Source organism: Paralcaligenes sp. KSB-10 (genome assembly GCF_021266465.1).
Lineage (GTDB): Bacteria > Pseudomonadota > Gammaproteobacteria > Burkholderiales > Burkholderiaceae_B.
This window is the reverse complement of the sequence record NZ_CP089848.1, coordinates 2,459,218-2,515,800: the sequence shown is the minus strand read 5'-3', so window position 1 is coordinate 2,515,800 and position 56,583 is coordinate 2,459,218. Positions and strand designations below refer to the sequence as shown.

Here is a 56,583-nt window from a genome sequence, read left to right as displayed (position 1 = left end):
ATGATTAGGTTTGTAATATAGCGTTTTACTTCCATTTCCCTGGGAAAAAATGCCTGTCGCTTTGTCTTCCACCGCGCGTGCGCCCTTGAGTCCCCTGGTCCTGCTCTGCCTGGCGGCGACATGGGTGGTCTGGGGTTCGACCTATCTGGCCATTAAATTGGCCTTGCCCGAGTTTCCCCCTTTTTACATGATGGGCAGCCGATTCATCGTGGCTGGCCTGTTGCTGTTTACCTGGATATTGATACGCCGCCAGCCCATGCCGACCCCGCGTCAATGGCTAAATGCTCTGGTTGTCGGCACGCTTATGCTGGCTGCGGGCATGGGCGGGGTGGCCCATGCCGAGCAGACCATCGGTTCGGGTTTGGTGGTGGCGTTCATTGCCGTGGTGCCTTTGATGATGGCCACCCTGAATTTGTTGTGGGGAGTACGTCCAGGCCGGCTTGAATGGGCCGGTATCGCATTCGGCCTGATCGGGGTTGCGATGTTGACTCAGGGGGCCGACTTCAGGGCGTCGCCCGAAGGGCTTGCCGCTATCATTATTGCAACGCTGAGCTGGTCGCTGGGCAGCGTGCTGAGTCAACGCAGCCTACGGCTGGCTCCGGCCGCGTCGGGGTTTGCCAGCGAAATGCTTTGCGGCGGCGTCGTTTTACTGCTGCTGTCATGGTCGCAGGGCGAGGCTATCGCCTTGCCAACGATGTCGCTGGCTACCGCCGCCTGGGTTTACCTGGTGACATTCGGTTCGCTTATTGCATTCAATGCTTATATGGTGCTGCTGTCAAGTACTTCCACGGCACTGGCGTCCAGCTATACGTTTGTCAACCCGGTTATCGCCATGCTGCTGGGCGTGTACGTGGCCCATGAATATATCAGCCGCTACGAGTGGCTGGCCGCCGCCATGGTACTGCTGGGTGTCGTTCTGATGTTGGCTCAGAAGCGCCGCTAGCTGTCGCAGCGTCGCATTCGGGCGCATGCCATTGCCGGAGTTTGTCCCGTTCCCGGATACCTTCGGCCAAGCGTAAGATCACTTAACCATTAATAGCGAGAACAGTATGACGACACTAACCAATGAGGCTATCTACGTGGCATCGCGGCCGGCAGGCATCCCAACTGCTGAGAATTTCCGAAAGGATGTGCAGCCGGTACCCGCGGTAAAGCAAGGCCAGATGCTCGTGCGCAACGAGTGGTTGTCGGTTGAACCCGCCATGCGTGGATGGCTGGCCGATGCAAACAATTATTCCAGCGTTGCGGTTGGCGAAGTGATGCGGTCTTTGTGCGTCGGTGTCGTAGTCGAATCGAATGTGGACGGATTTAGCGCCGGCGAGCGTCTGATGGGCTGGTTCGGATGGCAACACTATGCAGTGGTGAAGCCGGCCGCTGTCGTACAGAAAGTCACGGCCAGCGATATTCCGCCCTCCTTATATTTGGGCGTGCTGGGCTTGAACGGCATTACCGCCGCCACGGCACTGGACAAGATAGGCGGCCCCAAGCCTGGCGAGACCGTTGTCGTATCCACCGCAGCCGGGGGCGTGGGTTCCTGTGTAGGCCAACTTGCGAAGTCCCTGGGTTGCCGTACCGTTGGGCTGACCAGCACGCCCGAGAAGGTCAAGGCCTGCCATGAGCAGTTTGCCTACGACCACGTCATCAATTACAAGACTGAGGATATAGGCGCTGCCTTGCAAAACGCCTGCCCCGATGGCGTCGATGTGTACTTTGACAATACCGCCGGACAGATTTCAGATTCGGTCATGCGGCATCTGGCTATCGGGGCACGGGTCATCGTATGCGGCACTGCTTCAATCGCCAAGTGGGATCCACCCCCCATGGGGCCGCGCGTAGAACGCATTCTCTTGACGCGCCGCGCCCGTATGCAAGGCTTCATTCTTTTCGACCATATGGATACCTATGGCTCTTATGTCAGCCAGCTGGAGTCCCTGATCAGGGCGAACAAGCTGACATACCGCGAACACGTCACCGATGGCCTGGACACCGCAATGGGTGCAATCGAGGAATTGTACCGGGGCGAGAATCTTGGCAAGCGGCTGATTCGCTTATAGATTTAGCCTTGATTTCACCGACTAAGGGTTATCGATAGGTGCATTTTGTCCGGTAGGCGGATTTAATTATCAAATTAACACGTTAACGAGTTACAATGATTCATCGCCTAAAGGAGACAAATACCATGAAAATATTCAAGCGCTGTGCGGCCTCTTGCGCACTGCTGGTCGGCGTGCTTGCCACGGGGGTAGCGGCGGCCGCTTACCCGGACAAGCCCGTTAATGTCGTGGTGGGTTTTGCGCCAGGCGGCACCAATGACATACTTGCGCGACTGCTGGCGTCCGAGCTGGAAAAACGCTTGGGTAAGCCTTTTATCGTGGAAAACAAGCCGGGGGCTAATTCCATGATTTCCGCAAATTATGTCAAGCATGCCAAGCCGGACGGCTACACCTTGCTGGTCATTTCCAGCGGAGGCCTGACTGTCAATCCGGCCGTATACGCCCCTAATCGCATTACCTATGATCCGGTAAAGGATTTTGAGCCTATCGCACTATTGGCGAGATTTCCTTTGGTCGTGACTACAGGGCCAAAGTTGAAAGACGTGAAGAACATAGCGGAATTGATCAAGCTGGCCAAGCAGCGCAAGGTACCCTTGACGCATGGCGTGGCAACTTCCAGTTTTCAGCTTGCGGCTGAAGTCCTGGCGACCGCCGCGGGCATCAGTTTCAATCAGATTCCCTATAAAGGCTCAGGCCCCGTGGTCGCTGATTTGATGGGCGGGCAAATAGATTTGGCGATTTTGGACAGTGCCGCTGTCATGTCGTCGGTGAGGGCAGGCCGTTTGCATGCCTTGGCCGTGACCAGCGCCAAACGTTCCGAAGCGCTGCCTGATATTCCGACTGTGGCGGAATCAGGCCTTCCTGGTTTCGAAGTGTCGCTTTGGAGCGGCATGGTCGCTCCGGCAGGCACGCCCAAAGAGGTTGTGCAGACCCTGGACAAGGCTTTGGCCGAAATTCTTCAGCGTCCGGAAATAAAGAAAAGATATGCCCAACTTGGAATGGATGTCGGGGAGGCGAACAGCCAGTTGCTGGCCGATTCAATCAAAACAGATATAAAACGCTGGACTGCCGCGGCAAAAAAAGCGGGTATGCACTATGAATAATGCGCCCGGGCTTTAACGTTGCCGAGCAGACAGCCACGGCTATGAATAAACGATCAGGCAGCGGAGGCCTGTCGATTGAATTGCAGGTGCCTGATCAAAGCCTTTCGCGGCACCTGGCGATGCCTACTTTGCGCCAGTTACAGATATTTTCGTATGTGTATCGCCTGGGCAGCCTGACCCAGGCCGCCCAGGCGATGTGTCTGACGCAGTCCGCGGCGAGCGTGGCCTTGCAACAGATGGAAGAAACTCTGGGCGTTCGGCTGTTCGACCGTACGGGGCGCACGTTGCGCCCAACGACGCCGGCCCGCGAAGTTTTCGACATGACACAGCGCGTTCTGAGTGGCATGGAGTCCTTGGTCGATAATGCGCGAGGTTTGGCCGGCCGGCATCATGGCTCAGTTCGCTTCTCGGTGGCTACATCCATTGCCGCCACAATTGCTCCCCTTGTCATCAGGCGCTTTCAAAACCGCTATCCCGGCATTCAGTTGATCATGCACGATGTGGGGCCCGATCAACTGATCCCGCCGGTATTGGACCAGCGCGTTGAATTCGGCATTGGCACTCCCGATGCGGACACCCGCGCAATCAAACTGACGCCTTTGCTGCGTGATCGCCTGGCCGCGATCGTTCTTGGCGGCACGCCGTTGGCATTGCGCACACGATTGACATGGCGCGATCTGGATCAAGTCCCGGTTATCACGGTGCGGCCTTCCAACGGCATCCGGTCGCTTATTGATAATGCCATGGCGAAAGCCGGAATCAACTTTGAGCCGGCCTGGGAAGTTTCCTACTTATCAACGGCTTTGGCGCTGACGGCTCAGGGCATAGGGGTGTCGGTGTTGCCAGGGTACCTGGTTGCCGCCTCGCAATATCCGGATTTGGTTACTCGGGTACTGAATGAGCCCGAAGTAGAGCGGAATCTGTATTTGATCTCACGGCGGGAACACACACTGTCGCCCGCGGCGACAGCATTGGTTGAGATGTTTGCCGAGGTGTTGCGCATGCCGGTTTGACCGGTTTTGTTTGCAACCGTTTTGCTATGCAGTCGCACCGCGGAGCACATTCATCAAATTTGAGATGTCCGCGGGCAAAGCGTCGCCGCGCCAGGCGATGTGCTGGTCGGGTCGCAGCAGCAGCATTTTATGGCGATAGGCGGCAGGGATAGAGTCGTTCCCGCTTGCGTCCAGCAGCGTTAGGGGCATGTGGTGAAATTGTGTGGCCTGAACCAGTGGCGCCACCTCGCACGAAGCGTCGAATCGCAGCAGCGTATAGCCTTTTCCCAGCCTGTCGTACAACGGCGTGTCCTTGTCCAGATCGAAGTAGGGCGCTCGACAACCAGGGACTGTTGAAGCGGTAAAGCCGCCCATGGAATAGGCCGGCGCAGTTTCGTCGTCGTAGACAATCAATGGTGATTTGTCATAAAAATACCCAAAATTCAATCCGGCGCAACAATATTGCTGGACATTCAATTCATAAGCTTGTTGCCCTAGCCGGACTCGCAACTGTTCGCCTTCGATGCCTGGTTTTTCGATATCCGCCGGCACGCCTTTTCGTTGCTGAGCCATGGCATGCGCATGGTTCATGGCAAAGTGCGACACTTGTTCAGTGATAGGCAGGCGTTCCGCTTCGTAGGCAGCAAGAATTCCAGGAGCGCCCCATTTTTGCAGTCGGGCAGACAATAGCCAGGCCAGATTCGAAGCGTCCGCGATACCCGCATTCATTCCGTACCCTGCATAGGGTACCCATAGATGAGCCGCGTCGCCGCAAATGAATACGCGGTGGTCCCGGAAGTAATCGGCAACCAGCCTGCGGCCATACCAATCCTCTTTACTGATTATTTCGTAGTCGAAATCAGCACCGACACCCAGGATCGCCCTGATGCTTTGGTCTCTGTCAACGGATTCGAAGCCGGGCTCGTCCTCGCGCAGGTAATTGTGAATCAGCCATAGCTCGCGGCCGTCAATGGCATATACATTTCCGCTGCGCCTTGGATTCAGTGAAAACGTAGCCCACGCTGGCGGATGCTGGAGTTGTTTCAACAGGTGTGGCGTACGAATATAGCTCGACTGTACGCGCTGCACGATGGCATCGCCATTGAGCTTGGCGCCGATTTTTTTTCGAACGATTGATTTTCCCCCGTCGCAACCGATCAAATAATCGCAATCTATTTGTAGCGTCGAGCCATCGTCAATGCCTGTAGCCAGCGCGTGTACGCCGTACTCATCCTGTGTGAAATCGCTCAGTGCCTTGCGATTCAAAATTTGGATTTCGGGCTGAGCCTCCGCATGCTTGAATAGAATGGGTTCCAGGTATATTTGATTGATTCTATGAGGTGGTTCGGCAGTCGGCCAACCCGTATCGGGCCCTTGTGTGGCCATGTAGCGGTCACGTCGGCAGGGGATCGGAATACGAGTGAGTTCCTGGCCTGTTGTCGTTGTGCGGTAAGCAATGTCGTGAGGATAGTTTTCAGGCAATCCCGCGTCACGCACTATTGCTGCGACCCCCAAGCGGCGAAAGATTTCCATGGATCGAGCCGACACATGGTTGCATTTAACGTTGGGCGGCTCGAGCCGCTCACGTGGCTCTATGATTAGAGCCGACACCCCCTGTGCCGCCAATTCCATCGCCAAGACCAGCCCGACAGGGCCTGCTCCCGCAATCAACACGCTTGTCTTAATGCTTTCAGTCATTTTTGCTCCCGACGAATTCTGTGGCCGCAACCCTACTATTGCTGATGTATGCCGCTATTGCAGCACGGTACGATCGATAAATAAATCGGATTTAATTTATCGATCTATCGCTTTTTCTTAAGTATGGTGCCGGCTCGGGTGCTGTCGATTGAATACCTGAAATGCTTGAGTGCGTGAATATCCGGATGAAAAAATGAAGTAAAGGTGGATTTACACGCTATTTTGAATGCGCCGGTTTTTCGAGGCAGCCCAAAGCCTCTGACAACTGGTGCCCCGCAGTTTGAAGCAGTGCTGCGATGTTGGCTATCTTTTCCGATTGCATCCGTACGCCGGGTCCGAAAACGGCAAGCGATCCCGCGATTTGGTCAGCGCTGCTGAAAAAAGGGGCCGCCACGGCGACCGCGCCTTCGATGAGTTCATCTTGGCTGATGGCATAGCCACGTTTGCGTGTGGCCTCCAACTCCTGCGTGTAAGTTTTTAATGTAACGGGCAGGTCGGAAATGTATTCCCGCAATAGTTCCTGGGATGGCGACAGATACGCGAGGATGGCTCGGCCGCTCGCGCCGCGGACAATTTTTTCTTTGTAGCCCACGCCTCTTTTAAAGCTTAGTGGGTGCAGGCTTGGCAGTTCGGCAATGCACATTCTGTACGCGCCTTGAGGAATGAACAAGGCAACCGTTTCGCCGGTCGACTCCCAAATGTTTCGCATTATCGGTTGGGCAAGCGCGCTGATATCAAGACTGGAAGTCCATACATGGCTAAGATGGGCAACCGAAGGGCCAAGCCGAAATTTCTGAGGATCCCCGGCCGATGTCAGAAATCTGTTTTGCTCGAGCGTATAAAGCAAGCGGTACAGGGTCGGCCTGCTAAGGTCGACTCGCTTGAGAAGTTCGGCGACGCTTAGTTCGTAGTCAGCCGCGGTAAATGCCATAAGAATTTCGAGAGCTCGATCTACCGCTCGAACACCATCAGCCAATTTCTCGGGTTTTGCCATATTTCTCTTTATTGAGTGTGGCGATCGCGCCCGTAGGCCGATCGTGCGGGTACGCCCATCATTATTTGTTGCAGCGCTCTTCTCAAACATTATAGTCAGAGAGCGGCAAGCCTCTCGCCGCCGGCGCTCGCCTATCAATCGTCGTCTTGGCATGCGCTCCGGCAATTCTTGCCGGGACCGGTGTCCACCGGACTGAAAACAGTCAAACAAAACTCCCTGACACGCCAGAAAAATTTGACTTTTATGGTGTTATCCGTACAATGATATTTGAGTCCATTGTATGGACTCAAATATTTAGCGTAATTTGTTCCGGAAGGCTTTATGAGCAAGGTCCCGATAACTCTTCTTTTTTCCGATGGCGCGTCGCGCCGCATAGAAGGTCAATGCGGAGAAAGCGTCGTACAGGCGGCGTCGAACGCCGGCCTCGGTTTGTTGACCGATTGCAGCAATGGACAATGCGGCACTTGTGCGGCCAATGTCGTATCGGGCTCCATTGAACTCGGGGAATACGACAGGGCGGTGTTGCCGGATAGCGATCGCCAGGACGGCGCGATTTTGTGTTGTATTTCGAGGATAGCCGAGCCCTGCGTTATTGAATTGCCGTATGAGCTTGCCGAGGCCACGGCCGAGGAACCGCCGCCGATCTCCGGCCGCATCGTGGAGTTGAGGCAAGTCGCTACCGAAACGATGCTGCTGGAGGTGGAAGTCGAGAACGAGGTGGATTTCCAGCCTGGGCAATATATGCGGATGCGGCCTGAAGGCGCGGAGGACTGGCGCTCCTATTCGATGGCATGCACCTCCGGGTCGCGTCGGCTGCAGTTTTATATCCGGATTGTGGAGGGCGGCAGCTTTTCGTCGTGGCTGACCCAGTCGGCGCATATCGGATCTGTGCTCGAGCTGTCCGAGCCGCACGGCAGCTTCTTCCTGCGCAAAGAAGCCAGGCCACGCCTCTTTATAGCAGGGGGAACCGGTCTGGCGCCGTTCCTTTCCATGTTGGAGTCGATTGCCCAGGACCCATCTGAAAAGGAAATTTCCACAACCCTGTTGGTTGGCGTGCGCAGCGGTACGCACTTGTTCGCGCTCGATCAGTTGGGGAAATTGCGCGACAAGTGGCCGGCGCTGCAGGTGAACTATGCCGCGGAATCCAATCCGGTTGACACCTGCCATACCGGATATGCCACGGATCTTATTACCGATCTTGGCTTGGATCCGTCTACCCGTGTCTATCTTTGCGGCCCTCCCGCAATGGTCGAGGCCGGCCGCAACGCCGTCGAAGCGGTTGGCCTGGCCCGCCGGGACATGCTTTGCGAACGCTTTACTTAAGATTCCGCGCATTCTTTGCCCATATCCATAACGTAGGTTCCTGTCATGAATACATCTGTTTATAGCCGTATGGTCGACCTCAAAAAAGGGATGATCAGCCGGGAAATCTTCTCCAGCAAAGAAATCTTTGAAGAGGAGCTGGAAAAGATTTTCACCCGTGCATGGCTGTTCGTGGGCCATGAAAGCCAAATTCCGAATCCCGGCGATTTCTTCACTTCCAGGATGGGAGCGGAGTCAGTCATCCTGGCGCGTGACAAAAGGAAGAAGGTCCATGTATTCCTCAATTCCTGTCGTCATCGCGGGATGAAGGTTTGCCAGTACGACCATGGCAATACCCAGTTGTTCACGTGCCCCTACCATAGCTGGAGCTACACCACCGAAGGCAAGCTCTTCGGCGTGCCTCAATACAAGGCCATTTACGAAGGGTGCCTGAATAAAGACGACTGGTCGCTGATCGAGGTGCCGAATATCGCCACCTACAAGGGAACCGTTTGGGCAAGCTGGGATAAGGACGCTCCGGATTTTCTGACGTATTTGGGCGAGGCTAAAACCCATCTCGATCTGGCACTCGATTGCCGTGATGGCAGGGAAGGCGGTTCCGAGGTGCTGGTGGGGGTGCACAAGTGGATTATTCCCTGCAACTGGAAGTTCGCGGCCGAGAACTTCCTGGGCGATACCTATCACAACGTCAGCCATCGGTCGGTGGATTTGATTGGTATCGGCCCGAGCGCCGAATTGGGTGTGAAAGGGCGCCGCGACAACGAGCTTGAATATGCCAAGCATCTCTGGGTCAATTTTCCCGCCGGCCATGGTGTGCATAGCGCCATTCTTCCCGAGGACATGCCGTTCGTGGACACGTTCCAGAACAATCCCGTAGTGGCGGAGTATTTCCGATATTGCCATGAAGAGCGCAGACGCCGGCTTGGGGCCGAGCGCAATCGGCTGGTTCCGTTTGTCGGCACCATCTATCCCAATGTCTCGTTTCATGGCAAGCAGCCGCGCAACTTGTGCATCTGGCATCCGCATGGGCCGGAAGCGACGGAAGCATGGCGTTTTTTCCTGGTCGATGCGGACGCGCCTCAAGAGGTAAAGGACTTCCTGCGCAGTTACTACATGCGGTATTCGGGTCCGGCGGGCATGACCGAGCAGGACGACATGGAGAACTGGAACTACGCCACGGCCGGCAGCCGCGGTGTCATTGCCAAGCGGTATCCCTATAACTACCAGCAGTCATTGGGCAAAGTCACGGCGGATGGGCCAGTCCCGGGCAATGTCAGCCTTCAGGTCAGCGAAGAGAATCCGCGCCAATACTACCGCCGTTGGCGTGACTACATGTCGGGCGCCGATTGGAACACCCTCTTGGGCAAGAACGACAAAGGCCCTGCGAGTTTTGCCGAATGAGCGCGCCCATTAACGGTCCTGTCTCCATCGTTACGGGGGGCACCTTCGGCCTGGGCCAAGCCATTACTTTGGCCTTGGCCCGGCGTGGGCACCGCGTGGTCGCTTTCGGGCTGGAGTCCCCTCAGGTTTCCAGTACGGCGCAGGGCTTCGACGGGCTTTACAAGGCCATCGCCTCGGCTTCGCTGGGCGGCCGGATAGAGCTGTTGGAGGCAAACGTTGCCGACGAGCAGGACGTGGCGCGTGTCATAGCCCATGCGCTCGACAAGTTCGGCCGCATCGATGGCTTGGTCAACAACGCCGCCATCGGGCCGCTCGGCACTGTGCTCACGACTGAGCCGGGCATGGTGGATCAAATATTGGCGGTGAATGTGAAGGGCGTCTATATGGCCAGTCGGGCAGTGATCCCCCACATGGCTCGGCAAGGAGGAGGGTCGATTGTGAATATTGGGTCAGGCGCCGGCCATGGCAAGCCGAACATGGCCATCTATGCGGCCAGCAAAGGGGCGGTATTGGCGCTTTCGTCGGCCATGGCATATGACCATTTTCATGAGCGCATACGCGTCAATGTGGCGATACCGGGTGGCGGCGGCATTATCTCCGGGATGAGTGTCGGCCGATTCGGCGGCGATGAATCCGTCTTTAAGAGCCGGCCCGCCGTCGGTACGTCGGCGGGGCGCCCGGCAACTGGCGATGACCTGGCCAATGCCGTGGCTTTCTTGCTTTCGAGTGAGGCCGAGGCGATCTCCGGAACGGTTATTGACGTCGGATGCTTTGCCCACCAAGGCGGTCCTGTCCCTGTCCGAATCTGATTAATCCAAGGATATTGCTATGACTGACACCGATCTGCAAGAAAAAGCCCAAGAGGTCCCGCCTATTACGCGGGACGCACGCTACTACGAATTGAAGCGAGAGATCGAAGAACATCTTTACGACGAGTGCGAGCTGCTGGATACCCGTCGCTTTTCAGAGTGGCTGGATACGCTGGCCGAAGATCTTGTCTACTTCATGCCGATGACTTTCAACGTGAAATCCGGTACGCACGATAGCAGCGAGCGTACAAGGGAAGAAAAAGACATGAGTTGGTTCAATGAAGGCAAATGGACCTTGACCAAGCGTGCCGAACAGATCATGACCGGCGTTCACTGGGCGGAAGAACCTCTGTCCAGATTGTGCCGCCTGGTGAGCAATGTTCAGCTCACGGCTATAGGCAAGAATGCCAATGGCGAGGACGAGGTCAGCGTCCGCAGTCGATTCCTTACCTATCAGAACCGGTGCGAGTACGAGCAGTATTTCTTTGCGGGTCAGCGCTATGACCGCCTGCGGCGCGTCGATGGAGCCTGGAAATTGACGCGCCGGGAGATCCATTTGCCGCAGAACGTGCTGCTGGCCAAGAATCTGACGATGTTTTTCTAGGAACCTCCATGTTGAACCTTATGCAATTGAAAGTAGGGCAAAAACTCCAGCTTCGCGATGGCAGGCTTGGGGAGATTATCGAGAACTTCGGCGATGGCATCTGGGTGCAGCTTCGGTTTGCCTCAGAAAATGGAGAGATGGATCCCGGGGACGACGGTGAGTTGATCCATTGCGAAGAAATCGCCGGCCTCGCCGAAAAGGAGTGACTCCGCATGGACGAGCGTTATCTAAGTGACTGTGCCGTGTGTCCATCTAACGGAGCCAGGTCGAGAGCAGTCGTTGGCACCTAGGCCACTCCATCAATCCATATTTAGGTTTGCCTAGGGGGTTTTACGTATATCAGTTCTTAATAAGGATGGCGGTCTTTCTTGGCCGTCCATGCCTCGTAGGCTTTCAGTCCAACGTCCCGTTCAAAGTTTGGAGTGACGGCGATGCGCCTTTCTTCCCATGGCTTGGCGAAGTCTTCGTACTGGAAGGCGTCGTCAAACCCTATCTTGCTGGTATCTTTCAAGCTGGCCGCAAAATAGACATGGTCGATGCGGGCCCAATAGATGGCGCTCATGCACATCGGGCAGGGTGCGCCGTTGATGTAGATCTCGCACCCTTTAAGCATGCGTGCACGCTCGGGCACGGGGTCGGGCGACCCGGCTTCGCGCGGGATCATTTCAAGAATGGTACCCGCGCCGTATTCGCTGCCAAGCAACGCTTTGGGGTTAAGCCTTGCCGACGCATCCATGATGGCCGTGATTTCGGCGTGAAATACAGGAATGCCGGTCAGCAGGACACGATTCTGGCCCCGTCCGATGATTTCCCCATCTTTCACAATGACCGCTCCAAATGGGCCGCCCCAACCCTTTTCGACAGATTCGATCGCCAGGCGCGTGGCCTCTTCCATAAACTTGCGCTTGCCTGGGTCTGTGATGACCTTGGCCGATGACTTGGATTGCGCCGCGCCGACCGGGTCGCTTGACACAACCGCCGCGGCGGCCAGCGTGCCGGCCAAAGTGCGCGTAAGGAATTTGCGCCGATCAACGTGCTGAGGGCAATTGCAGTCTGTTGGGAACATACGCTACCTTTATTGAAATTAGTTGTCGCAAAATACGACAAAGTATGTTAATGGAGATTCATTGACCAACAAACGGTGTTTACCCTTGTAAGGGATGGCCGCGTCCGATGATTTGTTCTTATGGCAATGGCCTTTCGGGGGCGGCCCCTGTTTTCACGGTTGGAATGGCGTGGTAAAAAAGACGAAGGGTGGCGAGGCCAAGGCCGCGCTACCTGGTCGCGCGGCCGCCTTGGCTATGCCTGCATCCGTTGGAGGGCGGCGGCTGCGGGTCGTAGGAGAACGCCCCACTTTTCTACTGGAGGGCTTGCACACCATGACTACCGGAACCGTTCATTTCCACCGCGTCTTGCGCGCGCCCCCCGAGCGCGTCTATCGCGCTTTCCTCGAACCCGATGCGGTAGCGAAATGGCTTCCGCCTTATGGGTTCACTTGCCAGGTCCACCACATGGATGTCCAAGTGGGTGGTACACACAAGATGTCTTTCCGCAACTTCAGCACAGGCAATAGCGACTCGTTCGGTGGCGAGTACCTCGAACTCGTGCCGTTCGAGAAGATCCGCTATTCGGACCGGTTCGACAATCCGAACCTGCCTGGCCAGATGACCGTCACCGTTTCGTTGCGGCAGGTGTCCTGCGGTACCGAGATCACCATCGAGCAGGAGGGCATACCCGAAGTCATTCCTGTCGAGATGTGCTATCTGGGCTGGCAGGAGTCGCTTGTTCAACTGGCAAGGCTGGTAGAACCCGAGATTCCTGACTGATCGCATCTGTACATGTATCCAAAAAAGCTTGGGATGAATCCATGAATATCAATACCGATGCGATCGACGATGCCGTCCTTGCGCTTCTCCACTTGACTTTGCATGACGATAGCCGGGCCTGGAAGGGCTTCGATTGGGATGCGATCAATCGCCTTCATGAGCGAGGTTTCCTTGCCGATCCGGTCAATAAGGCGAAATCCGTGGTGCTGACTGAGGAAGGGTTGCGCGAATCGGAGCGTCTCTTCAAGCAATTTTTCGCGAATTCCGATAGCAAGAACAGATAGTTAAATAAATATCAGGCAGGCTGGCCTCGGAAACTTTGGTGATATCCCGTTGGTCAATGACGGGCCCCCTGAGATGCGTATCCGCTTCTCGCAGCGGCACTGCACCTGTGACGGTTCAGGCATGGTTCATGCGGCGGCGCATTTTCTGACCGTATCCCAGGTTCGCGTAGTCACCTCGGTTCCGAATGTTTTTTCGATCAGCCTCATGAACACCGGGCCTTTCTCGCCGAGCTCATAGGCGGCGAATACTTCGCGGTCGAGCATACACAGGATTTGAGCCCCATCGAGCTCAATCGGAAGCGCGAGCTTGCCAGTGTTGGGCTTGCGCAGGAAGCTAACGACGCGCTTTGCGTTTGGAGGAACTGTGAAAGCCGCATAGGGGTCGGATTCCAGCAAGCTGCGTAGCGACTCTACCGATCGCACGAACGTATGGAAAGTCCGGCCCATCGAATCCTGCATTGCGGATTCCGCTCTTCGTTCAAGCGACGTCCCCAGGCTGGAGCGTGCATCGAAAACTACGTTGCCGCTGGATAAAATTGTTCTTACGTTTGCAAACCCGGCGTTCTCGAAGCTATTTTTTAGCTCAGGCATCTTGGCGTTCATGGGGCTTACCCCCCGAAGAAAAGCGACGTATCTAGGCATGGCGTGTCTGTCCGGGAGGTGTGAAACTGTAGATTTTAAACCCTCGGCCAGGCGATATTACGGCTCGTCGCAGAGGATGGATAAGCCTGCCATGGAGCTCAGGCATTCCAGGTCGAGTGCCCGCGTATGTTCAGTCATATAGTCGATGAACACGCGGATTCTGGCCGGAAGATGCTTGCGGCTGGGATAGCATAGGTAGTGGCCGCCGTCGTCAGGGGCGTACTGTGCCAGGCAGGAAACCAATTGCCCGTCCCGAAGCAGATCGCAAACCTGATACGCGGGCAATTGCGCTATGCCCCGTCCGTCGAGCACCGCCTGCAGAATCAGGTCCATGTCGTTGAACGTGTGTTGCGCGGGCGGCTGGCATCCGCGGGCAAGGCCGTCGACCTTGAACTCCCACTCCCGGACACGGCCCGAAGCTTCCCGGAAGTTGATGCAGCAATGCGTTGCCAGCTCGTCGATATGACGCGGCACGCCATAAGCCTGCACATACGCGGGCGAAGCGCATACCGTTGTTTGCATGGGTATTAGCTGCCGCGCCACGATCTCGCTGTCTTCCATGAGTCCGTCGCGAAATGATACGTCTATGCGGTCTACGGTGAAGTCGGCCGGATGGTCGTTCAGCAGCAGTTCCAATGTAATCTCGGGGTATTGAGCGTGAAAGCCGCGCAGCAGCGGCGCGACGATCTTGCGCCCGAAGCCGGGTGTCGAATGGATGCGCAGATGGCCTCGCGGCGGCCCCTTGCGCAGTTCGCGCATATCTTCCAGGGCCTGGACGATGCGCGCCACGCCCGGCTGGCAGTTCTCGTAGAATAGTTCGCCCTCGCGGGTCAGTGATGTGTTTCGCGTCGTGCGATGAAATAGGCGCGCGTCGAGCTGCGCCTCGAGCTTTTGTACGTTACGGCTGACCGCCGAGCGGCCGATGCCCAGGCGATCGCTCGCTCGGGAAAAGCTGCCCTCGTTGGCGACGGCCAAAAAAGCAACAACACCGGCGTAACTGGTGGCAAAACTGCTTGCAAACGGATCAGCGGCGCTAGCGGCAGGTTGGCGTGGGTGCGGTATGAAAGTGCGAGTCGTGGTGTCCATACACGACTAGACGTATGAGCGCGGCCATTTGTGACATTGCCCGCCGCTCAGGCAAGGTTCGCCTTGTCCAGGCCGTAGGCCTTGTCGGCCGAGCCCGGTTCGGTCTTGAATGCGATATTCACACGATTCCATCCGTTGATGGCCATCAACGCGAAGGTCAGATCCGATAGTTCCTTCTCGGAAAAATGAGCCCGCACCTGTTCGTAGATATCGTCGGGCACGCCGTGTTCAGGCAATTTCGTCAGCGCTTCCGTCCACGCGAGTGCAGCGCGTTCGCGCGGGTCAAACAGCGCGGATTCACGCCAGATCGCCAGATGGTGGAGACGCAGCTCCCGCTCGCCGTGGATGCGCGCCTCCTTGACGTGCATGTCCAGGCAAAGCCCGCAGCCATTGATCTGCGACGCGCGGGTCGAAACAAGATTGCCGATTGATGCATCGATTGTGCTGTCCTTCAGAAGATTACTGAATTCAAGGAACTTCTTGAACAACTCCGGCGATTGCTGAATATAGTTGATGCGTTGCGTCATAATTTCTCCAAGCGACAATGAGAAAAAACACCCTGTGATTGTCAGGTGTCGATAGCGGCAACAGGCCGCGGGAACTCATATTAGGCTTGAGGGGCGCGCAGCGGTAGACATTCAGACGGGCTCACTGTGTTGCCCCTCGGGCACCAAACAGCGTCATGATGGGCATGCGCACTGGAGGTGCCTGGGCGCTTAACGGTTGTCGTATGCCGCGGCGATGCGCGCCAGCTTGTCGGGATTGCGTTGAGCGTAGATACGGGTGATGCGCTTGCCGTCCGATTCGAATATTTGCGCTGCTTCGAGCTTGCCCTGGACAAAGGGCAACAAGGCCCATTGGCCATTGAGCATGGCAAATTCAATATGAAGGTCACTCTTATAGCGCAGCGATACGGCAAAAAAGAGCTGCGCAATGCGCCGGCCGCCCACCATAGGCTTTGGAAAACTGATCACCTGGCCGCCGCCATCGCCCATCAGTACGGCATCTTCGGCAAGCAATGCGTTGATTGCGGCCAGGTCGCCGCTCTTGAGCGCCTGCACGAAGGTTTGCAGCAGGCCAAGATGAATCTCGCGCGGCACGACGGGCCGAGGGCGGTCGTCGCGTAACTGTACTTTTGCGCGGCTCACCAATTGACGGCACGCCGCTTGCGTCTTGCCGATGGCTTCGGCGATTTGCGGGTAGTCCGCGTCAAAGACTTCATGCAGAAGAAAGGCTGCGCGCGCCTCGGGAGTCAGCCGTTCGAGCAGCACCAGAAAAGCCAGGGACACATCGTCGGCGCGCTCTTTGATCTCTTCGGGCGTGGCCGGTGAGACGGTCATCTGAGGTTCGGGTAGCCATATGCCCGTATAGTGTTCGCGCTGAATCTTTGCCGCGCGCAGCCGGTCGATGGATAGCCTTGTCGTGACTGCAACAAGCCACGCTTCCGCGTTATTGATGTCTTGTCGGGCAGCTGCATGCCAGCGCAGCCAGGCATCTTGAACGATATCTTCGGCTTCGGCAAGCGATCCCAGCATCCGGTACGCAATTTGCTGCAATCGCGGGCGAAGCTGGTTAAAAACATTGGCGTTGTCGTCCATGAACAGATTTCCTCGTGTACTAAATCATGCAAGCACCGCATGAACAGCTAGGTGCTTGCCACCAGCAGTTCCTCCGCGTTGTTTGGCGGGCGCAGGCCATCTGTCCTGCCCAGGAAGTAGCGCTGGGTAAGATCGGCCGCCGAGACGTGCCGCGCTTCTCTGAAGCCTGCTTCGTGGGCCAGCGCCAGGATCTCCGGCGGGGTAAAAAAGCTGAGAAAAGGCGTTCCGCTTGCCCGCGCCCCTTTCTCCGCCATCTCCAGCCCTGGACGCACCTCGGGGTCCGCCATGTCAAGCGGGAGCAGGAATGTCATGGCGAGCGTCGAGCCGGGGGCAAAGGCCGCGACTTGGCGCAGCGTGGCCGTGTTCGCCTCCTTGGTGAGATACATGCTGACTCCGGTGGAGACCACGATTGCGGGCTTGCTGTCGTCGAAGCCGGCAGTCACGAGCCCGTCTCGCCAGGCCTCTCCGGCCTCGAAATCGACGGGCACGAAGTGCAGCCCGTCCGGGATGCCGAAGCCGAGCTCGATCAGGCGCCGACGCTTCCATGCCTGAGGGCCCGGTTGGTCGATTTCGAATATCCTGAGGCTGGATGCGACTTCGGGTCGGCGCTGTGCGAAGCTGTCAAGGCCGGCGCCAAGGATGACATATTGGCCAAGCCCGCTGCCTGCCTGTTCCTCGACCAGGTCTTCAATGAAGCGGGCACGAGCCACGATCGAGGCGCGGAAGGGGCGCGTGAATTGCGGGTCCATGTCCCCGCGATGGCGCCAATCCGGGTCCGGGGCCAGCAGTTCAAGGCCGATTTTGTCATCCAGCACAGGCGGTGGGGAGTCGGCCTCGACATGCAGGGCGCGCCACAAGGCGACTCGCGCCGCCGTGCTGTCTGGCGCGGCATCTTGCTTGTTGTGCATGGTTTTCAATCCTGCTTGTTTATTTATCCAGCCGATACACCACTGTGCGCATATGGGTCAGGCCACGCGCGGCGAATTTGGGCTCTTTGTCCAGGACGTCGCGCTGGTCGATGGCCTGGATTCGCCATGTTCCGGCATACAGGCTCTGGACTTCGGCGTCGAGTACGGCAAAAGGCGGGCCATCCATCTGCTGCTGGGGGTAGTCCAGTGTGATGAGCAACCCGCGGCATTGGGGGGGAAGCTGCCCGTAGATATGCTGGACATAGCGCTGGCGCATGGCGGGGGGCAGGGCGATCAGGGCGGCGCGGTCGTAAACGCCGGCGCACTCCGCCAGGGTGGCCGCGTCCAGTGAAAAGATATCGCCGCAAATGACTTCGATATTGCCGGCGATAAAGTGGCGCCCCAGGAGCGTATCGTGGCTATCGGGGTGCAGCTTGTTTTCCGCGAAGAACTGCTCGACGGCCAGCGGCGAAAGCTCGACCGCCAGCACGCGATGGCCTTGTTCGGCCAGCCAGAGGATATCCAGCGATTTTCCCGAAAGCGGCACGAGTACGCGGCTGCCTGCGGGCAGCGCCAGGCTCGGCCAGTATTTTTGCAACAATGGCATGACCCGGCTCTGGTGAAAGCCCGTTTGCCCTTCGCGCCACCGTTGTAGCCAGAAATCAGTTTTCATGTGTTCTCCTATTGCGCGCATTGCCACCGTTGACTCGACGGTGGCCGTATGGTTTATATGGTACAGGCGTTTCCGGCCCGATGGCTCGCTCATACTAAAATAGCGGCTTTCCCATTGCAGGTGCGCACCGTGACCATCGAACAGCGTTTAGTCGAGATTGAAATCAAAATCACGCGGCAAGAGGATTTGGTGCAGGAATTGAACAGCCTGGTCTATCAACAGCAAAAAAGCCTGGACGAGCTGCGGGCGCTTTGCACAGCGCTGGTGCGGCGCCTGGGCGAGGGTTCGGGCGGCGCCGATCCTTATGTGCACGAGAAGCCGCCGCATTATTGATGATGTGCCGATTGCGCGCGTGGCTTGTCAGGGGCTTTGAATCTCGAAGAATGCGGTATATACCAGGCGTTCTTCCACCACACGCCGCCGCCGCGTTGCCCCGGCGGCGACCTGGGGCACGGAGCGGTCGGTGTAATACCGCTCGTATTCCCGCACTGCCACACGTGCAGGCCGGCCGTTTACGCCGGGCAAGGTTGCTTTAGTCGTCCAGATGGTTGGATCCAGCAGGTCGCCCAGGCCGGGAATATCGAGTATGGGTGGCCGGGAGGTAATTTCCCCTGCGGAGATGTTGCCGGCTGGCCGTGTGGCGCTCAATGTGCGGATATCGACCGCGCGGCCAAGCGAGTCGCGAACGGAGGAGGATACCGGCCGGGTTGATATCGGCAGTTGGAAGATGGGCTTGCCCGGCTGGGCTATGCCGCCCTGGGGCGCTTCGCCGCCGAAAGACTCGGCCAGGCTGGACGCCAGCAGCGCGGTATCGGTCCAGGCAAGGTCGCTGTCGAGTGCGGGGTCGCGTGTCTGCAGCACAAGCTCGACTTTGTTCCGGCCGGTTTCAGTGGCCTGGCCTGGGCGGGGAACGAGTGAAATGTCCTGATATTCCGAATCGATGGGAAATTTCATCGGGCCGTGCCCTGGCGTGCTGCCTCGCAGGGTGAATGTGAGCTCGGCGCCATTGCGCTGGAATGAGGCACGCCGCCGCGGCAGCACCTGGGCGAAGTCGGCCAGCACGACCCTGGAGGTCTTGGCCGAGTCGATGGCGTTTGGCTGGTATCGTACCAATGCCAGCCGGACAAAGGGCATATAGCTTTTGCCCGGGTCCAGCTCGATGTCGGCATACCACAGCCCGCGTTCGGCATTCCAGTAGACGCGATGTCCAACCACGTGCACGGTTTGGTTTGCATCTTCCTGCAGTTTGATATCTTCGTGGGTAATGCAGGCCGGAAAATCGGCGGCCCGTGTACGGTATTTGGGCAGATCGGTATCCCAGAGAGGGTCGAGCCCCCACTGAGTCACGAGCGGAACCAGTCTGTCGGGGATATCGGTAAACCGCTGGTTTTCTCCAAGAATGACGACACCCAGCAGTTCCCCGTCTCCGGAGGAAAACCAGGGCCGTTCCAGCCAGACGCGCAGGCCATTTCCCACCCGTGTGACTTCAAGCGATTGCTTGCCCGGCGTTTCTTGCCAGAGGAAGGTGGGTAGCGTGTAGAGCAGTTGCGGTTCGTCGGGTGGGGCGCTTGCAAGAACCAGGGTATTAGGGGCATTTCCCGTGCCATTGGCAAGTACGGGGGCCCCCGGATCGTTGTCGGCGCCGACCGTAACCAGCGGGCCTTGGGCAATCGGGCCGATGCGCGTCACCTGGTCGCGCTGTTCGTAAAGCGCGGCGGGCAGATATTCGCGAAAGCGGGTGGTCGCGCGCAGCGTGTAATGGATCAGCCTGAATTTCGTGTCGCCGAATTCGTGGCGGTCGCCACGGGCGCGCGGGCTGGTGGTGGTGACAGGCCGCTGTTCGTCGACCGCGTTGCCAAGGGAGAAAAGGTTGGGGTAGTTTTCCGCCAGAAGCACTTCGCCGAGCGCTCCGTGCGAAGCCTGCAGTTGCGGGCCTGCCGGGTTTTTGGGATCGTCTACCCATTCGTGCCATGTCGCTTCGATCTCGATCTTGCCCGTGCTGGGCCCATGCAGGCGCACACGCGAGCCCAGGCTGGCATGCAGGGCCCCCGCCTCGCGCTCGGCTGTCAGCTCCAGCAGTTCGGGAGCACATACAGGTTGCTGTGTTGCGTGTACCAACACCAGTGATCGATAGGGTGTGATCAGCCAGTTGCAGCCCAATTGCGCCATTTGCCGTACAAATGCCTGCTGGCCCTCGGAGTCGACCCAGTCGGGTATGCCGAAGGTATTGAGCAGCGCCTTGTTTACAAAGCTGGAGTAGCGCAGGCGCACGATTCGGCCTTTGGGAACGAACAGGGTAAGAACCCGCTGGGTTTCATCCCATTTCGGCAGGCCCTCGTCGCTGTAGGTTTCCTGGCAAGGCGGGTCTTGGAGCGCGCCGACGCGTTCCGCAAGCACGATACGCAGGCCTTGCGTGTCGGGCCATGCCTGGCTGTAAGACACGAGCAGCACGAGCTCCTGGCTTGGCGTCATGACGACGGCCGTGTTCGGGCCAAGGACCATGGGCCCGGTAATTCCCGGCAGGCTGTGCCCGGCCGCCGCGCGCAGCGCAAAGCCACCGGCGGCGCCATCCGGCAAGTAGGGCGTTTCAACCCGCGCTTCCCGGTGGATGACATACTGCCCCGGTGCGAGCCGGTCGCCCGTAGGATTGTCGGCAGAGGGCAGCCGAGGTGGCAATGCCGTGGTCGTGGCGACGTTCTGCAGCGCGGCGGGCGTGACCAGTTCAATCTGGGTCGCGGGGCTTGCATCGTACAGGGTGCGGGCGTCGCGTGCCGCGATTTCGTAGGCCTTCTTGATGCCTGCGGGATTTGCGAACAGCGCGTCGAACAGGCCATGCGTTTCGCACTGCAGTTGTGACGATTTGGGCGGCACGACATGTCTTTCACTGATCGGACCGTATTCGAAGTCGGCGGAGGCGGGGAGCGCGATGGCCGCTGAAAATGCCGCCGTGCCCAGGTAGGTGCTTGTGCCGGCGTCCCAGTTGCTGCGTATCACCAGGCGCTCAAGAGATTCACCTTCGCTGGTACGGGCACGGTGCAGCAAGGGAGGCGGGTCGACTGGTTCGAAACGCCAATACGTCACCGGGTCTGTGACGTTGCCATCGTCTTTCAATGCGGGGTCTTCGAGGGAAAGGCTGTTGCCGGCCAGGTCGACGACGCGTGCGCGAAAACGGTAGGCTGTGCCGAAGCGCAAGCGCGCGAGGCTACCCTTGAGCGCAGAAAAACTGACGGCCAGGCCGTTGCCGCCACTGGTGATTTCGTCTTTGACCGCCTCGGGCGTCTCGCCTTGAGTGCCGCTTGCCGCGTCTTCGTAGGCGCGCAGTGTGCGGCCGGGGCGCGGCGCAACCAGGCTCCATCCGGCCCAGCGGAACAGCGATTCGTGCAGATAGTGATCATCGGGGTCGACGCCGTCGGCGGCATTGCCTGCCGCACTGGTGGTCGAGGCGCCCTTGACGTAGCCTTCGTCGTCCGGCAGGTTTATGGTTGCGTCGCTGCCCGCGTAGCGATATGTGCCGTGACGCTGGCAGAGCGAATACCAGCGGCCTGGCCTGTCGGGCAGATAAGGCTGCACGTCTACCCGATAGCCGCGCAGCACGTCTTCGGTGAAGAGCACGATTTTCCCTGATGCCGCCGAACCGGACTTGATAGCCTGGTCTTTCAGCGCGGCGGCCGCGGCATTTTGCGCAATGATGGCGGCGCGTCCGTGGCGCGATACGCCTAGCCCGCCGGAGCGCAATGCGGCCACGGCCTGCTTGCTGCCCGTGGTGTAGGTGACCGCGCCGTCGTTGCCCGGCACCAGGCTTTTTGCAATCAGATTCTGCGCCGACAACAGGAAGTTGACTGTTTTCAGCGCAGTGGCATCCGGATCAAGTTGATAGACATCGAACGCGCTCTGGTTTTTCTTGGAACCCCATTGGTCATTGGCAAGGTGCAATGCGAGCAGGCCGTGTTCGTGATCGCTGCTTCGGGCACGTGTCGTGAAATGGAGGGAGTCGGCGTGCCATGCGGTGCGGGGGCATGTGTCAGCGGCGGTGTCGTGCGTGCCGTTCCAGTGCAGTTCCAGAGACATAAGCCCCTGGGTTTGCGCCGCAGAGGCAAGTTGCTGGTCGATTACGGAGTCGGGCGCCAGTACGCAATCGATGACCAGCCCAAGACGACGCAGCAGTTCGGGGTAGTCGCTGTATGACGCGATGATGCGATGAAAGTCGAATTCAGGGAGCTTTGGCGGCGCTGGTGTTTTGGATGGATCCGGCCTGCGCAGCGCGCGTTGCGCGGGGCTGGCCTGCGTGCGCTGATAGAAGCGGTTCGCCTGATACAGCGTGTATTCCGCCGCAGAGTTCCAGAGCGCCATCAGGGCGTCGTCGGGGGCCCCGTTCGGGGCATGCCAGTCGGAAGGCAGGGCCCGGATCGGGAACGTGCCACCGGGCCGTGGATTGCCCTGGCTGTCGGTGCCTATGCCCACCATGGCCGCCTGGTACCTGCTTTTCGGGCCGAAGACCATTGCTTGCAACTGGCGCGAGGGCCCGCCTTTGCTGTCGTTGTCCAGGAGGCGGTCGAAGCCTGGCAAGGGAACTTCGAAATGTTGCCGGTCGGTATCGATTTTTTTTGTACGAGTGCCGAACTCGGTCAGCATGTCTTTGAGGTCGGGATGTGCGTCTTTCCACGGCAGCAGCGTGGGGTGCGTGCTGGTGGATTGCACTGCCAGACGGCTGTAATGCCTGCGCACCAGGCCCAGCACATTGCGTACCGCGTATGAGCGCAGGTTGACCTGGCTCATATCCTTGAATTCGAAGCCGGCTACCGGTGTTTGCCCGGGGAGAAGCCGCTTCCATAGCGCTGGATCGGGTGTGCTCGTGGGTATTAGCTTGACTGTCTTTGTTCCGACGCGCAGCGCGAACTCGGCCTGTTGGAGAGTGAGCGGCCACTGTTGCCAGTCGTCAAAGGCTTTAAGTATTTGCTCATCAGGCGCCTCGGGAGTGAGCCGCGGCGAGGCAATGATGGAGACGCGCAACTGGCCGGCATGGGGGCCGTCGGTGGCGCGACCGTTCGGGAGAACCGTCCAGACAATGGTTTGCTTGGCCATACCGGTTCCTCAGGCAAAAGCCTCGGCGTATTCGCGCCAGGCATATTCGGTGGTGTCATCGATCAGGGCCAGCTCGTCGGCCAGCGCAAGTTCAGGCTTCACACCCATCAGGTCGCGGAAAGATGGGTCGCCGTTGGAGCCGGCGAATTTTCTTTCACAGCTGACGGTGACGCTGGCCGAAAACAGGAAAACCTCGACTTCGATGGTCAGCTCGGCCTTGCCTACGCATTTTCCGCTTTCGAACTCGTAGTGCAGATCGAGGTACAGTTCGATGGATGCCGTGATCAGACCCAGTACGCTGACGCTTCCCCCCAGGCGGAAATATCCTGTCAGTGAACAGTCGGTCTTTTCCATGCGGAAATAAACGCCGGCCATGACATGTACGCCGCCCGACGCCACACCGAGATCGATCGAGATGCTGGCGCCGAACTCGAATGCAGCTTCAAGAATCTGGATGCCGCTTGGGTCGAGTGTGATGCCGAAGAAGCCGCCGCCGCCGAACATGCATACCGACAGATTGAATGGCTGTTCGCGGGAGCAGAAATTGAAACGCACAGACAGGGGCTGACCGATGAACGGTACGGTAAAGCCGGCTCCCAGGCTCAGGTTGGACAGATTGAACACGCCGATGGCTACACTGGGTAGTGCCACATCGAAGCCGGCGTCGATGCCTTGCGTGGTGATGTCCAGGTGCGGTGGATCGGAAAAGCCATCGAGCGGAATCAGATCGCGCAATGTCTCGACAAACGAGAGCGGCCCGACGAATTTGATGTCGGTGAGCCGCACATCGACATCCATCTTGGCAGCTGAGTCGACGCGAAATTCTATTTTTTCGAAGTTGAGCTCGATAAAGCTGGCCGGCGCTATCAGGACCAGGTCGAAACTCTTGAGGGAACAGACGACTGAAATTTTCGGTGCGCTTTGCCCATTTTTTTTGACTTTCGCTTCGACCGCGACAAGAAAGCCGTGTGTGTCGTTGGCGCGAAATAGCGGCGGGTCGCCGGCTTTGAATGCCCAGCTGTTGATGGGTGGATTCCAGTCGAAGCGAATGGTCAGTTCGTCGCCGGCCAGCATTTTCAGCAGGTCCAGGAGCTCGGTTGCGCCCTCGAGTACCTGCAGCACCGTGTCGATTGCCGCGAGCGCGATTTTTTTCGGTGCGCCGTCCAACAGGCGCGAGGTCGTGAGTGTGTTGCGAATGGGCGTAATTGCCGCCTGCACGTCCTGCAGGAGGGTCTTGAGCTCTGTGGGCTTGGAGAGCAGCTCACCTATTTGTTCCGGGTGGCCGACGATCGCATCCAGCGCGGCGAACAAAGTCTTGCCCTGCGCGATGAGCACCAAGATGGTGCCCACATCGTCCAGCAGGGCATCGATGACGCTGGCAATTTGCAGCAGGCCCTGACGAAAGCCGGCGGGTAGTGATACCCCGCCCACCGAGGCGTGCGCGGCAGTGCGCAAGCCGGCCGTTGCCGCTTTTGCCGTGGCAATGGCGCCGGGCAGCTCAGGCAAGGCCGGCGCTGTATCGATCGATGTGCCTATGAGTTTTTGAACTTGTGTTGCCACGTCGTCGAGCGCGGACATCAGGTGCGTGAGTTGAGTCTTTGCGTCGGCCACCAGGGAGGCGGCGTAGGACTGCGCCTGATCAAGCAGATCGAGCAAGGTATGCTTGACGGCATCGATCGCGCCCTTGGCGAGGTTGCCGGGTTGGTCGGACAGTTTGGATACCAGATCGAACAACTGTACCAAGCCATTGATGAAACTCTCCGCCTGGGAGGATGCGTTGGAGGCGAACCGGGGAACCTGTTCGGGCTTGTCAGCCAGATTGCTGATGGTCTGGATGACATCGCCAAGCGGGATACAGCCGAACAGCAAGGGCAGGGGCAAATCGGACAGGGATTTCGGGAATGCATCGGCCCCCGTCATTTTGCCCGCGATGAAATTACTGACGTTGCCGCTTACCGGGCCCACAAGGCGAGAGACCGCGCTGGGCTTCAGGTTTGGCTGGACAAAGCCGCCCGAGCGATCGCCCTGGGTGGAGAAGTCGAGCATGGCCATGCCGCTTTCGGACAGGACGTCGGCATAGACCTGGCCCTGATTGCCGTTGGAAAAGCCGTTTTTCAGGTAGTAGGCGTTCCATTGGATGGTGTTGGCCTTGGCACTGCCGGTCAGTTGCGCCAAGGCTGGAATTCGTACTTTGCCTTGCGTAATGCATGGGTAGAAAATGGCCTGCGACAGACCGTTGCTGTAAGCACGCAGTTTTGCATTGTTCTTTTCGACGACGGCATCGAAACTGATCTCGTCCGCCTGCAAAGTGGTGTCGCCGGCCTTTAGGCTTTGCGCCAGGGATACCCGCTGCTGCCTGAATTGTGCGGTGCGACGCGCCTGCGCGGCCGGCGCGCGCCAGGCATCGGCCGCCTTCAGTGCGTTGGCCTCGGCGGCGTCATAGTCTGGCGAGAGCTTGCTGCCGACCTTCTTTTGCGGGTTGGCTAATGCATTGTCCATGAAGATCATGGGCAGATCGAATTGCACGATGCGCCCGTCGAGATCGGTGGCGGTGCATTTGAATCGGAATGGCGCGCCGTTCACATAGGGCCAGAACAGGAGCTGGCCGCCGAAAATGGCGCTGCCAGTGCTGGCCGGGTCGTCAAGATTGGGCGTGACTTCGGTAAGGATGCGCACGCTTGTAAATGGCATCTGGCGGTACAGGAAGATGCTGCCGTCTTGCGTGGTGAGGCTTGGATCGGCATAGCGGCGTTCGTGTTCGCGCACTATTAGAAAGTGGCGATGGCGCATGTAGGCCGTATTGCCGGGCACCTGTTCCACAACGAGATTGCCTTGGCCGTCGCGCGCGCCGTTGTGGAATTTTCGTTCGCTTACTTTGACCAATGCCACACGGTGGCCAAATGGAAACAGCAAGCCTTTGTAGACCACTCGCACGTAGTGGTCGCGGCCCATGGTGCCGCGATGTACCCATTCTTCGAGTGACAGGCCGGGGGGATCCCAGCTACCCCGAGAGTCGAGCCAGGCGCCGAGCGACGACAGCATGAGCAGCCTGGCATCGATAGGTAGCGGCGTATAGTTTGATACCGAGAAGTTCGACGATAGATGGGTGATCTGGAAGCGGTCGAAATCGTTCAGTGGCATGCGAAATGGAGAGGTGTCCGATAGCGGCAGGTCGGCCGCTATCGGGAAGCCTGATTGCATGCTTTTGCTGGAGCCTTCGCCGGTCAGCGCCCAGACTGCGCGCACTGTGCGCTGCGGGTCGGGTGTGGGTGGTTCGATCAGGCTGCCGTCGGCGGCTGGCGCCACCAGTCGGGAATGCCACAGCTCGGTCCGGCGGGTTGCCTGCGATGTGACCGGGGTACTGGCGTGGTGCCAGCGTTCTCCTGCATGCGGGCTCAGGATGAGTCGCCAGGGAAGTTCTATGGCGGTTTGCTGCGGCCCCGGGGCCGATGGCCGTGGGCTGAGCCGGGGCCGTCTTTGCTTCGCGTTGGCAGCAGGGCTGCCGGCATGAACACCGCTTGCGAGAGGCGCCGCCATGTTCTTGCGCAAAGGGCTGAGCCCCGGGCCGCCGGTAGCATGACGCAGGAGCAGTGTGGTGGTGTCGCCCTGCAATGTTGCGATTTGCAGGCTGCGGATCGCAAAGCTGGCCAGCGCGGCACGTTGAGTGGCCTTGAGATCGCCGATATTGCGCGCGAATAGATCGCTGAAGTGAAGCGGCTGTTGGCTTTGGGCGGGCGGCAGGGCATTGGCGGGTACTGCAGGCGTGAGCGGCTGGATGGCTGTCAGCAGTCCTTCGAGCGTGTAGGGTACGTTGAAGTCGTCGGGTACGGTGAAGGCCAGCCGGGACTCGCCGGAAATTCGGGAACGTACTGGCGGACCGGTAGGTACTTCGGTGCCGGCATCGCCAGGCTTGGTTTCATAGAAGGTTTGCTCGGTGATGGATTGCGGCGGGAAATGCACGACCAGCGTTGCAGGCCCTGGCTTGTCCTTCTTCAGGCGCGGCGGTGTGCCGGGCACGACCGCAAGGTTGTGGAGTTCGAAGCGCAGCGCAAGCAGATCGGCCGGGCGCACAACGGCCTGCCCCGGGCGATTGCGCTTGAAGAAATTTTCGTTGGGATCGGGCAGGATCGACGGAAGAGGGATCCGGGTTTTTTCAATCGGGATCTCTTTGGAGCCAGGAGCGGCGGAACCAGAGCCGGCGGGCAGTTTGCGGCGTTTTGAGGCAGCCGCAGCCTTCTGTTGCAATTTTATAGTAACCATATCCGTCCCCCCTGAGACAAAAATGGTATTTCTTCTTGCGGAACAGCGTCGTCTTTTCTTTTCCAGACAAGATATCAATCTCGGACAGCAAGGTCAAGCAGTTAATTGTTGTTCGCCGGGACTGGTCATCCGCTTCGACGGCGTTTAATCTTCTACGTCTTTTCACGGAACGCCGTCTTGTCGTGGCTGGCCGCTCCCGCCTATCTGGATGGCTGGGGCACGCCCTGTTCTTGCGCGAAGGCCATCGCCGCATCCATTTCGCGGGCCCGGATCATGGCGGGGCGCGCGAGCACGCGATCGATATAACTGCGAATGACCGGCAGTTCGGGTACGAGCTTGAACTTGGTGGTCCAGTCCAGGGCGCCGCCCCACAATACGTCGGCGGCGGTGTAGCGGTCGCCCAGCAGCCAGGGGCCGGATTCCAGTTGCTCGGTCAAGGTTTTCAGCACGGTGTCGTAGTCCCCGTAGGGCGACGTCGAAGGCGCTGCCGGCGGGTTTTTTTGCGCGCGGTCGACCAGCGCCGGTTCGAAGCAGGAGCCGTAGAACACCATCCAGCGCAGGTAGGGCCCGCGCAGCGGGTCGCCGATGGGCGGTGCGAGCTTCGCTTCCGGATAAAGGTCGGCCAGGTACATGAATACCGCGGGTTGTTCTGTGATCAACGCCCCGTCGTGGAGAATGGCCGGCACCTTGCCCATGGGATTGATGGCCAGGTATTCGGGATTGCGCTGCTCGCCTTTTTTCAGGTTGAGGGTGTGCAGATCGTAAGGTACGCCCAGCTCCTCGAACAGCGCCAGCGTGCCGCTGGAACGGGTGCGGGGGGAATGAAAGAATGTGACGCGGGGCGGGGAGCTCATCTTGATGGCACCTGTGGAGTCGCGAAGGAAAGATACGGCCGGCCGGACTTGCTGTTTGCCCGGTTTCAAGCCCTGTGATGCCTAGGGCCTGGGCTTGAAGTTATTCTACCCATAATTCGCTTATGCTAGAGGGGTTTTTCAGGAGTTAACAGATGCCAATATTGGCTTTCAAGCAGGTAGATGTGTTTGCGACGACGCCCCTCAAGGGCAATCCGCTTGCCGTGGTCATAGGCGCGGACGAATTAAGCGACGAAAAAATGGCGGCTTTCGCCAATTGGACAAACCTGAGTGAAACCACTTTTCTGCTCAAGCCCACATCGCCGGACGCCGACTACCGCGTCCGCATTTTCACGCCGGGCGGCGAGTTGCCCTTTGCCGGGCATCCCACGCTGGGAAGCTGCCATGTCTGGCTGGCGGCGGGTGGCCAGCCGCGAGGCGAGGAAGTGGTGCAGGAGTGCCAGGCCGGTCTCATTCGTTTGCGGCGCGATGACAGCCTCCTGGCTTTTGCGGCACCGCCGCTGCGCCGTACTGGAGCGGTCAAGCCGGATCTGCTTGCACAGATCGCCTCGGGCCTGGATATTGCGCGCGATGAAATCCGGGCATCCCAATGGGTCGATAATGGCCCGGGATGGGTAGCCGTGATGCTGGCATCGCGCGCCCAGGTACTGGCATTGCGGCCCGATTTCTCGATTCTCAGGAACGTCAAGCTGGGTGTGGTGGCGCCCTGGGATCGGCAATACGATGGCGAGGAGGCGCAGTTCGAGGTTCGCGCGTTTGTGCCCGGCCTGGGTGTGCCGGAAGACCCCGTTACAGGAAGCCTGAACGCCGGGCTTGCCCAATGGCTGATCGGCAGCGGGCATGCTCCCCGTTCTTACGTGGCGGCGCAGGGCACCGCGCTGGGCAGGATGGGCCGGGTACATGTGCAGCAGGCCGGATCCGACATCTGGATAGGCGGTGCAACGACCGTCTGTATTGAAGGTACGGTCAACCTTTGATCGGCGTGACAGGCGGCTCGGTCCGGGCGGAAAGCCCAGCCCTTGCCGCCGGCCTTGAGCTATCAGGCCTTGGCGGTGCGATGCTTCATATTGGGCAATAAAAACGCCGTAACACCCAGCAGAGGCAAGAACGAGCATACGTGATAGACGTACTCGATGCTGGTGGCGTCGGCCAGGTTGCCCAATGCCGCGGCGCCTATGCCGGCCATTCCGAATGCCAGGCCGAAAAACAGGCCTGAAATCGTGCCTGTCTTGCCCGGCACCAGTTCCTGGGCGTAGACCAGAATGGCGGAGAAGGCCGACGCAATCACAAGGCCAATAACAAAAACCAGTACGAGTGTCCAGAACAGGCTGGCGTAGGGCAGCATCAATGCAAAGGGTGCGGCGCCCAAAATGGAGCCCCAGATCACGCGCTTGCGGCCTATGTGGTCGCCCACCGGGCCGCCCACGATCGTGCCCAGCGCCACGGCAAACAAAAAGACGAACAGGCAATACTGGGCGTACTGAATGGATACCCCGAAGCGGTGCATCAGATAGAAGGTGAAATAACTGTTCAGGCCCGCAAGGTAGAAGTACTTGGAAAAGACCAGTACCAGCAGCACCACCAGCGCGCGTATCACCTGCTTGCGTGTCAGGCCTGTGTCGGTTTTGCTCAGGCTTGCGCGTCCGCGGACACTGGTCAGGTGGAATTTATACCAGCGGCTGACTTGGTACAGGATGAGCATGGCCAGCAGCGCGGCCAGTGAGAACCAGGCCACGCTGCGCTGACCGAAAGGCACGATGATCAGCGCAGCCAGCAAGGGGCCCAGGGACGAGCCCAGGTTTCCGCCGACCTGGAAGATGGACTGTGCCAAGCCGTGCTGGCCCGCCGAGGCCATGCGCGCTACGCGGGAGGATTCGGGATGGAAGACGGATGAGCCCATGCCTATCAGTGCGGCGGCCGCAACCACGCTGGGGAAGTCCCAGGCCTGCGACAGCAGGAGCAGGCCCATGAACGTAAAGCCCATTGCCGTGGGCAATGAGAAAGGCTGGGGCCGCTTGTCGGTGAACAGGCCGATAATGGGTTGCAGCAGGGACGATGAAAACTGAAAGGCCAGGGTAATGATCCCGATCTGGGCAAAACTCAGGTTGAAGTTTCCCTTGAGGACCGGATAGATCGCCAGCAGCACCGACTGCATCATGTCGTTGAGCAGGTGCGAGACGCTGATCGCACTCAGTACGCCATACGCAACTCTGTCTGTCTTGGCTGTGTTGATGGTTGGGGCCGCTGCTGGGTTCATGCTCTGGTGTTCCGCTTTTGAAAACAGTGGATATTGAATGCCGATTGATGAAATATAAGCATGCTGGTCATGACTGTCTTTATAATATAAGACAAACTTCATTGAATTTCGGCCATACGCAATGCCCAGACCCATCGACCTGGTAGAGGACGCGGACCGCGATGTCATCGCCATGGAGTCCTGGTATCCCGGCGGACAGATCGTCGACGCGCATTCGCATCGGCGCATACAGCTGCTTTATGGCGCCACCGGCACCATGCAGCTGGACACGAAATTCGGCACCTGGATCGTGCCGCCGGGTTTTGCCGTCTGGATTCCCGCGGGTGTGCCGCACCAATTGACCATGAACAATGTCGTCACGCACAGCCTGTATTTCAGGATCTCGGCCTTGGGCGATCCTCCCCGGAAATGCCAGGTTATAGAGGTGCCCGCGTTTTTAAGGGAATTGATCCGGGAATCCATCAATGTGCCGCTGCTTTACGAGCCGGATTCGCGCGATGAGCTGTTGATGAAAATGCTGTTGCTGGAGGCTTGCCTTCAACCTGTGGTGCCTTTGCATTTGCCCATGCCCAAGGATCCGCAGTTGGCCAGGCTATGCCAGGCGTTCTACAAGGCGCCGAGCCAGTCCGCCACGCCGCAGGAATGGGCGCGGCAACTGCATATCAGCGAACGCACGTTTTATCGCCGTTTTCTGCTCAATACAGGCATGACCTTCAGCAGCTGGCGGCAGCAGGCTTGTGTTTTTGCGGCGCTGTCGCGCCTGTCGCTGGGGCAGAGCATAACGACTATTGCTCTGGACATGGGCTATGAAAGCCCATCGTCGTTTTCCACCATGTTCAAGAAATCCATGGGGTTTCCGCCAAGCCAGTATGTGAAGAAAATCTGAAGCAGGGACGACCCTGGCGGCCGTCCGCCGTCAAGGCCTGATCTATTGGCCGGCCAGCCAGGTCCAGCGTGGAACCGGTGTGCCGTCTTGCAGGTTTTCGAACCGATTGCGCGCGGCTTGCTGCGGGTGCCGGCTGGCCTCGGATAATGAAAGTACCGGCGTTACACAGGCATCCAGAGGTTCGAACACGGACTCCCAGTGGGATCGAGGCCTGGACGCAAACCGCTCCGTGAATATTTTCTCAAGCGCTGGCCAATGCGCCCGCTGATCACGGTCGGGCAGGGTGTCCGGCGACAGCCCCAGGGCTTCGACAAAAATGCGGTAGAACCTGGCTTCAATGGCTCCCGCGGCCATCCAGCCGCCGTCCGCGCATCGATAGCAGCGATACCATGGCACGCCGCCGTCGATGACATTGGCGGCAGGCCGATCCCGCCAGATGCCGGCGCCCAGTCGTCCGTAGATACCGCTGAGCATATGGGTGGCTCCGTCCATCATCGCCGCGTCGATGACGCCGCCCAGGCCGGAGCGCTCGCGTTGCAGCAGGGCGGCATTGATGGCCAGTGCCAGATACAGGGCGCCGCCGGCCAGGTCGCCTACCAGGTTCAGCGGGACCATGGGCGGTCCTTCGGAAGAGCCCATGGCATGCAGGGCGCCGCTCATCGCGATGAAGTTGATGTCGTGTCCGGCCCGATCCGCCCAGGGGCCTTGCTGCCCCCAGCCTGTCATTCGTCCGTAGATCAGGCCCGGTCGCCTTGCCAGGCATGCGGCGGGACCCAGATTCAGCTTTTCCATTACGCCCGGCCTGAACCCTTCGATCAGCACGTCGGCGTCATCGATCAGGCGAACCGCTGCTTCGCAGCCTTCGGATGTTTTCAGGTCCAGCTCGACGATGTGGCGCCGCCAGCGTCCCATGTCGGCTTCGGGCGGTACCGGTATGCCGAGCTCGGGCATTCGGGGGTTGCGAATCTGCCGTACTTCGGCGCCCAGTTGCGCAAGAATGAGTCCGCAAAACGGAATGCCTCCCACCGTGGCAAACTCGACAACCCGATATCCATCCAGAGGTTTTTCAAGCATGCAAGGCCTGCAGGGATGTTTCGGCCTCGGCAATCAGTTGCCGCATTTGCCGTGCCACGGTGGTGGGTTCTGTGATGCCGAATACGCTTTGCCCGGCCGCTTCGTAGATGAGTGAGTCGTTGTCGAGCTCGTGCATGGCCGTGAATGCATCGCCTGTGAGTGCCTGCTGCATTGGCATGGGCAGCGGTTCGGGGGCGTCCTTGGCGTTCCAGGCGTCGATCCAATCGCTGCGTATCACCCGGCACGGCTTGCCGCTGTGGGCGCGCGTGATGACGGTGTCTTCGCTGTTTCCGGCAATAAGCCTGCGCAGCAGCGCGGGCGGCGTATGGTTTTCGCTTGCAGCCATCCATAGCGTTCCCAGCCAGGCGCCCTGCGCACCCATGGCCAGGGATGCCACGACCTGGCCGCCTGTGGCGATTCCGCCGGCCGCCAGCACGGGCCGGTCGCCGGCGATCTGTACTATTTGCGGTATCAACGAGAAAGTGCCCACCAGTCCGGTATGGCCGCCCGCGTCGTATCCCTGAGCCACCAGGGCGTCGACACCCAGGTCGAGAGCCTTGCGCGCGTGCCGCGCCGATCCGACCAGCGAAATAGTGAATTTACCGGCCGCCTTGGCGCGGGCGATCAGGTCGGCACGAATGCCTATGGCGGTGGCCACGGCGGTGGCCTTGCAATTCAGAACCTGTTCTATTTGGTGCTTGAAAAGTGTTTCGCTGCGTACTTGCTGGGTGAAGAATCCGGGCTTGCTGGCGGCCGGCAGCCCGAACCGGCCGGTGAGCGCCGATACGAATTCTTTATGAGCCGGCGGTATGGCATTGCGCAAGGTCTCGATATCGCCGGTGGCCGGGACATTCTGCGGAAGCATCAGATCCACTCCATATGGCAAGCCCTGAAGCCGCTCCTCCAGCCGTGCGATGATTCCCGGTACTTCGTCGGGCACTTCGCGCGCCAGCCCGAGCACACCGAATCCGCCCGCCCGGGCAATTTCAAGGATGACTTCGGGCGAGTGGGAAAAACCGAAGATCGGGTAGCGGATGCCCAGGCGCCGGCATAGGGCGTTTGTCGGTAGGGCCATGGTCAGTGGACGGCCAGGCCGGCTTTGTTGAGGACGTCGGACCATTTTTTGTATTCGGCCGCCACGTATTGGTCGAAATGCTGCCCGTCCTGCGGGTCCATTTCCATCCCCAATCCCTGCAGACGCTTGACGACTTCCGGTGTCTTGAGAATGGCAACGATGTCCTTGGATAGCTGCTGTTGCACGGCATCGGGGATTTTCGCGGGAGCGACGAATCCGAACCAGGTGCCTACGTCGTAATCAGGCAGGTTGGCGGCGGTTGCTACGGTGAGCAGCTTCGGAAGAGTCGATGATTTGGCGCGCGTTGTCACCGCGAGCGCGCGCAGCTTGCCGTCGCGAATGTGCGGAACGGCCAGGGCCGTGGTTAGAGGCATCATCGAGAGCCGGCCTGTAAGCAGGTCGTTCAAGGCCTCCGGTTGCCCTTTGTAAGGTACCTGAACCAGCTTTACTCCCGCCATTTGGGCCAGCAATTCGCCCGACAGGTGGTTTGAAGTGCCTATGCCGGCCGTGCCGTACGTAATCTCGCCGGGTTTTGCCTTGGCTGCGGCAATCAGCTCGGGCAGCGTCTTGATGGGGCTGGCGGAGGGGACGACAATAATATTGGGCACGATGCCGGCTTCCGCAATGCCGCGGAAGTCGCGCGTGGGATTCCATCGGGCGGATTTGTTCAACAGCGGTTGAACGGCATGCCCTGGGCTGACGACCAGCAAGGTATAGCCGTCGGGCGCCGATCTGGCGACGTACTCGGTGCCGATCGCGCCTCCGGCACCCGCCTTGTTTTCGACAATCACGGCTTGGCCCAGCCGTTTGGACAGGGGCTCGGCGACGATGCGTGCCAGCGAGTCGACGATCCCTCCCGCACTGAAGGGCACAATCATGTGTATGGCGTGATCCGGATATTTTCCGGCGGCGCTCGCGCTGTGGGCGAAGGGCAGGGCAAAGGCAAGCGCCCCCATCATCAGTGATCGGGTAAATTTCATGGTGTAGTCTCCTGGTTTTTTCGGGTTGCGGTCTGTGCGCCGTCTGCTTGTGTGTAGGGAAAGAGCTTGGGTTCAGGCTAGGGTTTGATGCTGCATATTGAATTCGGGATGGTCAAAGTCGCGCGCCATCATCAAACGTGCGATATTCAATTGATGAATCTGGCTGGTGCCTTCATATAGACGGAACAGGCGCACGTCGCGATACATGCGCTCGGCGATGTTGTCGGCGATATATCCGCCGCCTCCGAATATCTGTACGGCCCGATCGGCCACGCGCCCGCACATTTCCGAGGCGAACAGCTTGCACATGGATGCCTCCATGGTTACGTCCTGCTCCTGGTCGCGCTGGCGGGCGGTTTGTAAAACAAGTGCGCGGGCGGCATGCACTTCGGTGCAGCTTTCGGCAATGAACTGCTGTACCAATTGGAAGTTGGCGATGGGTTGGCCGAACTGTTGTCGATCACGGGCCCGTTTTTTCATTTCGTCGATGAGTCGGATCGCGGGCCCCACGCAAAGGCCCGCCAGATTGATGCGTTGCTTGTTCAATGCCTTCATTGCGGTGCGGAACCCCTGGCCGGGAACTCCGCCGACAATGGCGGAGGCATGAACCCTGCAGTTTTCCAGGAATACCTCTCCCACCGGCGAACCATGCTGGCCCATTTTTCGATAGGCTGGCCCGGTGCGCAGCCCGGGAGTCCCGCGTTCGATCAGGAATGCCGAAATGCCTTTTGCTCCGGGAGCGTCGGGGTCGGTGCGGGCAAATACGGTAAACAGGTTTGCCAGTGGCGCATTGGTGATATAGCACTTTGTGCCATTCACTATGTAGTGGTCGCCGTCGAGTTTGGCGGTGGTAGCCAGGGCCGTGGCGTCCGAGCCGGCCCCGGGTTCGGTCAGGGCAAAGCATCCGGTGACCGAGCCATCGGCAAGGCTGGGCAAATAGCGTGTTTTTTGCTCGGGAGTGCCATCGACCACCAGCGATTCGGAAGCGATGCCTGTGTTGCCGCCAAAGCGGGCCCGAAATGCGGGCGCAGCCTGGGATACGACCATGTTGACCCGTGCCAGTTCTTCGGTGTTCAGGCCGCCGCCGCCGTAGGCTTTCGGGATGCTGTGGCCGAACAGGCCCAGCTCGCGCATGCGCTGCACGATGGTTTCCGGAATTTCGTCATGGCGGTCGACGGTTTCTTCGATCGGAATGCATTCGTCCACAATGAACCGATATAGCGCGGTCAGCAGTTCGTTGATGGGCGCGGGATTCATCATGTGTGTTCCTTTAATACAAGCCACAGGATTGTTGTTCGATGCGCAATGCGGCTTCCAGCAAGCGTGGCGCGACTTCGCGCTCCAGCATGCCGTCTTGCAGGCGATATACCGACATGGTGCAGTTGATGGCTATGCCTTCGTCGTCGTGATTGGCGCGGCGCAAGGGCACGGAAATCGCATGTATTTCCTTGCGCCAGTCGCCGTGACTGTGGCAGTAGCCCAGGGTGCGGAATGTTTTTTCGTCGGCATCCAGATACGCTTTTTCGCTTGCGAACCGCTCCGGATCATCGACCTTCAGACGGTTCAGGATAGCGATGCGCTCGGGGGGCGGAGCCCCCAGAATCAGCGCGCGTCCGATCGAGGTGGAAAGCAGCGGTCGCGTGCTGCCGATATCGGGCTGATAGATATTGCCCTGATCGACGCGGCAAGTGTCCACATACACCACATTCAACCGGTCCCGCATGCCCAAATTGACGGTGCAGCCGGTTTCGCGCGCTATCTGTTCCATGAACGGCCGGGCGACCTGGCGGATACGCATGCTGGCCAGCAGGGGGTATCCCAGCGACAATACCCCGGAGCCGAGGCGGTATTTGTGGAATTTCTCGGTGTGGCTCAGATAGCCCAGCATGGTCAGCGTATACGTGAGGCGGGAGACGGTCGCCTTGGGCAGCTTGGTGCGGTCGGAGATTTCCCTGTTGCCCAGCATGGGCTCGTTGGGCGTGAAAGCCCGCAGCACATCCAGCCCCCGGGCGAGGTTGATGGCGAACTGGCGATCGGCGAGCAAGTCGCTTGCATCCACCAAGCCGGCAATAGGCGTTTGAGCCTGTTCGGTGTCGGCGGTGTGTGGCTTGCTGCGATCGATATCGGCGGTGGATGTCTGCACGTGCCTGGGTGAATTGGTTTTTGATGAAGTCATGATATGGCTGGCCTTCGCGTCGAATCAATCTATTGCGGCACTTGTTTCGCTGTGCAAAATGGTGATTGAGCTTGATGTTTGTTCCGTGGCATAACCCTGTCAAGTCATGCCGTCGATGGCGTGGTTTTATACGGAGAAGCAATTGAATGACAAACCTGTTGGCAAAATGAGCGGTGCTTTGAGCGGTGTGCGTATCCTCGATATGGCCACGGTGCTGGCGGCGCCATTCGCTGCGACTTTGTGCGCCGACCTGGGCGCCGACGTGGTGAAGCTGGAATTGCCCGATGGCAGCGATCCCATGCGCAAGCTGGCGCCTGTAAAAAATGGAATACCGCTCTACTGGAAGGTATCCAATCGAGGCAAGCGCGGCATTACCCTCGATGTGCGTAAACCTCGCGGAAAAATGCTGTTGTTGAAGATGTTGAGCGGATTCGATGTGCTTGTCGAGAATTTTCGGTCGGGCACCCTGGAGCGCTGGGGGCTGGATTTCGCGACCCTGTTGGCGGCCAATCCACGGCTGATCGTCTTGCGGCTCACCGGATTTGGCCAGAGCGGACCTTATCGCAGCCGGCCGGGATTTGCCCGCATCTTCGAAGCGATGAGCGGCTTTACGAATCTGGCAGGGGAGGCGGGCGGTGCGCCCATGCACATGAATTTTCCGGTGGGCGATGTCGTAGCGGGACTGTTCGGCGCTTTCTCGATCGCCGCCGAAGTCGCGCGCTTGCGCGCCGACCCTGAATCGGCCGGGGCGGAAATTGATTTGTCGGCAACCGAGGCCTTGTTCAGGATGATGGATCCTCTGGCGGTGGAGTACGAACAGCAAGGGCTGGTGCGCTCCCGCAATGGGAACCTGGCCAGCTATACCGCGCCATCGAATATGTATCGCAGCGTCGATGGGGTGCATTTCTCACTGGTGGCGTCGTCCGACGTGATCTTCCAGCGATTGTGTGCGGCGATAGGCCAGCCCGGACTGGCCGAGGATGAGCGCTTTCGCACCAATATCGAGAGGGTGGCCCACTGCTCCGAACTGGATGATTTATTGTCGGGCTGGTTCGGCGCCCAGCCCTACGCGGTCATTGTGACGGCGCTGGATGCGGTTGGCGTGCCTTATAGCAAGACCTACAACATCGTCGATATTCTTCAAGATCCGCAGTTCATTGCGCGCGAAGCGGTTATTCGGCTGGACGATCCCGATCTGGGATCGATTCCGGCGCCGTGCGTGGTGCCGCGTGTGAAGGGCCGTCCTGCGCCGGCCCCGAGGTCCGGTCCCGGAGTGGGCGAACATAACGCCGAGGTCTATGGCGAGTTCGGTCTTGATTCGGCGGAGCTGGAGGACCTGCGCAGAGAAGGTGTGATCTGATGGCGATTTACCAGTCTGTGGCTAGCCTGTTTGCATCCAGGCAGGGATGACGATCTGACTCCCGGGCGCGGCGTACGACGTCTCGTCCGATGACGGTTTTATGCACTTCGCTTGAACCCTCGCCAATTTGATTCAGCTTGGCGTCGCGGAAAAAGCGCTCCAAGGGAAAATCCTGCAGGTAGCCGCGCCCACCTGTCAGTTGCAGCGCGTCGGTCACGACCCGCATGCCCAGGTCTGTTGCGTGCAATTTGGCCATGGATGCCTGGATGTGCGACTGTGGATCGCCCCGGTCGTAAGCGGCGGCCGCATTGGCGAGCAGAGCGCGCGAGGCTTCTATCTGTGTGACCATGTCGGCCAGCATCCACTGTACGCCTTGATGGCTGCCGAGCCGTTTGCCAAAAACCTCGCGATCATTGCAGTACGTCGCGGCAATTTCGACGGCGCCGATGGCGCGGCCTAGCGCCATCGAAGCATGGCCTAGTCGAGCCCGGACCAAGGCATCCTGTGCCAGGGAAAAACCTTCGCCTTCGGCGCCCAGGCGCCAGCGTTCGGCAACACTTACCTGGTCCAGTTCGATTTCGCTGATGGGTACGCCGTACCAGCCCAGCTTGCCCGTTTCGGGACCGATGCGCACGCCGGGGGCGTTGCACGGAATCAGCAGGGCCACCAGGGGTTCCTCGTCTTTTTGCCCGGACGTTGCAGTCCGGCGGCAACGTGCCACCACGACCAGCCAGTCCGAGGTGCTGGCGCGTGTAATGAATTTTTTGCGTCCGCTGACCACATAGCCGCTGTTGGTGGCGACGGCCACGCTTTGCAGGCCGCGTACATCGGAGCCGGCGCCGGGTTCCGTCAGGGCGAAGGCCGCCTGGATCCGGCCGGTGCACAGCGAGGGGATGAGTTCCTGCTTGACCTCGCCGGAGGCGCCGGCGACGATGGCCCGCGCGGAGAGGTCCGCACCGGTCACCATCGATGCCGCGGCACTGCAAACCCGACCCAGTTCTTCGATCAGCCTGATCCTGAGTTGTTGCCGCGCATCGCTGCCGCCATATTGTCGGGGAAATGCGGTGGCCAGGATGCCCGCATCGGCCAGCAGGCGAAATGTGTTCCAGGCAAAGGTGTCGTTGCGGGCCGTTTCGGCCGCGCCGGGACCAATGGTGTCGACGCAGAGTTCACGCACACGATGCAGCCATTGCTGTTCGTCCTGCGACAGGGCATCGTTGTAGTGGTCCTGAAAGAGTCTGCTCATGAAGGTGGTCCTGGATGGAACGAAAGGCCTAATGATGCGCAGATTGCCGTGCCAGGTAAATCGATGTTTCGCACTGCGGCACGCCGTCTGGACAGGAGCCGGCTTTCATGGTCAGCTTGAGCCTCTTCCACTCCCGAGAAACATGCCATGCCGTCCCCTCTTGCTCCACGTTTTCGCGGCCTGCGTACATATCGCCGCGATCGCGGCGTCGAAAGCCGTGTCGAAGCCTTGGGGGTGAACGACCTGACCCCGGGCGAATTGATTGTGCGCGCGCGCTGGAGTGGGATCAACTACAAGGACAGTCTGGCCGTAACCGGCAAGGCGCGCATTTTGACCGGTTCGCCGCGCATTGCCGGCATCGAGCTGGTGGGAGAGGTGCTGGAAGGAGATGCGCCGGGAATAGGGCCGGGTTCGACCGTGCTGGTGCATGGATTCCAGACGGGTATTGAGTACGACGGCGGGTTTTCAGAAATCGTCCGGGTGCCCGCCGCGCATGCCATGTTGCTGCCGGTGGGCTTGAGCGCGCATGAAATTGCCATATTGGGCGTGCCTGCTTTTACGTGCGCGCTGGCGCTGGAGCGCTTTGAGCGCATGGGCGTGTCGCCCGAATCAGGCCTGGTGGCGGTCAGCGGAAGCACAGGCGCCGTGGGAATCATGGCCATTGGCATCCTCAAGCGTGCGGGTTATCGGGTGGCGGCGCTGACGCGCAACCTGGGCAACTCCCAGGCATTGCGGGCGCTTGGCGCCGACGAGGTTATTGAGGCGTCGTTTGACGACGCCCGGCGGCCTGTGGAGGAGCCTCGCTTTGCAGCCGCCATCGATAATGTGGGCGGTTCGACACTGTCCTGGATGTTGCGTTCTTTGCAGAACGATGGTGTGCTGGCCTCGGTGGGAAATGCGGCGGACAACGCTTTTTCCGGCAATGTGCTGCCTTTCATATTGCGCAATGTGACCATGCTGGGCATACAGGCGAATGCTCCTCGCGATGTGCGAAAACGTTTGTGGGCCAGGCTGGCATCCGACTGGAAGCCCGATTTTTCCGTGTTGCGCGCTCATGTGCGCGAGGTGTCGCTGGATGGCCTTCTTGAGCATTGTGAGCGCCAGGTGCAGGGCGGCACATCGGGAAGGACATTGCTGGCGCTGGCCTGATTTTGACAGCGGACATTTGCCGATGTCGGGTAAGCAATGACGGCTTAGGGCGAATCAATATGTTCGCGGCGGAAACCCACGCCGAATACGCGCGCGGGAATCGAACGGATCAATCGGAATCGCAGTAGAAACCGCGCCGCGCCGGGCAGTGCCACCAGTTTGCCGTCGTCGTGGGCGGCCAGCACGCGGGCAATGATTCTGCGTTGCAGAAAAATCTGGATCGCCTGGATGATTTTGGTGGGCAGGAGGCGGCGCTGCTGTACGGCGGCCAGTGTCGCTTCATCGGGCAGGCCGGGTGCGAGAAGCACCGGCGCAAGGAGGTTTGCGGCAGCCACGGCATCTTGTATGGCCAGATTGATGCCGACCCCGCCTATCGGCGACATCGCGTGCGCCGCATCGCCGATCAGCAGCAGGCCCGGGCAATGCCACTGAGGCAGCCGATCGACACGGACTTCCAGCAGCTTGATATCGTCCCATGACGCAATGGAATTGACCCGATCGCCCAGGAAATCGACACGCCGCGCAATGCGTGCCTGGAATTCGGCAATGGGCCGTTCACGCAGCTGTGCGGCGCCACCTTTGGGGATGACGCAGGCAATTTGCCAGTAGTCAGTGCGATTGAGCAGGACCAGGAGGGTGCCGCGTCCCGGGACGCCATAGGTCCCGTCGGGGTCCGTGGCGTGTCGCGGCAGGCGAAACCAAAGCACGTCCATGGGAGATCCCAGATCGCGGGGCCGCAGCCCCGCCGCATTTCGCAGGCGTGAATGACGGCCGTCGCAGCCTATGACCAGATCGGCGCCGATATGCAGCGGACCTTCGGGAGTATGGGTGATAACTCCCGCCACACGGCCCGTGTCTTCCCGGCGTATGAGCTCGGTGGCCTCGCAGCGCATGCGCAGGGTGAAGTTGGGATATCGTTCGGCCTCGTCGGCAAGCAGTGTCAGCAGGTCCCATTGAGGCACCAGGGCCATATAAGGGAATGGCTTCAGACCACGGAAATCGCCTAGTGCGTGGATGCCGTCGGCAAATAAACCTTCGATTCCGGTGACACGGTGTTGCGGCAATGCATCGAAACGCTTTTTCAGACCGAGTTCGGAAAGGATATCAAGAGTGGACGGATGCACGGTATCGCCGCGAAAATCGCGCAGGAAGTCGCCGTGTTTTTCAAGGACTGTGACGGCAACCCCCGCACGCGCCAGCAGCAGCCCCAGCATCATGCCGGCCGGGCCGCCTCCGACTATGCAGCAGCGAGTATTACTACTGGTTTGCACTGGATCATCCATAAAAGCCAGTGTGCTATGCCGTATATGCCGGGTCAATATAAAAGGCATGGGCGAGACCGATTTAACCCTTACACGTAACAGGGGTGTAAGGGTTTCTACGTAAATGATGCGGCACAATAGTTATTTGTTGTTTGCCTGGAATGTCTATGACCCGCATCGTCCTGTTTGAAAATATTCACCCTAGTGCCAGAGAGGTTTTTGCCGCTGCCGGCTTGAGCGATATCACGGCGCATGCCTCGGCCCTGCCGCCCGACCATTTGCGTCAAGCCCTGGCGGGCGCACAAGTGGTAGGGATTCGTTCCCGCACGCATCTTGACGCAGCCCTGCTGTCGGATTTGCCCGATTTGCGTGCCGTGGGCTGTTTTTGCATAGGCACCAATCAGGTCGATCTCGAAACAGCCATGCTGCATGGCATGCCGGTTTTCAATGCGCCATTTTCGAATACACGTTCGGTAGCCGAACTGGTGTTGGCCGAGGCTATTTTGCTGTTGCGCCGCATTCCCGAAAAAAATGCCCGGGTACACCAGGGGCACTGGGATAAGTCGGCGGCCGGTGCGTTTGAGGCGCGCGGTAAAACCCTGGGGATCGTCGGTTACGGCAATATCGGGTCGCAGGTGGGTACCCTGGCTGAAACGGCCGGCATGCGCGTGGTGTTTCACGATATCGAAGCCAAACTGCCTTTGGGCAATGCGCGCGCCTGCACCACGCTGGAAGCCTTGCTGGCCCAGTCCGATGTCGTGACTTTGCATGTGCCGGGCGGGCGCGGCACCAAAGATATTATCGACGCGGCGGCTTTGGCGGCCATGAAGGCGGGAGCCATATTGATCAATGCGTCACGCGGCACGGTTGTGGACATTGATGCCTTGCATGCCGCCTTGGCCAGCGGGCACCTTTCTGGAGCCGCGCTGGATGTTTTTCCTGCCGAACCAAAAAGCGTCGACGAGCCCCTGGCCAGCCCGCTGATCGGGATGAATAATGTGATTCTGACGCCGCATATCGGCGGCAGCACTCAGGAGTCGCAGGAAAACATAGGCCGCGAGGTTGCCGAGAAGCTGGTGCGCTTTTTGCAGAGTGGGACATCGAAAGGCGCGGTCAATTTTCCCGAGATTCCCTACCAGGAAGCTGCCGGGTCGGCGCGCATTCTGCATGTTCACCGTAATCTACCCGGTGCGTTGGGCACTTTGAGCAATATGATGGCGGAGCATGGCCTGAATATTGTGAGCCAGCAATTACAGACGCGCGGCCAGATCGGCTATGTGATTTCCGACGTCGAGGGCACCGTCGACGATGTCGTGATTTCCGCTTTGCGCACGCATCCGATTACCGTGCGCTGCAATCTGGTGTAAATGACATTGCACCGGAATCAAGGGTTGATGGTTTAGAATCGTCGAGTGACTACTTCCAATATCCGCGCCCTTGATGCCGTGCGTCAACTCAACAGCGATGACTACAAGACGTTGGCTACCTTCAGATATGCTCTGCGGCGTTTCATTGTTTTCAGTGAAACTGCAGCGGTATCGGAAGGGCTGGCGCCGCAACAGCATCAGGCCTTGCTGGCCATCAAGGCGATGCCCGAAGCCCCCAGCGTGGGTGACATTGCCGAACGCCTGATGATACGTCACCACAGCGCGGTCGAACTGGTGGGCCGCTTGGTACGCATGGGGTTGGTCGAGCGGTTGCGCGATTTATCCGACCGGCGCCGTGTACGGGTGTCCTTGACCCCGCTGGCTGAACATAAGCTGGCCGATTTGTCGGCTGCCCATCTGGAAGAATTGCGTGCCATACGGCCGCTGTTGGCGGGACTGCTGAAGCATTTCGATAATTAAGGCATTTTTGGTTTGCGTTGTTTATGGCACTCGAGTGGTTACGGGATTTGGTGGAGGATAGGTATTTGAAGACGCCGTCTATCGGGGCTTGGGGTCAGGGCCGGCACGGCGTGCTTCATCCGGATTTAGCTCGTCAAGGCGGGCGTCGGGCGAACTCACTGCGCCTCGCACACTGCGCGAGGCTCCGTTCAGACAGCGCCCGCCGACTACCCCCGCCTTGCCGAGCTAAATCCGGCGCACGCCTTACGCCGGTCCTGACCCCAAGCCCCGATAGACGGCTCGCGTTATGGCTTGCCTGGAATGAGCTTGCCGGCCCAACGTATATCTCGGTCCATGGCCTGAACGTTTCTCTCGGTGCATAACCCCAACGTATCTCTCGATGCATTGCCTCAACGCAAGCCGCAGGGTGGGCGGTGCTGTGTAGTCCGGCGGTAGTCCAGCGCCGGGTGCTGACGAAGGGAAGGCGGGGGCCTTCGGCGGGCGCTGTCTGAGCCCGGCCTCGCGAGGCCGGGCGAGTTCGCCCGACGCCCGCCTGGACGAGGCAGACCCGGGCAGTCGGGGTGCGTAGCACCACGACCGCTGGACGTGCCGGACTACACAGCACCGCCCACCCTGCGGCGTCTTTATCCTGAACGCGAAGAAGCACCGTCGCACGAACGCGACAGTTAAGGGTTTTCCAGAAGAAAATCGCTTTGAAGGTTTGAAATACTGATTTATATCGTGATACGATATAAATCAGTCGGCTTCCCGCACTACTAGACCCGTTTACCGATGCGGCGTATGCGAGTCCTTATTCCTTTCTTCATTGCCTATCCGCAGGACCTTTTTTAATGTCTTCCCCTAAAGCTTTGCCTCAGGGTGCCGCCGCGACGCCGCCAGAACTGGGTGACTTCACTACCGATAAACGCGTTTTACTGTTGATGGGGATGGCGGTGCTGGTGGGCATATTCGGTATGGCCTCCGCATGGGTGCTCATCAAGCTGATTGCGCTGTGCACCGATATCGCCTATTACGGCCGTTTTTCTTTCGAACACCTGCCTATTTCAGGCACCCCTTTTGGTTGGTATGTCGCATTCGTGCCTGTAATAGGCTGCCTGATCATAGGTCTCATGGCCCGCTATGGCTCCGAAAAGATTCGCGGCCACGGTATTCCGGAAGCCATGGAGGCCATTCTCATAGGCAAGAGCCGCATCTCTCCCAAAGTGGCCGTGCTCAAGCCTTTGTCGTCGGCCATTTCCATTGGGTCGGGCGGGCCGTTTGGCGCCGAAGGCCCGATCATCATGACGGGCGGGGCGATCGGCTCTTTATTGGCTCAGCTTATACACATGACATCCAGCGAGCGGAAAACCTTGCTGGTGGCTGGTGCCGCGGCAGGGATGACCGCCATATTCGGCACGCCGATTGCGGCGATTCTTCTCGCGGTAGAGCTTTTGCTGTTCGAATGGAAGCCGCGCAGTTTCCTGCCCGTGGCCGTCGCTTCGATCGTGGCGGCTGCCATACGTCCGCTGGTCATGGGTACCGCCCCCATTTTCCCGTATGCCGGAGGGGTTACGGTTTCCGTGCACCATGTCCTGGCCTGGGCCTTGATGGGCATCATAGCGGGTTTGGGTTCAGGGCTGCTGACAGCCATTGTGTACGCCTGCGAAGACTTCTTTGAAAGGCTGCCCATACACTGGATGTGGTGGCCTGCCATGGGGGGGTTGATCATCGGTCTGGGCGGTTTGATCGAGCCGGCGGCTTTGGGGGTAGGCTACGACAACATTACCCACTTGCTGGCCAATGACCTGACGATGCGCACCGTGGCGCTGTTGTTGGTGGTCAAGGTCATTATCTGGTCGGTCGCCCTGGGTTCGGGCACGTCCGGCGGGGTCCTGGCCCCTTTGCTTATTTTCGGCGGTGCTATTGGCGCACTGCTAACGCCCTGGCTGCCGCATGCCGATCCGGGGTTCTGGGCCTTGCTCGGCATGGCCGCCATGATGGGCGGCACCATGCGTGCGCCCCTGACGTCTTCCTTGTTCGCCGTTGAGCTGACTGGCAATTTCGAAGTCTTGCTGCCTGTATTGACGGCCTGCCTGTTCGCCTACGGACTGACGGTTCTTCTGCTGAAACGGTCCATCCTGACTGAAAAAATTGCGCGCCACGGCCATCACATTACGCGTGAATATCATGTCGATGCGTTCGATCTGGTGCGCGCGGGCAGCGTCATGACCAAGACGGTGAAAACGTTGCCGGCCAGTACGACGGTGGCTGAGACAATCGCATTCTTTACCACGGTCGAGCATCGCCACACCAGCTACCCGGTCGTCGATGAAAATCAGCGCGTTCTTGGCCTAGTGTCGCGTGCCGACAGCCTGGCCTGGTCGCTCGACAAGGAGCTCGAAGATAGTACACTTCAGGAGGTGATGCAGGATCAGGATCTGATGCTGGGTTATCCCGATGAAATGACTGGCAGGGTTGCCGATCGTATGGCGTTGTCGGGTGTGGGGCGTATCCCTATTGTCGATCGTGCCAACGGACGGTTGATAGGCTTGATCGCACGCAAGGATTTGATGCAGGTGCGGGCTTTGCGCCTGAGCGAGGAAGACGATCGTACCGCCTACTTCCGCTGGCGCCGCCGCAGCAAGAAAAGAAGGACTAAAAAAGCAATCGCATGAAGAAACTGATAGTAAGTTTGTGTGTGGCCGTGGGCTTTGCAACGGGCGCCGTAGCCCAGACGGTTCCGGTTCCCAGTTTGACGGCCAAGGCGTGGCTGCTGCTCGACGCGCAAAGCGGCACGGTGATTGCCGAACAGAATGCCGACGAGCGCATTGAACCCGCTTCGCTGACCAAAATAATGACGGCGTACCTGGTGTTCAAGGCCATCAAAGAGCACAAGCTTGACAAGCAGCAGGTCGTGACCGTGTCGCGCAGCGTCCGGGACATCGCTCCGGGCAGTTCGAAAATGTTTCTGGAGCCCGGCAAGCAGGTCACCATCGACCAGTTGCTGTATGGCCTGTTGGTGCAGTCGGGCAACGATGCCGCCGTGGCCCTGGCCGAGGCAACTTCCGGCAGTGTCAATGCATTCGTCGCGCAAATGAACCAGACGGCCCAGGCCATGGGCTTGCATGGCACGCATTTTGCCAATCCGAACGGTTTGCCCAATCCAGGTACGTATTCCAGTGCCCGCGATTTGTCGGTGCTATCCAGGCATCTGATTCAGGATTTTCCAGTCCTCTACAAGGGCTACGATTCGACCCGGCAATTCACGTACGACAAAATTACCCAGCGCAACCGCAATCGCCTGTTGTGGCTGGATCCCACGGTGGATGGCCTGAAAACCGGTCATACCGAATCGGCGGGTTATTGCATGATCGCCTCGGCGCTGCGGCCCGAAGGCTCGGTGCAGCGCCGCCTTGTGTCCGTCGTTTTGGGCACTCCCTCCGACAAAGCCCGTACGCAGGAAAGCCTGACGTTGTTGAATTGGGGCTTTCAGAACTTCGAGACCGTCAAGCTGTATGGCAAGGGGCAGGTAGTGGCCACGCCGCGAGTATGGAAAGGGCGGCAGGATGACGTGAAGCTGGGGTTCGAGCACGATGTGTACCTGACCCTGCCGCGCTCGGCGCGCATTGCCGGCGTACCCAAGATCAGCACAAATGGGCCGCTGGTCGCGCCGATCGCCGCGCATAGCAAAGTGGCGACTCTGCATGTGACCATTGACGGCAAGCCGCTGGAATTGCCGCTCGTAGCGCTAAGTGGCGTTGCACAGTCCGGCTTTTTCGGACGAGCCTGGGATTCCCTTGCCCTATGGGTAGAGCAGGCGCGCGGCCTGGTTTGACACCCGTTCTATCGGTACTAACACGAAGGGCGACCAAGGGTCGCCCTTGCTTTAAAAGATAATGGCGTCGCGCAGGCTGGAGCCAGAGGCGAGATGGTCGAAGCCTTCGTTGACCTGGTCCAGTGTAAAGGTTCGCCCCAGCAATTTGTCGACAGGCAGCCGGCCTGCCTTGTACAGGTCTATGTAGCGGCCGATATCGATTGCCGGCACACCCGAGCCCAGATAGCTGCCGCGAATTTCACGCTCTTCGCCCACCATCTGCGACAGGGATAAGGGGAAGTGCAGCTTGGGGTTGGGAAGGCCGGACGTAATGGTAGTGCCGCCGCGCCGCGTCAGCTTATAGGCCATGTCGAATGCCGCGACGGCCCCGGCCATGTCAAAACCGTAATCAACCTGGCCGCCGGCCGCGTCGTAAAGGTCGGCGTCGGTCTTTATGTTCTTGGGATTGATCAGGTGGGTGGCGCCCAACTGTCCTGCCAGAGCCAGTTTCTCGTCGCTCAGGTCTACGGCAACGATACGTCGTGCGCCGGCCGCGGCGGCCGCCAGCAAAGCGCTTAGGCCCACGCCGCCCAGGCCGACGATTGCGGCTGTATCGCCAACCTTGATTTTGCCGCGATTAATCACGGCCCCGGCCCCAGTGAGCACGGCGCAACCAAATAGCGCCGCTTCGCGATGCGTGATATCGGCGTTCACCTTGACGCACGAACGCCTGGACACGACTGCATAATCGGCAAAGCACGATACCCCAATATGGTGGTTCAGGTATTCGCCGCCAATATGCAGGCGGCGTTCGCCGCTCAGCAAGGTTCCCTTGGAATTGGCCGCGGCGCCGGGCTCGCACAGGGCCGGACGGCCTTCCATGCAGGGATGGCAGCATCCGCAGCTCGGTACGAAAACCATAACGACATGGTCGCCGGCCTTGAGGTCCGACACGCCCGGTCCCACCTCGACCACCTCGGCAGACGATTCATGGCCCAGTACGATGGGAACCCCCCGCGGACGATCGCCGTTGATGACCGAGAGATCCGAATGACATAGGCCGGCCACCTGGATTTTTATCAATACTTCACCGAATGCGGGTGGATCCAGCTCCACCTGAGCTATCTGCAGCGGCCGGCTATCGGCGTAGGGGGCGGGTGTTCCGATTTCACGTAAAAGTGCGGCTCTGATTTTCATGATTTTTCATTGTCCGAAGGTATCTTGTTGTGCCTTGATTCTACAGCCGTGGCAATTTTGTTGTGTTCCTGATGGCCTGCGTCAACCCGGCCCGGGGCATGAGGTAATTTCGGGGCTTGAGCAAATAGGCAAGATCACACTCTTGCCTATTTCATGATTGAGAGGAACGGCCCTGTGCGATGGATCGAACCAGCGTCAAGGGGCGTTCGTCCGATCGCCGATGGACTGGCTCCTGGTCGGCATCGGGAAGGATATCGGCCAGCGAATAATGATCGAGATGCCGCAGGAACTGTTGCAGCGCGCCGTCGATGATGGCGGTCAGCCGGCAGCGGCCGCTGAGCGAGCATGTATTGCCCGAGCCGAAGCATTCGACCAGTTCCAGATCGTTTTCAGTATCGCGCAGCACGGCTCCCAGATTGATGTCTTTGGGCGCGAGCGCCAGCCGCATGCCGCCGTTCTTGCCGCGCACGGTTTCGATCCAGCCCTGTTGCCCCAGTCGGTGGGTGATCTTCATGAGATGCGGTTCGGAAATGCCGTAGGCATGGGCAATTTCCGAGATTGTGCAGAGGCGTTCCGGATGCTGGCCTACGTACATGAGCAAGCGCATCGCGTAGTCGGTGAGAGTGGTCAGGCGCATGGGCTGGCCCCGGCTCGGAGGCGCAAGGCGATTGCGCCTGTCATGAAGGACCGTTGCGGACGGGGCGAGGCGTCGATCATGGCGTTTTGGGCTTGAGCGAAATTTTGACCTGTTTTTCGTGGCTGCCGATAGAGGGGGGCGAATTCGGGCGCGGCCGGATCAGCATGGGCGTGAAACGCCACAGGTACAGGGCCAGGGCGGCTATCCAGCAAAGTGCGGCGGCCTGCAACAACCAGAGGCTTGCGGCGCTGGGCCACAAGGCGCTCAGACGCAGCAATACCGCAGCGATCATTAGTGCATAGCTGGCACGCATGCTGGAATCGAGCGCCAGCGGGCGCCCCAGGTGACCCAGCGCCGTGCGGGTCACCATACCTATGATCAATATGGCAAAGCCGCCCATGGCGATGATATGCACATGGGTGGCGGGCCGTGCCAGAGGGCCGGATTCAATGCCGCCGATGTAAGCCGCGGCCGCGATCAAACCAAGCCCCAGGGCGGCATAGCCTACATAAAGTATCCATAGCAGGGGGTTGCCGCGTACGGCCAGTGGCTTCCAGGCTGCTATCTGGTACAGGCTGATGGCGCCCGCCGCAGCCAGCGCCCCGGCCATGGAGGACATGAAACCGGTTATGCCGAAAAGAATGGCCAGCAGGCCGATGACCAATTGAGCCTGTCCACTGCGTGTGAGCATGGGCAGCTTGAGCCCGGTAACGGCGCGCATGGCAAAAAATGGAATGATGCGGCGCGCAATCAAAAGGGCGATCACCGCCATGCAGACCAGGCCCAGGTTAAAACGCTGCATAAGCAAGGCATAGTCGCCACGGAGCGCGGCCTGCAGATACAAGGCGTTGGCTACGCCCAAACCCAACACCAGCCACGGAATGCCGTAATTGCGTTTGCTTTTGGCTTTGTGCATGACGCGCAGCAGTGCAAGGGCGCTGATCAGGAAAAAGGCGGATTCGCACAGGCAGGCAATGCGAAAGCCAACAGTGCCTCCAAGCAGGTAACCCAGGCGCGCCGCTATCCACAAAATGCAGATCAGGCCCAGCGCTTTGCCTTTGAGGGGGTTGAAGCCGGTCCAGGTGGCGCTGGCCGTCAGCAGGAAGGCCACGGCTATGGTGGCAATGAAACCCCACAGCATTTCGTGGGCATGCCAGGCTACGCCTGAAAGCGGTTGTCCGATCAGAAACGGCGCGAAAATCCAGATGGCAATCGAGACCAGCGCCCAGCCGCAGCCCGCCATGTACAAGGGGCGGAACCCCATGGCAAGGAAGGCGCTGAGCTGCGGGCTGCCGTGCGTTTGTGGCGTCTGTTCGTCGATTTGCACGAAATTAGACATTGACGATCTCCGAAGGGGCGTGATCGGGCTCGTTGTTGAGTTGGTATCCGTACCATAGGCTGCGGGCAATGCGCTGGGCGAACTCTTCGGCTTGTTCGGCAAAGGGACGGTTGGGCAATTCCGCGGTAGTTTGGTGAAACAACGCCAGCCATTGCTGGAACAGGCTGGCATCGAGCCCCGGCAAAGCAATGTGGGTAGGCATGGGTGTGCCGCGGTAGGTGGCAGTACCACGCAGCAGCGAAGACCAGAAACTTACCATTTTGGCCAGGTGCGTGTCCCAATCCTTGACGTGGGCATTGAATATGGGCCCCAGCCTGGCATCGGAGCGTACCCGGCCATAGAAACCATGAACCAGCGCAATGATTTCTTCTTCGGTGCAGAGGTCGCGGTTCGCCATGGGGGTAGGTCTCCAGTAAGAGGCGTTGAATTCGGTAGTCGATCGCAGGCGCACATCGAAAAATCGCGCCTGAAATTCATAAGGTATATATTTTATGTATCTTATTAAAAAACCGCGATGGCGTCAATCGCGGGCAGGGCGGCTTGCGATGAGCCGGCTTTGGCGAAAAATGATGTTGAAATAGCCATAATCGGTGACAATGCAAGGGGTTGCGAAGCGATGCCTGTCGTCGAGGTTCAACGGGCGTGCTATAAATGGCCTGCATGGCTGGCCGGTATTGTGCGCTGCAGGTGTGCCTGCCGTCCTTCGCGTGTCTTAATTCCATTGCCTGAGAGCCCCTTGCGCCTTGTACCGATGCCCCGCCAACGAGTATCGGCAGGGCGCTACCAGAAATATGCCCCAGCCATCCTCTATCAGTTGTGTAGTTCCGTGTCTGAATGAAGAAGCGAACCTGAACGTTCTCTTGCCGGCCCTGATCGCGGTATTGAAAACGTTGGCGCCGGCCTATGAAATCATAGTCGTCGACGACGGAAGCACAGACCACACTCCGATCACTTTGGCCCGTTGGGTGCAGGAACACCCACAGGTGGTTTACCTTCAGCTTTCCAGAAATTTCGGCAAGGAAGCCGCGCTTAGCGCCGGACTCGACATGGCCCGCGGGCAAGTGGTTGTGTGCATGGATGCCGACTTGCAGCATCCACCGGCGCTGATTCCCACCATGCTCGAGCGCTGGCAGGAGGGTATTGAAATGGTGTATGCGGTGCGGGCCACGCGCAGCGACGAATCGGTGTTCAAGCGCTGGGGCACCAAATTGTTCTATCAAATGATGCGCACGTCAGGAGGCCTGAAGGTGCCGGAAAATGCCGGCGATTTCCGTCTCATGGATCGCGCCGTGGTCGATGCGCTGCTGATGCTGCCCGAGCGCAATCGTTTCATGAAAGGCCTTTTCGCCTGGGTGGGATTTCGTTCCGAGCCCCTGTATTATTCGCCGCCCGAGCGCCTGCATGGCACCACCCGTTTCAAGCCCTTCAAGCTGTTTCGCTTTGCCATCGACGGCATCACTGCATTTACCACGTGGCCCTTGCGCATGCTGAGTCTGTCGGGTGCGACTTTGTCGCTGATCTCGTTTGCCTACGGGCTGTATGTGGTGATCAACCATCTGCTGTATGGCGATCCGGTTCAGGGCTGGACGACCCTGATTGCCGTGGTGCTGTTTTTTGCCGGCGTCAATCTGATCTCTCTGGGTGTCCTGGGTGAATATGTGGCCCGCATTTTCGGTGAAGTTAAAAATCGCCCCGTCTATCTATTGCGCAAACAAATCGGCACCGGTTTGCATGATTCCCGGCCCGCAACGGCAGGGGCTGAGACGCCGCGCGTAACGGTTCGCGCTTCCGAGTCTTCCGGCCCGGTTTGACTGCCTCCCGTTTTGCTCCGGGCCAGTCAATTCGCGGTACACGGCTGTAATGCTTTGATGTAGGAAATCTTTTTGATGAAACGCCTTTCCAGCCTGGTTTCCAGAGCTCTTGATGTGCAGTCGACCTGGCTGGTTGCCTTGGCAACGGTGATCTGGCTGTCGGCCACGGCATGGACTCGACCCCTGATTCTGCCCGACGAGGGTCGGTATGTGGGTGTGGCATGGGGCATGCTCAAGCTCGGCGACTGGGCGGTGCCGCGTCTGGACGGTTTGCCTTTTTTCCACAAGCCTCCCCTGTTCTACTGGATTACCGCGTTATCCATGGAACTCTTCGGAGTGAATGAGTGGGCGGCGCGTCTTACTTCGGTGCTGGCGGCCACCCTGATAGTGAGCCTGGCATTCTGGTTTCTGAAAAAACACGTTGGCCAGCGCCTCGCCATCGTGGCCGCCCTGATTCTTGCCTCGCAGCCATTTCTATTTGGCGCTGCGCAGTATGCCAATCTGGACATGACCGTGGCGGCCATGATCAGTGCCACCGTTATTGCGGCGGCCGAAGCCGTATTCAGGGCCGAGCGCGGCGAGCCTTACCGCCGGATGCTGGCGTTGGCGTATGGGATTGCAGGCCTGGGGTTTCTGGCCAAAGGGTTGATAGGCATCGTTCTGCCGGGCGGGATCATCTTCTTCTGGCTACTGGGACGGCGCCGCTACGATTCCTTGCGCCGATTGTTCCATTTGCCTGCCATAGGTGTGTTCCTGCTGGTTTCCCTGCCCTGGATGATCCTCATGCAGGTGCGTTATCCAGGATTTTTCGACTATTACATTATTTATCAGCACTTCGAGCGTTTCCTGGAAACCGGCTTCAATAATCCGCATCCCTTCTGGTTTTATGTGCCGGTGCTGGTGGTGTTGAGTTTGCCCTGGTCGCTGCAGTTGTGGCGCGTGGCCAACAAGGCCTACTGGAAAAATCCGGCCCACGGAGCCCTGCGCGGCCTGATGGTGTCGTGGCTGCTGGTCGTGCTGATTTTCTTTTCCCTGCCGGCGTCCAAGCTGGTGGGGTATATCCTGCCTTTGCTGATTCCATTCGCTTTTTTCCTGGCTGAACCGTTTGCGGCACGCTTGCGGGGCGGATCGGGCGGCGATTCGGACAAGGCGCAGCGTACCTTTTCGGTCTTCCTGGCCGTGTCTCTGGGAATTTGCCTGGTGGCGGTCGTTGCGCTGGTGGTGTCGCCGCTGCCCAGCTCCAAGCCGCTGGTCGCGAAGATGCGGACGTCATTTCATCCCTCGGACAAGATCATCATGCTGGGGCGTTATCGTTACGACGTGGATTTCTACCTGCGCAGCGGCAAATCGGCGCAAGTCGTGTCCAACTGGGATGATCCGTCCATCAAAACCGAAGATACCTGGCGCAAGGAACTCTACGACGCCGGCGAATTCGAGCCCCAGGCGGCAGCGCAATTGTTGATCCAGCCGCAGGCCTTGACGAGCCAATTATGCACGGCCCGGACCGATGCGATATGGCTGATGGGCGACAAGGAAAGCGTCGATGATTTCCCGTTTGTGCGAGAGATGACCGTGTATGCAGAATACGGCAAGTTGCGTGTCTGGCGAGTGGAACCGGGTCCGGCGCTCAAGTTTTGTGCCGAAACGCCCAAAAGCGGCCCAAAATAAAGGTCATTGCTGCAATTGCGATTAAAATCAGCGCAAGCAAAATGTCGTAGCGTACAGTCGTGGCGCGCAGCAGATAGGCATAGGCGATTTCGTTAACACTGAAACCCAGGGCCGACACCATGAAAAAGCGCCGTGCGGCTTTGGCGAGCGGAGCTCTCTGGTGCTTGAAGGTGAATTGGTAATGGCCTGCGAACGAAACGCAAAACGCCACCAGCCAGCCGATCACGTTGGCTATCAGCGGTGCGTACCCAAGAAACCGTACCGTCAGTACGGCAATTAGCCAGTGGGTGGCTGCGGCGGCGCAGCCGACGGCAACAAACCAACTCAGTTGCCGGATAATTTTTCGCATGACTTGTTTTCCAGAGGCACTACGTGGTGGTTGAGGGTAAAAGCAAAAAAATGGTGATCTGCGCCGACGATTTTGGCATGAATTCCGGTATTGATGCGGCGGTACTGAGTTTGGCCGGGCTGGGGCGCCTGAATGCCACCAGTTGTCTGGTCGAAGGGCCGGCGTTCAGCGCCGATGCGGCGGCGCTCAAGGCGAGCGGCCTGCAGATGGGCCTGCACTTGAATTTTACCGAAGCCATGGGGCAGCCAGGTTTGTACCTTCCGGTATCGAAACTGATTATCCGAGCTTATCTGCGTCGCCTGGACGCAGACCGGGTACGAGACCAGATTGTGCGCCAGTTGGATCGCTTCGAGAAGGTTCTGGGCCAGGCTCCCGATTTTATCGACGGCCACCAGCACGTGCACCAATTGCCGCAAATTCGCGAAGCCTTGCTGTCCGAGCTGGAACGGCGTTATGCCGGGTGTCGGCCCTGGCTGCGTTTCACCAGGGTGCGCTTTCAGCCAGGCTTGTCGTGGTCTTTGCTGGCGAAGGCCAAGATCATCGAATTCCTGGGCGCGCATGGGTTTGCGCGGCGGGCGCGTCGCTATGGTTTTCCTCTGAATGATGGATTCCTGGGTGTGTACAATTTTCAGGGTGGAGAGGCCTCCTACCAGACTTTGCTGTCGGGATGGCTTAAACACGCTGGCGATGGCGATGTGCTGATGTGTCATCCGGCGGCCGAAGCGATGGCCGGCGACGGACTGGGTGCGCAGCGCGTGGCCGAGTATCGGGTATTGGCGGGCGATCAGGCGGCGCGCTGGATGGCGGATCGCGGCTTGATTCTGGCCTAGGGCATTTTGGTTCAAGTGTTTAGGACACTGGACGCGTTTCAGTCGATTTTTTGAGCGCTGTTTTTAGGTTTGAGCTGCTGGTACGCGCTTGAATGATGAGGTTGGACGGTGCGTTGCTGTGTAGGCGGCGGTTAATTCTATAAAGACGCCGCAGGGTGGGCGGTGCTGTGCAGTCCGGCACGTCCAGCGGTCGTGTCGCTACGCGCCCCGACTGCCCGGGTCTGCCTCGTCCAGGCGGGCGTCGGGCCAACTCGCAGTGCCTCGCGAGCGAGGCACTGCTCAGACAGGGCCCGCCGAAGGCCCCCGCCTTCCCTTCGTCAGCACCCGGCGCTGGACTACCGCCGGACTGCACAGCACCGCCCACCCTGCGGCTTGCGTTGAGGAAATGCATAGAGAGAAGCGTTGAGGTCATGCATCGAGGTATACGCTGAGTCGGCAAGTTCATTCCAGGCATGCCATTACGTGAGCCGTCTATCGGGGATAGGGTCAGGACCGGCGTAAGGCGTGCGCCGGATGCTACCGTAGGGAAGGCGGGGGCTTTCGGCGGGCGCTGTCTGAGCCCAGCCTCGTGAGGCTGGGCGAGTTCGCCCGACGCCCGCCTGGACGAGGTAGATCCGGATCAAGCACGCCGTGCCGGTCCTGACCCCAAGCCCCGATAGACGGCGTCTTTAAATACCAAAGCTACCAAAGCATCGAATCCCGTAAACAACCCGAACCAAAAATTGCGCTGCTAGTGTTGTACAGGGAAGCCAGCCGCCTCCATGTACCGCCTTTTGCTATTTGGAGCCAGTTTCCGGAAGCGTTGTATCGCCCGGACCGAGCGGCCTTTGCATGAACACCACGTCTATCCACTGGTTGAATTTGAAACCCGTGGAAGGCTGAGTGCCCGCGTGCTTGAACCCCAGGCTGCGGTGCAGGCCTATGGACTGCAGATTGTTGTTGCCGGCGATCACGGCAATCATTTGCCGCCAGGGCCCCTGTTCGCAACGTGCCAGCAGCGCGGTAAGCAAAGCCTTGCCCACGCCCTTGCCGCCCTGGCCATCGGCCAGGTAGATGGAGTCTTCAAGGGTATAGCGATAGGCGATGCGGGGGCGATAGGCCGATGCATAGCTGTAACCGATGATTTTCTTGTCGAGTACAGCGACCAGATAGGGCAGGCCCTGGGCCAGTACGTGCTCGCGGCGCGACTGCATTTCCTGCACTGTAGGTGGAACTTCTTCGAAGGTGGCGGAACTATGCAACACATGGTGCGCATAAATAGCCTGCACATAGGCCATGTCGTCGGCGCTTGCGTCGCGGATTGTCAGGCCCGGAATAGGCTCGGAGTCGTGCTGGGCGGTGTTTCGTTTGGCGGTTTGCAGGATGGTAGGGGCGGTCATGCTATTTTCGATCAGTCGGGATATGCGCTAGTATAAAGATCTATCAAGGAGAAAAAAAT

Annotated in this window: 50 protein-coding genes (1 of these 50 only partly in view); 24 read left to right on the top strand and 26 right to left on the bottom strand. The window is 59.2% G+C overall.

What is annotated here, in order from left to right; all coding sequences use genetic code 11:
• The first annotated feature begins 49 nt into the window (after positions 1-49).
• The 4 genes from yedA to LSG25_RS11420 all read left to right on the top strand — a co-directional run bounded on the left by yedA (position 50) and on the right by LSG25_RS11420 (position 4,170).
• Positions 50-943, top strand: a complete 894-nt coding sequence (yedA, locus tag LSG25_RS11435) for a drug/metabolite exporter YedA (protein WP_232741058.1) — start codon at positions 50-52, stop codon at positions 941-943.
• A gap of 106 nt (positions 944-1,049) precedes the next feature.
• Positions 1,050-2,054, top strand: a complete 1,005-nt coding sequence (locus tag LSG25_RS11430) for an NADP-dependent oxidoreductase (RefSeq protein ID WP_232741057.1) — start codon at positions 1,050-1,052, stop codon at positions 2,052-2,054.
• Positions 2,055-2,179: 125 nt separating this feature from the next.
• The gene (locus LSG25_RS11425; protein ID WP_232741056.1) at positions 2,180-3,157 is read left to right on the top strand and encodes a tripartite tricarboxylate transporter substrate binding protein; all 978 of its coding nucleotides are present in this window, start codon (positions 2,180-2,182) and stop codon (positions 3,155-3,157) included.
• A gap of 41 nt (positions 3,158-3,198) precedes the next feature.
• A complete protein-coding gene (locus LSG25_RS11420) occupies positions 3,199-4,170 on the top strand; it encodes a LysR family transcriptional regulator (protein ID WP_232741055.1) in 972 nt (323 codons plus the stop codon).
• A gap of 24 nt (positions 4,171-4,194) precedes the next feature.
• Here LSG25_RS11420 and LSG25_RS11415 read toward each other — a convergent pair whose 3' ends face one another.
• Together LSG25_RS11415 and LSG25_RS11410 are read right to left on the bottom strand one after the other, a co-directional pair.
• The gene (locus LSG25_RS11415; protein ID WP_232741054.1) at positions 4,195-5,847 is read right to left on the bottom strand and encodes an FAD-dependent oxidoreductase; all 1,653 of its coding nucleotides are present in this window, start codon (positions 5,845-5,847) and stop codon (positions 4,195-4,197) included.
• 217 nt (positions 5,848-6,064) lie between these two features.
• The gene (locus tag LSG25_RS11410) at positions 6,065-6,841 is read right to left on the bottom strand and encodes an IclR family transcriptional regulator (protein ID WP_232741053.1); all 777 of its coding nucleotides are present in this window, start codon (positions 6,839-6,841) and stop codon (positions 6,065-6,067) included.
• A 321-nt stretch (positions 6,842-7,162) separates the two neighbouring features.
• Between LSG25_RS11410 and LSG25_RS11405 the strand changes: the two genes are divergently transcribed.
• From LSG25_RS11405 to LSG25_RS11385, 5 genes are read left to right on the top strand one after another with little or no spacing between them, the layout of a single operon-like run.
• Positions 7,163-8,164 (top strand): 2Fe-2S iron-sulfur cluster binding domain-containing protein, encoded by a 1,002-nt coding sequence (locus LSG25_RS11405; RefSeq protein ID WP_232741052.1) that lies wholly within the window; start codon positions 7,163-7,165, stop codon positions 8,162-8,164.
• Between the two features lie 45 nt (positions 8,165-8,209).
• Positions 8,210-9,565 (top strand): aromatic ring-hydroxylating dioxygenase subunit alpha, encoded by a 1,356-nt coding sequence (locus LSG25_RS11400; protein WP_232741051.1) that lies wholly within the window; start codon positions 8,210-8,212, stop codon positions 9,563-9,565.
• The gene (locus tag LSG25_RS11395; protein ID WP_232741050.1) at positions 9,562-10,374 is read left to right on the top strand and encodes an SDR family NAD(P)-dependent oxidoreductase; all 813 of its coding nucleotides are present in this window, start codon (positions 9,562-9,564) and stop codon (positions 10,372-10,374) included. The genes LSG25_RS11400 and LSG25_RS11395 overlap by 4 nt, the downstream gene beginning before the upstream one ends.
• A 19-nt stretch (positions 10,375-10,393) precedes the next feature.
• A complete protein-coding gene (locus tag LSG25_RS11390; protein WP_232741049.1) occupies positions 10,394-10,978 on the top strand; it encodes a 3-phenylpropionate/cinnamic acid dioxygenase subunit beta in 585 nt (194 codons plus the stop codon).
• Between the two features lie 8 nt (positions 10,979-10,986).
• Complete coding sequence (locus tag LSG25_RS11385; RefSeq protein WP_232741048.1) at positions 10,987-11,184, top strand: hypothetical protein; 198 nt, start codon at positions 10,987-10,989, stop codon at positions 11,182-11,184.
• Between the two features lie 140 nt (positions 11,185-11,324).
• On the opposite strand, the gene LSG25_RS11380 is transcribed toward LSG25_RS11385, so the two are convergent.
• Entirely contained in the window at positions 11,325-12,044 is a 720-nt protein-coding gene (locus tag LSG25_RS11380; RefSeq protein ID WP_232741047.1) for a nucleoside deaminase, read from the bottom strand.
• Between the two features lie 313 nt (positions 12,045-12,357).
• Here LSG25_RS11380 and LSG25_RS11375 point away from each other — a divergent pair, with 313 nt between their 5' ends.
• The gene (locus LSG25_RS11375; RefSeq protein ID WP_232741046.1) at positions 12,358-12,804 is read left to right on the top strand and encodes an SRPBCC family protein; all 447 of its coding nucleotides are present in this window, start codon (positions 12,358-12,360) and stop codon (positions 12,802-12,804) included.
• Positions 12,805-12,845: 41 nt separating this feature from the next.
• Positions 12,846-13,088, top strand: a complete 243-nt coding sequence (locus LSG25_RS11370) for a DUF6429 family protein (protein ID WP_232741045.1) — start codon at positions 12,846-12,848, stop codon at positions 13,086-13,088.
• 126 nt (positions 13,089-13,214) lie between these two features.
• Here LSG25_RS11370 and LSG25_RS11365 read toward each other — a convergent pair whose 3' ends face one another.
• From LSG25_RS11365 to LSG25_RS11340, 6 genes are all read right to left on the bottom strand, one after another.
• Positions 13,215-13,730 (bottom strand): DUF1697 domain-containing protein, encoded by a 516-nt coding sequence (locus tag LSG25_RS11365; RefSeq protein ID WP_255696558.1) that lies wholly within the window; start codon positions 13,728-13,730, stop codon positions 13,215-13,217.
• 57 nt (positions 13,731-13,787) lie between these two features.
• Positions 13,788-14,816 (bottom strand): LysR family transcriptional regulator, encoded by a 1,029-nt coding sequence (locus LSG25_RS11360; RefSeq protein WP_232741043.1) that lies wholly within the window; start codon positions 14,814-14,816, stop codon positions 13,788-13,790.
• A gap of 47 nt (positions 14,817-14,863) precedes the next feature.
• Positions 14,864-15,343 (bottom strand): carboxymuconolactone decarboxylase family protein, encoded by a 480-nt coding sequence (locus tag LSG25_RS11355; RefSeq protein ID WP_232741042.1) that lies wholly within the window; start codon positions 15,341-15,343, stop codon positions 14,864-14,866.
• Positions 15,344-15,532: 189 nt separating this feature from the next.
• Positions 15,533-16,414 carry an RNA polymerase sigma-70 factor gene (locus LSG25_RS11350; protein WP_232741041.1) on the bottom strand — a complete coding sequence of 294 codons (882 nt, stop codon included), beginning with the start codon at positions 16,412-16,414 and terminating at the stop codon, positions 15,533-15,535.
• Positions 16,415-16,461: 47 nt separating this feature from the next.
• Positions 16,462-17,322: a class I SAM-dependent methyltransferase gene (locus tag LSG25_RS11345; protein WP_232741040.1), complete on the bottom strand. Its 861-nt coding sequence runs from the start codon at positions 17,320-17,322 to the stop codon at positions 16,462-16,464.
• A gap of 19 nt (positions 17,323-17,341) precedes the next feature.
• On the bottom strand, positions 17,342-17,995 hold the full coding sequence (locus tag LSG25_RS11340; protein ID WP_232741039.1) for a thiopurine S-methyltransferase: 654 nt from the start codon (positions 17,993-17,995) through the stop codon (positions 17,342-17,344).
• Positions 17,996-18,043: 48 nt separating this feature from the next.
• Here LSG25_RS11340 and LSG25_RS11335 point away from each other — a divergent pair, with 48 nt between their 5' ends.
• On the top strand, positions 18,044-18,328 hold the full coding sequence (locus tag LSG25_RS11335) for a SlyX family protein (RefSeq protein WP_370635856.1): 285 nt from the start codon (positions 18,044-18,046) through the stop codon (positions 18,326-18,328).
• 27 nt (positions 18,329-18,355) lie between these two features.
• Here LSG25_RS11335 and LSG25_RS11330 read toward each other — a convergent pair whose 3' ends face one another.
• The 3 genes from LSG25_RS11330 to LSG25_RS11320 form a co-directional block, all read right to left on the bottom strand.
• Complete coding sequence (locus LSG25_RS11330) at positions 18,356-23,077, bottom strand: hypothetical protein (protein WP_232741038.1); 4,722 nt, start codon at positions 23,075-23,077, stop codon at positions 18,356-18,358.
• A gap of 9 nt (positions 23,078-23,086) precedes the next feature.
• Positions 23,087-27,337: a hypothetical protein gene (locus tag LSG25_RS11325; protein WP_232741037.1), complete on the bottom strand. Its 4,251-nt coding sequence runs from the start codon at positions 27,335-27,337 to the stop codon at positions 23,087-23,089.
• A gap of 200 nt (positions 27,338-27,537) precedes the next feature.
• Positions 27,538-28,191 carry a glutathione S-transferase family protein gene (locus LSG25_RS11320; protein ID WP_232741036.1) on the bottom strand — a complete coding sequence of 218 codons (654 nt, stop codon included), beginning with the start codon at positions 28,189-28,191 and terminating at the stop codon, positions 27,538-27,540.
• Positions 28,192-28,343: 152 nt separating this feature from the next.
• Here LSG25_RS11320 and LSG25_RS11315 point away from each other — a divergent pair, with 152 nt between their 5' ends.
• Positions 28,344-29,186, top strand: a complete 843-nt coding sequence (locus LSG25_RS11315; RefSeq protein ID WP_232741035.1) for a PhzF family phenazine biosynthesis protein — start codon at positions 28,344-28,346, stop codon at positions 29,184-29,186.
• Positions 29,187-29,248: 62 nt separating this feature from the next.
• Here LSG25_RS11315 and LSG25_RS11310 read toward each other — a convergent pair whose 3' ends face one another.
• Entirely contained in the window at positions 29,249-30,466 is a 1,218-nt protein-coding gene (locus LSG25_RS11310; protein ID WP_232741034.1) for an MFS transporter, read from the bottom strand.
• Positions 30,467-30,587: 121 nt separating this feature from the next.
• Here LSG25_RS11310 and LSG25_RS11305 point away from each other — a divergent pair, with 121 nt between their 5' ends.
• Positions 30,588-31,352: a helix-turn-helix domain-containing protein gene (locus LSG25_RS11305; RefSeq protein ID WP_232741033.1), complete on the top strand. Its 765-nt coding sequence runs from the start codon at positions 30,588-30,590 to the stop codon at positions 31,350-31,352.
• Between the two features lie 42 nt (positions 31,353-31,394).
• Here the strand turns inward: LSG25_RS11305 and LSG25_RS11300 are convergent, their stop codons facing one another.
• From LSG25_RS11300 to LSG25_RS11280, 5 genes are all read right to left on the bottom strand, one after another.
• A complete protein-coding gene (locus tag LSG25_RS11300; protein ID WP_232741032.1) occupies positions 31,395-32,426 on the bottom strand; it encodes a CaiB/BaiF CoA-transferase family protein in 1,032 nt (343 codons plus the stop codon).
• Positions 32,419-33,501, bottom strand: coding sequence for a nitronate monooxygenase family protein (locus LSG25_RS11295; protein ID WP_232741031.1), 1,083 nt, complete (start codon positions 33,499-33,501; stop codon positions 32,419-32,421). Before LSG25_RS11295 ends, LSG25_RS11300 begins: the two co-directional genes overlap by 8 nt.
• Before the next feature lie 2 nt (positions 33,502-33,503).
• Complete coding sequence (locus tag LSG25_RS11290; protein WP_232741030.1) at positions 33,504-34,481, bottom strand: tripartite tricarboxylate transporter substrate binding protein; 978 nt, start codon at positions 34,479-34,481, stop codon at positions 33,504-33,506.
• A 72-nt stretch (positions 34,482-34,553) separates the two neighbouring features.
• Positions 34,554-35,741: an acyl-CoA dehydrogenase family protein gene (locus LSG25_RS11285; RefSeq protein WP_232741029.1), complete on the bottom strand. Its 1,188-nt coding sequence runs from the start codon at positions 35,739-35,741 to the stop codon at positions 34,554-34,556.
• A gap of 10 nt (positions 35,742-35,751) precedes the next feature.
• Positions 35,752-36,657 carry an IclR family transcriptional regulator gene (locus tag LSG25_RS11280; RefSeq protein WP_232741028.1) on the bottom strand — a complete coding sequence of 302 codons (906 nt, stop codon included), beginning with the start codon at positions 36,655-36,657 and terminating at the stop codon, positions 35,752-35,754.
• Positions 36,658-36,772: 115 nt separating this feature from the next.
• Between LSG25_RS11280 and LSG25_RS11275 the strand changes: the two genes are divergently transcribed.
• Positions 36,773-38,017 (top strand): CaiB/BaiF CoA transferase family protein, encoded by a 1,245-nt coding sequence (locus LSG25_RS11275; protein WP_370636008.1) that lies wholly within the window; start codon positions 36,773-36,775, stop codon positions 38,015-38,017.
• 7 nt (positions 38,018-38,024) lie between these two features.
• Here the strand turns inward: LSG25_RS11275 and LSG25_RS11270 are convergent, their stop codons facing one another.
• Positions 38,025-39,263: an acyl-CoA dehydrogenase family protein gene (locus LSG25_RS11270; protein ID WP_232741027.1), complete on the bottom strand. Its 1,239-nt coding sequence runs from the start codon at positions 39,261-39,263 to the stop codon at positions 38,025-38,027.
• 147 nt (positions 39,264-39,410) lie between these two features.
• On the opposite strand from LSG25_RS11270, the gene LSG25_RS11265 reads away from it, so the two are divergent.
• Positions 39,411-40,412, top strand: a complete 1,002-nt coding sequence (locus LSG25_RS11265; RefSeq protein ID WP_232741026.1) for a YhdH/YhfP family quinone oxidoreductase — start codon at positions 39,411-39,413, stop codon at positions 40,410-40,412.
• Positions 40,413-40,456: 44 nt separating this feature from the next.
• Here the strand turns inward: LSG25_RS11265 and LSG25_RS11260 are convergent, their stop codons facing one another.
• On the bottom strand, positions 40,457-41,683 hold the full coding sequence (locus LSG25_RS11260) for an FAD-dependent oxidoreductase (RefSeq protein WP_232741025.1): 1,227 nt from the start codon (positions 41,681-41,683) through the stop codon (positions 40,457-40,459).
• 158 nt (positions 41,684-41,841) lie between these two features.
• Here LSG25_RS11260 and serA point away from each other — a divergent pair, with 158 nt between their 5' ends.
• From serA to LSG25_RS11240, 4 genes are all read left to right on the top strand, one after another.
• Positions 41,842-43,041, top strand: a complete 1,200-nt coding sequence (gene serA / locus LSG25_RS11255) for a phosphoglycerate dehydrogenase (protein WP_232741024.1) — start codon at positions 41,842-41,844, stop codon at positions 43,039-43,041.
• A 45-nt stretch (positions 43,042-43,086) separates the two neighbouring features.
• Positions 43,087-43,521, top strand: a complete 435-nt coding sequence (locus LSG25_RS11250) for a helix-turn-helix domain-containing protein (RefSeq protein WP_232741023.1) — start codon at positions 43,087-43,089, stop codon at positions 43,519-43,521.
• An 830-nt stretch (positions 43,522-44,351) separates the two neighbouring features.
• Positions 44,352-46,175: a chloride channel protein gene (locus LSG25_RS11245; RefSeq protein WP_232741022.1), complete on the top strand. Its 1,824-nt coding sequence runs from the start codon at positions 44,352-44,354 to the stop codon at positions 46,173-46,175.
• The gene (locus LSG25_RS11240) at positions 46,172-47,335 is read left to right on the top strand and encodes a D-alanyl-D-alanine carboxypeptidase family protein (protein WP_232741021.1); all 1,164 of its coding nucleotides are present in this window, start codon (positions 46,172-46,174) and stop codon (positions 47,333-47,335) included. The genes LSG25_RS11245 and LSG25_RS11240 overlap by 4 nt, the downstream gene beginning before the upstream one ends.
• Positions 47,336-47,386: 51 nt before the next feature.
• Here LSG25_RS11240 and LSG25_RS11235 read toward each other — a convergent pair whose 3' ends face one another.
• The 4 genes from LSG25_RS11235 to LSG25_RS11220 all read right to left on the bottom strand — a co-directional run bounded on the left by LSG25_RS11235 (position 47,387) and on the right by LSG25_RS11220 (position 50,884).
• A complete protein-coding gene (locus LSG25_RS11235; RefSeq protein WP_232741020.1) occupies positions 47,387-48,511 on the bottom strand; it encodes a zinc-dependent alcohol dehydrogenase family protein in 1,125 nt (374 codons plus the stop codon).
• A 151-nt stretch (positions 48,512-48,662) separates the two neighbouring features.
• Positions 48,663-49,148 carry an Rrf2 family transcriptional regulator gene (locus tag LSG25_RS11230; protein ID WP_232741019.1) on the bottom strand — a complete coding sequence of 162 codons (486 nt, stop codon included), beginning with the start codon at positions 49,146-49,148 and terminating at the stop codon, positions 48,663-48,665.
• A 76-nt stretch (positions 49,149-49,224) separates the two neighbouring features.
• On the bottom strand, positions 49,225-50,487 hold the full coding sequence (locus LSG25_RS11225) for an NnrS family protein (protein WP_232741018.1): 1,263 nt from the start codon (positions 50,485-50,487) through the stop codon (positions 49,225-49,227).
• Positions 50,480-50,884, bottom strand: coding sequence for a group III truncated hemoglobin (locus LSG25_RS11220; protein ID WP_232741017.1), 405 nt, complete (start codon positions 50,882-50,884; stop codon positions 50,480-50,482). Before LSG25_RS11220 ends, LSG25_RS11225 begins: the two co-directional genes overlap by 8 nt.
• A 394-nt stretch (positions 50,885-51,278) precedes the next feature.
• Between LSG25_RS11220 and LSG25_RS11215 the strand changes: the two genes are divergently transcribed.
• On the top strand, positions 51,279-52,298 hold the full coding sequence (locus tag LSG25_RS11215) for a glycosyltransferase family 2 protein (protein ID WP_232741016.1): 1,020 nt from the start codon (positions 51,279-51,281) through the stop codon (positions 52,296-52,298).
• A gap of 75 nt (positions 52,299-52,373) precedes the next feature.
• Positions 52,374-53,966, top strand: a complete 1,593-nt coding sequence (locus tag LSG25_RS11210) for a glycosyltransferase family 39 protein (RefSeq protein ID WP_232741015.1) — start codon at positions 52,374-52,376, stop codon at positions 53,964-53,966.
• Here the strand turns inward: LSG25_RS11210 and LSG25_RS11205 are convergent.
• Positions 53,926-54,315 (bottom strand): GtrA family protein, encoded by a 390-nt coding sequence (locus LSG25_RS11205; RefSeq protein WP_232741014.1) that lies wholly within the window; start codon positions 54,313-54,315, stop codon positions 53,926-53,928. The two genes, LSG25_RS11210 and LSG25_RS11205, sit on opposite strands and share 41 nt — an antisense overlap.
• Before the next feature lie 77 nt (positions 54,316-54,392).
• Here LSG25_RS11205 and LSG25_RS11200 point away from each other — a divergent pair, with 77 nt between their 5' ends.
• On the top strand, positions 54,393-55,145 hold the full coding sequence (locus tag LSG25_RS11200) for a ChbG/HpnK family deacetylase (RefSeq protein WP_232741013.1): 753 nt from the start codon (positions 54,393-54,395) through the stop codon (positions 55,143-55,145).
• A gap of 776 nt (positions 55,146-55,921) precedes the next feature.
• Here LSG25_RS11200 and LSG25_RS11195 read toward each other — a convergent pair.
• On the bottom strand, positions 55,922-56,524 hold the full coding sequence (locus LSG25_RS11195; RefSeq protein ID WP_255696554.1) for a GNAT family N-acetyltransferase: 603 nt from the start codon (positions 56,522-56,524) through the stop codon (positions 55,922-55,924).
• Positions 56,525-56,581: 57 nt separating this feature from the next.
• Between LSG25_RS11195 and LSG25_RS11190 the strand changes: the two genes are divergently transcribed.
• A protein-coding gene (locus LSG25_RS11190; RefSeq protein ID WP_232741012.1) for a TIGR01244 family sulfur transferase crosses the window boundary here: on the top strand, positions 56,582-56,583 show a 2-nt sliver of it. It continues 340 nt past the right edge of the window; only 2 of the gene's 342 nt are visible here; the start codon is cut by the window's right edge — 2 of its three bases fall inside, at positions 56,582-56,583; the stop codon falls past the right edge of the window.

Excerpts from the sequence above, each read along its gene's own strand:
- yedA (WP_232741058.1), top strand. The coding sequence starts at position 50 with ATGCCTGTCGCTTTGTCTTCCACCGCGCGTGCGCCCTTGAGTCCCCTG.
- LSG25_RS11430 (WP_232741057.1), top strand. The coding sequence starts at position 1,050 with ATGACGACACTAACCAATGAGGCTATCTACGTGGCATCGCGGCCGGCA.
- LSG25_RS11425 (WP_232741056.1), top strand. The coding sequence starts at position 2,180 with ATGAAAATATTCAAGCGCTGTGCGGCCTCTTGCGCACTGCTGGTCGGC.
- LSG25_RS11420 (WP_232741055.1), top strand. The coding sequence starts at position 3,199 with ATGAATAAACGATCAGGCAGCGGAGGCCTGTCGATTGAATTGCAGGTG.
- LSG25_RS11415 (WP_232741054.1), bottom strand. The coding sequence starts at position 5,847 with ATGACTGAAAGCATTAAGACAAGCGTGTTGATTGCGGGAGCAGGCCCT.
- LSG25_RS11410 (WP_232741053.1), bottom strand. The coding sequence starts at position 6,841 with ATGGCAAAACCCGAGAAATTGGCTGATGGTGTTCGAGCGGTAGATCGA.
- LSG25_RS11405 (WP_232741052.1), top strand. The coding sequence starts at position 7,163 with ATGAGCAAGGTCCCGATAACTCTTCTTTTTTCCGATGGCGCGTCGCGC.
- LSG25_RS11400 (WP_232741051.1), top strand. The coding sequence starts at position 8,210 with ATGAATACATCTGTTTATAGCCGTATGGTCGACCTCAAAAAAGGGATG.
- LSG25_RS11395 (WP_232741050.1), top strand. The coding sequence starts at position 9,562 with ATGAGCGCGCCCATTAACGGTCCTGTCTCCATCGTTACGGGGGGCACC.
- LSG25_RS11390 (WP_232741049.1), top strand. The coding sequence starts at position 10,394 with ATGACTGACACCGATCTGCAAGAAAAAGCCCAAGAGGTCCCGCCTATT.
- LSG25_RS11385 (WP_232741048.1), top strand. The coding sequence starts at position 10,987 with ATGTTGAACCTTATGCAATTGAAAGTAGGGCAAAAACTCCAGCTTCGC.
- LSG25_RS11380 (WP_232741047.1), bottom strand. The coding sequence starts at position 12,044 with ATGTTCCCAACAGACTGCAATTGCCCTCAGCACGTTGATCGGCGCAAA.
- LSG25_RS11375 (WP_232741046.1), top strand. The coding sequence starts at position 12,358 with ATGACTACCGGAACCGTTCATTTCCACCGCGTCTTGCGCGCGCCCCCC.
- LSG25_RS11370 (WP_232741045.1), top strand. The coding sequence starts at position 12,846 with ATGAATATCAATACCGATGCGATCGACGATGCCGTCCTTGCGCTTCTC.
- LSG25_RS11365 (WP_255696558.1), bottom strand. The coding sequence starts at position 13,730 with ATGCCTAGATACGTCGCTTTTCTTCGGGGGGTAAGCCCCATGAACGCC.
- LSG25_RS11360 (WP_232741043.1), bottom strand. The coding sequence starts at position 14,816 with ATGGACACCACGACTCGCACTTTCATACCGCACCCACGCCAACCTGCC.
- LSG25_RS11355 (WP_232741042.1), bottom strand. The coding sequence starts at position 15,343 with ATGACGCAACGCATCAACTATATTCAGCAATCGCCGGAGTTGTTCAAG.
- LSG25_RS11350 (WP_232741041.1), bottom strand. The coding sequence starts at position 16,414 with ATGGACGACAACGCCAATGTTTTTAACCAGCTTCGCCCGCGATTGCAG.
- LSG25_RS11345 (WP_232741040.1), bottom strand. The coding sequence starts at position 17,322 with ATGCACAACAAGCAAGATGCCGCGCCAGACAGCACGGCGGCGCGAGTC.
- LSG25_RS11340 (WP_232741039.1), bottom strand. The coding sequence starts at position 17,995 with ATGAAAACTGATTTCTGGCTACAACGGTGGCGCGAAGGGCAAACGGGC.
- LSG25_RS11335 (WP_370635856.1), top strand. The coding sequence starts at position 18,044 with ATGGTTTATATGGTACAGGCGTTTCCGGCCCGATGGCTCGCTCATACT.
- LSG25_RS11330 (WP_232741038.1), bottom strand. The coding sequence starts at position 23,077 with ATGGCCAAGCAAACCATTGTCTGGACGGTTCTCCCGAACGGTCGCGCC.
- LSG25_RS11325 (WP_232741037.1), bottom strand. The coding sequence starts at position 27,337 with ATGGTTACTATAAAATTGCAACAGAAGGCTGCGGCTGCCTCAAAACGC.
- LSG25_RS11320 (WP_232741036.1), bottom strand. The coding sequence starts at position 28,191 with ATGAGCTCCCCGCCCCGCGTCACATTCTTTCATTCCCCCCGCACCCGT.
- LSG25_RS11315 (WP_232741035.1), top strand. The coding sequence starts at position 28,344 with ATGCCAATATTGGCTTTCAAGCAGGTAGATGTGTTTGCGACGACGCCC.
- LSG25_RS11310 (WP_232741034.1), bottom strand. The coding sequence starts at position 30,466 with ATGAACCCAGCAGCGGCCCCAACCATCAACACAGCCAAGACAGACAGA.
- LSG25_RS11305 (WP_232741033.1), top strand. The coding sequence starts at position 30,588 with ATGCCCAGACCCATCGACCTGGTAGAGGACGCGGACCGCGATGTCATC.
- LSG25_RS11300 (WP_232741032.1), bottom strand. The coding sequence starts at position 32,426 with ATGCTTGAAAAACCTCTGGATGGATATCGGGTTGTCGAGTTTGCCACG.
- LSG25_RS11295 (WP_232741031.1), bottom strand. The coding sequence starts at position 33,501 with ATGGCCCTACCGACAAACGCCCTATGCCGGCGCCTGGGCATCCGCTAC.
- LSG25_RS11290 (WP_232741030.1), bottom strand. The coding sequence starts at position 34,481 with ATGAAATTTACCCGATCACTGATGATGGGGGCGCTTGCCTTTGCCCTG.
- LSG25_RS11285 (WP_232741029.1), bottom strand. The coding sequence starts at position 35,741 with ATGATGAATCCCGCGCCCATCAACGAACTGCTGACCGCGCTATATCGG.
- LSG25_RS11280 (WP_232741028.1), bottom strand. The coding sequence starts at position 36,657 with ATGACTTCATCAAAAACCAATTCACCCAGGCACGTGCAGACATCCACC.
- LSG25_RS11275 (WP_370636008.1), top strand. The coding sequence starts at position 36,773 with ATGGCGTGGTTTTATACGGAGAAGCAATTGAATGACAAACCTGTTGGC.
- LSG25_RS11270 (WP_232741027.1), bottom strand. The coding sequence starts at position 39,263 with ATGAGCAGACTCTTTCAGGACCACTACAACGATGCCCTGTCGCAGGAC.
- LSG25_RS11265 (WP_232741026.1), top strand. The coding sequence starts at position 39,411 with ATGCCGTCCCCTCTTGCTCCACGTTTTCGCGGCCTGCGTACATATCGC.
- serA (WP_232741024.1), top strand. The coding sequence starts at position 41,842 with ATGACCCGCATCGTCCTGTTTGAAAATATTCACCCTAGTGCCAGAGAG.
- LSG25_RS11245 (WP_232741022.1), top strand. The coding sequence starts at position 44,352 with ATGTCTTCCCCTAAAGCTTTGCCTCAGGGTGCCGCCGCGACGCCGCCA.
- LSG25_RS11240 (WP_232741021.1), top strand. The coding sequence starts at position 46,172 with ATGAAGAAACTGATAGTAAGTTTGTGTGTGGCCGTGGGCTTTGCAACG.
- LSG25_RS11235 (WP_232741020.1), bottom strand. The coding sequence starts at position 48,511 with ATGAAAATCAGAGCCGCACTTTTACGTGAAATCGGAACACCCGCCCCC.
- LSG25_RS11230 (WP_232741019.1), bottom strand. The coding sequence starts at position 49,148 with ATGCGCCTGACCACTCTCACCGACTACGCGATGCGCTTGCTCATGTAC.
- LSG25_RS11225 (WP_232741018.1), bottom strand. The coding sequence starts at position 50,487 with ATGTCTAATTTCGTGCAAATCGACGAACAGACGCCACAAACGCACGGC.
- LSG25_RS11220 (WP_232741017.1), bottom strand. The coding sequence starts at position 50,884 with ATGGCGAACCGCGACCTCTGCACCGAAGAAGAAATCATTGCGCTGGTT.
- LSG25_RS11215 (WP_232741016.1), top strand. The coding sequence starts at position 51,279 with ATGCCCCAGCCATCCTCTATCAGTTGTGTAGTTCCGTGTCTGAATGAA.
- LSG25_RS11210 (WP_232741015.1), top strand. The coding sequence starts at position 52,374 with ATGAAACGCCTTTCCAGCCTGGTTTCCAGAGCTCTTGATGTGCAGTCG.
- LSG25_RS11205 (WP_232741014.1), bottom strand. The coding sequence starts at position 54,315 with ATGCGAAAAATTATCCGGCAACTGAGTTGGTTTGTTGCCGTCGGCTGC.
- LSG25_RS11200 (WP_232741013.1), top strand. The coding sequence starts at position 54,393 with ATGAATTCCGGTATTGATGCGGCGGTACTGAGTTTGGCCGGGCTGGGG.
- LSG25_RS11195 (WP_255696554.1), bottom strand. The coding sequence starts at position 56,524 with ATGACCGCCCCTACCATCCTGCAAACCGCCAAACGAAACACCGCCCAG.